The sequence below is a fragment of the Amycolatopsis sp. NPDC051716 genome (genome assembly GCF_040681595.1).
GTDB lineage: Bacteria > Actinomycetota > Actinomycetes > Mycobacteriales > Pseudonocardiaceae > Amycolatopsis.
Genome location: NZ_JBFAZA010000004.1, coordinates 302205 through 354674, shown reverse-complemented (window position 1 = coordinate 354674; position 52470 = coordinate 302205). Strand labels below are relative to the sequence as shown.

Annotated in this window: 42 protein-coding genes and 1 rRNA gene (1 of these 43 cut by a window edge); 14 read left to right on the top strand and 29 right to left on the bottom strand. The window is 71.8% G+C overall.

Annotation, left to right across the window (positions count from 1 at the left end; all coding sequences use genetic code 11):
* The 4 genes from AB0M30_RS07740 to AB0M30_RS07725 all read right to left on the bottom strand — a co-directional run.
* Positions 1-289: ribosomal RNA gene (locus AB0M30_RS07740) — 16S ribosomal RNA — on the bottom strand; the annotation flags it as partial.
* 669 nt (positions 290-958) lie between these two features.
* Positions 959-2521: an amidase gene (locus AB0M30_RS07735; RefSeq protein WP_364581227.1), complete on the bottom strand. Its 1563-nt coding sequence runs from the start codon at positions 2519-2521 to the stop codon at positions 959-961.
* Positions 2521-3864, bottom strand: coding sequence for a type I glutamate--ammonia ligase (gene glnA, locus AB0M30_RS07730; RefSeq protein WP_360183765.1), 1344 nt, complete (start codon positions 3862-3864; stop codon positions 2521-2523). The genes AB0M30_RS07735 and glnA overlap by 1 nt, the downstream gene beginning before the upstream one ends.
* Before the next feature lie 61 nt (positions 3865-3925).
* On the bottom strand, positions 3926-5206 hold the full coding sequence (locus AB0M30_RS07725) for an MFS transporter (protein ID WP_364581224.1): 1281 nt from the start codon (positions 5204-5206) through the stop codon (positions 3926-3928).
* 87 nt (positions 5207-5293) lie between these two features.
* Between AB0M30_RS07725 and AB0M30_RS07720 the strand changes: the two genes are divergently transcribed.
* The gene (locus AB0M30_RS07720) at positions 5294-5923 is read left to right on the top strand and encodes an LppX_LprAFG lipoprotein (RefSeq protein ID WP_364581220.1); all 630 of its coding nucleotides are present in this window, start codon (positions 5294-5296) and stop codon (positions 5921-5923) included.
* Between the two features lie 62 nt (positions 5924-5985).
* Here the strand turns inward: AB0M30_RS07720 and AB0M30_RS07715 are convergent, their stop codons facing one another.
* Positions 5986-7560, bottom strand: a complete 1575-nt coding sequence (locus AB0M30_RS07715; RefSeq protein WP_364581217.1) for an alpha/beta hydrolase — start codon at positions 7558-7560, stop codon at positions 5986-5988.
* A 143-nt stretch (positions 7561-7703) separates the two neighbouring features.
* Here AB0M30_RS07715 and secA2 point away from each other — a divergent pair, with 143 nt between their 5' ends.
* From secA2 to AB0M30_RS07700, 3 genes are all read left to right on the top strand, one after another.
* Positions 7704-10043 carry an accessory Sec system translocase SecA2 gene (gene secA2, locus AB0M30_RS07710; RefSeq protein ID WP_364581214.1) on the top strand — a complete coding sequence of 780 codons (2340 nt, stop codon included), beginning with the start codon at positions 7704-7706 and terminating at the stop codon, positions 10041-10043.
* 73 nt (positions 10044-10116) lie between these two features.
* Entirely contained in the window at positions 10117-10668 is a 552-nt protein-coding gene (locus tag AB0M30_RS07705; RefSeq protein ID WP_364581211.1) for a DUF5565 family protein, read from the top strand.
* 60 nt (positions 10669-10728) lie between these two features.
* A complete protein-coding gene (locus AB0M30_RS07700) occupies positions 10729-12450 on the top strand; it encodes an NAD+ synthase (RefSeq protein ID WP_364581209.1) in 1722 nt (573 codons plus the stop codon).
* Between the two features lie 10 nt (positions 12451-12460).
* On the opposite strand, the gene AB0M30_RS07695 is transcribed toward AB0M30_RS07700, so the two are convergent.
* Positions 12461-13084 carry a VOC family protein gene (locus AB0M30_RS07695; RefSeq protein WP_364581258.1) on the bottom strand — a complete coding sequence of 208 codons (624 nt, stop codon included), beginning with the start codon at positions 13082-13084 and terminating at the stop codon, positions 12461-12463.
* Complete coding sequence (locus tag AB0M30_RS07690; RefSeq protein ID WP_364581206.1) at positions 13084-14421, bottom strand: S8 family serine peptidase; 1338 nt, start codon at positions 14419-14421, stop codon at positions 13084-13086. Before AB0M30_RS07690 ends, AB0M30_RS07695 begins: the two co-directional genes overlap by 1 nt.
* Before the next feature lie 84 nt (positions 14422-14505).
* Between AB0M30_RS07690 and AB0M30_RS07685 the strand changes: the two genes are divergently transcribed.
* A complete protein-coding gene (locus tag AB0M30_RS07685) occupies positions 14506-15039 on the top strand; it encodes a methylated-DNA--[protein]-cysteine S-methyltransferase (RefSeq protein WP_364581204.1) in 534 nt (177 codons plus the stop codon).
* Positions 15040-15281: 242 nt separating this feature from the next.
* Here the strand turns inward: AB0M30_RS07685 and AB0M30_RS07680 are convergent, their stop codons facing one another.
* The 3 genes from AB0M30_RS07680 to lysX all read right to left on the bottom strand — a co-directional run bounded on the left by AB0M30_RS07680 (position 15282) and on the right by lysX (position 19901).
* A complete protein-coding gene (locus AB0M30_RS07680; RefSeq protein WP_364581202.1) occupies positions 15282-15872 on the bottom strand; it encodes a DinB family protein in 591 nt (196 codons plus the stop codon).
* A 72-nt stretch (positions 15873-15944) separates the two neighbouring features.
* Positions 15945-16514 carry a hypothetical protein gene (locus tag AB0M30_RS07675; protein ID WP_364581200.1) on the bottom strand — a complete coding sequence of 190 codons (570 nt, stop codon included), beginning with the start codon at positions 16512-16514 and terminating at the stop codon, positions 15945-15947.
* Between the two features lie 63 nt (positions 16515-16577).
* Positions 16578-19901 carry a bifunctional lysylphosphatidylglycerol synthetase/lysine--tRNA ligase LysX gene (gene lysX, locus AB0M30_RS07670; protein ID WP_364581198.1) on the bottom strand — a complete coding sequence of 1108 codons (3324 nt, stop codon included), beginning with the start codon at positions 19899-19901 and terminating at the stop codon, positions 16578-16580.
* A 238-nt stretch (positions 19902-20139) separates the two neighbouring features.
* Here lysX and panB point away from each other — a divergent pair, with 238 nt between their 5' ends.
* A complete protein-coding gene (gene panB, locus AB0M30_RS07665) occupies positions 20140-21009 on the top strand; it encodes a 3-methyl-2-oxobutanoate hydroxymethyltransferase (RefSeq protein ID WP_013223113.1) in 870 nt (289 codons plus the stop codon).
* 17 nt (positions 21010-21026) lie between these two features.
* On the opposite strand, the gene AB0M30_RS07660 is transcribed toward panB, so the two are convergent.
* Positions 21027-21878, bottom strand: coding sequence for a cytochrome c oxidase assembly protein (locus tag AB0M30_RS07660; RefSeq protein ID WP_364581195.1), 852 nt, complete (start codon positions 21876-21878; stop codon positions 21027-21029).
* A 1-nt stretch (position 21879) separates the two neighbouring features.
* The gene (locus AB0M30_RS07655; RefSeq protein ID WP_364581193.1) at positions 21880-22809 is read right to left on the bottom strand and encodes an undecaprenyl-diphosphate phosphatase; all 930 of its coding nucleotides are present in this window, start codon (positions 22807-22809) and stop codon (positions 21880-21882) included.
* Positions 22810-23236: 427 nt separating this feature from the next.
* On the opposite strand from AB0M30_RS07655, the gene pip reads away from it, so the two are divergent.
* Complete coding sequence (pip, locus tag AB0M30_RS07650) at positions 23237-24181, top strand: prolyl aminopeptidase (RefSeq protein WP_364581190.1); 945 nt, start codon at positions 23237-23239, stop codon at positions 24179-24181.
* Here pip and AB0M30_RS07645 read toward each other — a convergent pair.
* On the bottom strand, positions 24167-24718 hold the full coding sequence (locus AB0M30_RS07645; protein ID WP_103340539.1) for a TetR/AcrR family transcriptional regulator: 552 nt from the start codon (positions 24716-24718) through the stop codon (positions 24167-24169). The two genes, pip and AB0M30_RS07645, sit on opposite strands and share 15 nt — an antisense overlap.
* 59 nt (positions 24719-24777) lie before the next feature.
* Between AB0M30_RS07645 and AB0M30_RS07640 the strand changes: the two genes are divergently transcribed.
* On the top strand, positions 24778-25557 hold the full coding sequence (locus AB0M30_RS07640) for an SDR family NAD(P)-dependent oxidoreductase (protein ID WP_364581187.1): 780 nt from the start codon (positions 24778-24780) through the stop codon (positions 25555-25557).
* Here AB0M30_RS07640 and AB0M30_RS07635 read toward each other — a convergent pair.
* From AB0M30_RS07635 to AB0M30_RS07615, 5 genes are all read right to left on the bottom strand, one after another.
* Positions 25554-26351, bottom strand: coding sequence for an ABC transporter permease (locus AB0M30_RS07635; RefSeq protein WP_364581184.1), 798 nt, complete (start codon positions 26349-26351; stop codon positions 25554-25556). The two genes, AB0M30_RS07640 and AB0M30_RS07635, sit on opposite strands and share 4 nt — an antisense overlap.
* Before the next feature lie 8 nt (positions 26352-26359).
* A complete protein-coding gene (locus AB0M30_RS07630) occupies positions 26360-27190 on the bottom strand; it encodes an ABC transporter permease (protein ID WP_364581181.1) in 831 nt (276 codons plus the stop codon).
* 74 nt (positions 27191-27264) lie between these two features.
* Positions 27265-28467, bottom strand: a complete 1203-nt coding sequence (locus tag AB0M30_RS07625) for an ABC transporter substrate-binding protein (RefSeq protein WP_364581179.1) — start codon at positions 28465-28467, stop codon at positions 27265-27267.
* Between the two features lie 18 nt (positions 28468-28485).
* On the bottom strand, positions 28486-29553 hold the full coding sequence (locus tag AB0M30_RS07620; protein WP_364581176.1) for an ABC transporter ATP-binding protein: 1068 nt from the start codon (positions 29551-29553) through the stop codon (positions 28486-28488).
* 8 nt (positions 29554-29561) lie between these two features.
* Complete coding sequence (locus AB0M30_RS07615) at positions 29562-30983, bottom strand: gamma-aminobutyraldehyde dehydrogenase (protein WP_364581174.1); 1422 nt, start codon at positions 30981-30983, stop codon at positions 29562-29564.
* A 110-nt stretch (positions 30984-31093) separates the two neighbouring features.
* Here AB0M30_RS07615 and AB0M30_RS07610 point away from each other — a divergent pair, with 110 nt between their 5' ends.
* On the top strand, positions 31094-31828 hold the full coding sequence (locus AB0M30_RS07610) for an FCD domain-containing protein (RefSeq protein ID WP_364581171.1): 735 nt from the start codon (positions 31094-31096) through the stop codon (positions 31826-31828).
* A gap of 33 nt (positions 31829-31861) precedes the next feature.
* On the top strand, positions 31862-32569 hold the full coding sequence (locus tag AB0M30_RS07605) for a cache domain-containing protein (protein WP_364581168.1): 708 nt from the start codon (positions 31862-31864) through the stop codon (positions 32567-32569).
* Here the strand turns inward: AB0M30_RS07605 and AB0M30_RS07600 are convergent.
* Positions 32566-32964 carry a hypothetical protein gene (locus tag AB0M30_RS07600; protein WP_364581165.1) on the bottom strand — a complete coding sequence of 133 codons (399 nt, stop codon included), beginning with the start codon at positions 32962-32964 and terminating at the stop codon, positions 32566-32568. The two genes, AB0M30_RS07605 and AB0M30_RS07600, sit on opposite strands and share 4 nt — an antisense overlap.
* Positions 32965-32989: 25 nt before the next feature.
* Entirely contained in the window at positions 32990-34441 is a 1452-nt protein-coding gene (locus AB0M30_RS07595; RefSeq protein ID WP_364581162.1) for a PucR family transcriptional regulator, read from the bottom strand.
* 100 nt (positions 34442-34541) lie between these two features.
* Between AB0M30_RS07595 and gabT the strand changes: the two genes are divergently transcribed.
* From gabT to AB0M30_RS07580, 3 genes are read left to right on the top strand one after another with little or no spacing between them, the layout of a single operon-like run.
* Positions 34542-35897: a 4-aminobutyrate--2-oxoglutarate transaminase gene (gabT, locus tag AB0M30_RS07590; RefSeq protein WP_364581159.1), complete on the top strand. Its 1356-nt coding sequence runs from the start codon at positions 34542-34544 to the stop codon at positions 35895-35897.
* Positions 35894-37321: an aldehyde dehydrogenase family protein gene (locus tag AB0M30_RS07585; protein ID WP_364581156.1), complete on the top strand. Its 1428-nt coding sequence runs from the start codon at positions 35894-35896 to the stop codon at positions 37319-37321. Before gabT ends, AB0M30_RS07585 begins: the two co-directional genes overlap by 4 nt.
* 5 nt (positions 37322-37326) lie before the next feature.
* Positions 37327-37836, top strand: coding sequence for a hypothetical protein (locus AB0M30_RS07580; protein ID WP_364581155.1), 510 nt, complete (start codon positions 37327-37329; stop codon positions 37834-37836).
* A 222-nt stretch (positions 37837-38058) separates the two neighbouring features.
* Here the strand turns inward: AB0M30_RS07580 and AB0M30_RS07575 are convergent, their stop codons facing one another.
* Together AB0M30_RS07575 and AB0M30_RS07570 are read right to left on the bottom strand one after the other, a co-directional pair.
* Entirely contained in the window at positions 38059-38832 is a 774-nt protein-coding gene (locus tag AB0M30_RS07575; protein ID WP_364581153.1) for a helical backbone metal receptor, read from the bottom strand.
* The gene (locus AB0M30_RS07570; RefSeq protein WP_364581151.1) at positions 38829-40235 is read right to left on the bottom strand and encodes an RNB domain-containing ribonuclease; all 1407 of its coding nucleotides are present in this window, start codon (positions 40233-40235) and stop codon (positions 38829-38831) included. The genes AB0M30_RS07575 and AB0M30_RS07570 overlap by 4 nt, the downstream gene beginning before the upstream one ends.
* Positions 40236-40361: 126 nt before the next feature.
* On the opposite strand from AB0M30_RS07570, the gene AB0M30_RS07565 reads away from it, so the two are divergent.
* Positions 40362-41306 carry an ATP-binding protein gene (locus AB0M30_RS07565; protein ID WP_364581148.1) on the top strand — a complete coding sequence of 315 codons (945 nt, stop codon included), beginning with the start codon at positions 40362-40364 and terminating at the stop codon, positions 41304-41306.
* Here AB0M30_RS07565 and AB0M30_RS07560 read toward each other — a convergent pair.
* From AB0M30_RS07560 to AB0M30_RS07530, 7 genes are all read right to left on the bottom strand, one after another.
* Entirely contained in the window at positions 41303-41488 is a 186-nt protein-coding gene (locus AB0M30_RS07560) for a hypothetical protein (RefSeq protein ID WP_360183831.1), read from the bottom strand. The genes AB0M30_RS07565 and AB0M30_RS07560 overlap by 4 nt on opposite strands.
* A gap of 3413 nt (positions 41489-44901) precedes the next feature.
* The gene (locus tag AB0M30_RS07555; protein WP_364581145.1) at positions 44902-45903 is read right to left on the bottom strand and encodes a C40 family peptidase; all 1002 of its coding nucleotides are present in this window, start codon (positions 45901-45903) and stop codon (positions 44902-44904) included.
* 2 nt (positions 45904-45905) lie between these two features.
* Positions 45906-46511, bottom strand: coding sequence for a hypothetical protein (locus tag AB0M30_RS07550; protein WP_364581144.1), 606 nt, complete (start codon positions 46509-46511; stop codon positions 45906-45908).
* Between the two features lie 3 nt (positions 46512-46514).
* On the bottom strand, positions 46515-48596 hold the full coding sequence (locus AB0M30_RS07545) for a magnesium transporter (protein WP_364581143.1): 2082 nt from the start codon (positions 48594-48596) through the stop codon (positions 46515-46517).
* A 109-nt stretch (positions 48597-48705) separates the two neighbouring features.
* The gene (locus AB0M30_RS07540) at positions 48706-51657 is read right to left on the bottom strand and encodes an ATP-binding protein (RefSeq protein ID WP_364581140.1); all 2952 of its coding nucleotides are present in this window, start codon (positions 51655-51657) and stop codon (positions 48706-48708) included.
* Positions 51658-51660: 3 nt separating this feature from the next.
* Positions 51661-52197: a hypothetical protein gene (locus AB0M30_RS07535; RefSeq protein ID WP_364581137.1), complete on the bottom strand. Its 537-nt coding sequence runs from the start codon at positions 52195-52197 to the stop codon at positions 51661-51663.
* 12 nt (positions 52198-52209) lie between these two features.
* Positions 52210-52470: the 3' portion of a hypothetical protein gene (locus tag AB0M30_RS07530; protein WP_004562703.1), read on the bottom strand. 6 nt of this gene lie beyond the right edge of the window; only the last 261 of its 267 coding nucleotides appear in the window; its start codon lies off the right edge, out of view — the gene reads right to left on this strand; the stop codon is at positions 52210-52212.

The window sequence follows — 52470 nt, the reverse complement described above, 5'->3', positions numbered from 1 at the left end:
CTCAGGCCGGCTACCCGTCGTCGCCTTGGTAGGCCACTACCCCACCAACAAGCTGATAGGCCGCGGGTTCATCCTGCACCGCCAGAACTTTCAACCCCTCTAGATGCCTAGAAAGGTGATATCCGGTATTAGACCTCGTTTCCAAGGCTTATCCCAGAGTGCAGGGCAGATTACCCACGTGTTACTCACCCGTTCGCCACTAATCCACCCGAAGGCTTCATCGTTCGACTTGCATGTGTTAAGCACGCCGCCAGCGTTCGTCCTGAGCCAGGATCAAACTCTCCAACAATGAACAGTTTAATCGAGGCAAATTAATGCTCTCAAAGGAACCTCAAACGAGGTTCAATACATAAGCTCTACTGGCTTAGTTCACTAGCACACTGTTGAGTTCTCAAGCAACACACTCTGAATCCATCCGCGTTATCGGCGGCTAAATCCTCGGCAGTTGTTCCAAGCGATATTCACAAGCTTTTGGTCGAGCATGCCTCAGCCTACGGGTTTAGTCGTAGAGGGTCGGCGGCCGCTCGTGGGCCGACGCTGAACATTACCCGGTCCGATCCGCGGTGTCAACCCGCTCGTCCCGGCCTGGCCTCCGGGGCTTGCGGCCCCGGTGTGACCCGGTGTTCCTGGCGACGAAGAGAAGATTACATGCCCCGGAACTGCCCCAAAACAGGGGGGTCACTTAACGCCATCGCCGCAGGTCAGAGCGCTTACGGAGGGCTACGGCGGCCCCGGCGGGCCGGACAGCGGGAAGCGGGCGGCGAGGGCGGGCCGGCCGGACCACCACGACGACGGCGGGAAGTGGACCGGCGAACGTGGATCGGCCGGCCACCACGACGGCGAGGCCGGCAGGTATCCCGGCGGGAAGTGGGCCGGCAACGCGGATCGGCCCACCACTACGACGGCGAGGCCGGCAGGTACCGCGGCGGAAAGCCGGCCGACGAATGCGGACCGGTCACTACGACGGCAACGTCGGCAGGTAGCGCGGCGGGACCCGGGCCGGAGCCACCCGCTCGAAGTCCGCCGCGAGCGCGAGCATCCGGGCGTCGGACCACCGGGACCCCATGAACGAGATCCCCACCGGGAGCGGTCCGGCGAACCCGGCCGGCACCGTCACGTCCGGGTAGCCCGCCACCGCGGCCGGGGTCGAAGACGGGATCACGTCGTTGTCGCCCACCGCGCAGTCGGTCTTCCACGCCGGCGGGTTGGTCGGGGACGCGATCGCGTCCAGGTCGTACGCGGCCAGGGTCTCGTCGAGCGATCGGCGGGCAAGGCCGGAAAGCTCCGCGCGGCCGGCGAGGTAGCCCGGGTCGGTCGGCGGCGGTGCGGTCAGTGCCTGCTCGAACAGCTCCTGCCCGGCGAAGCACGTGCGCTCCAGCGGGTCCGCGCGGTTGTAGGCGATCAGCTCGGCCAGGTTCCGCGGCCCGCGGGGGCGGGTCGCCAGGTAGGCGTCGATGTCGCGGTGGAACTCCGTGAGCAGCGCCGGGAACTCCAGCTCCCCGAGCCGCGCCTGGTAGGGCAGCGACACCTCGACGACGGTCGCACCCGCCTTGACCAGGGAGTTTCGCGCCGATGTCATGACGGCATCGGTGGCCGGGCCGAGCACCGGCAGCCGCCACAGGCCGATCCGCGCGCCACGGAGGACACCCGGGCGGAGCAGCTTCGCGTAGTCCGTCGGCTGGGTGCGCGGATAGGTGAGCGTGGCCGGGTCGGCGGGATCGCGACCTTGCAGGACCGACAGCGTCAGGGCCACGTCGACGACGTTGCGGGCGATCGGGCCCGCGGTGTCCTGCTCGGCGGAGATCGGCACCACGCCGGTGCGGCTGACCAGGCCGAGGCTGGGTTTGTGGCCGACCGTCGCGGTCATCCCGGCAGGGCACACGATCGAGCCGTCCGTCTCCGAGCCGATCGCCACCTGGGCCAGCGACGCCGCCACGCCGGCCGCCGATCCCGCGGACGACCCGCACGGATTGCGGTCCAGCACGTATGGGTTGTTCGTCTGCCCGCCGACACCCGACCAGCCGGACGTCGGCTTCGCGGCGCGGAAGTTCGCCCATTCGGAGAGGTTCGCCTTGCCCAGGATCACCGCGCCGGCCGTGCGCAACCGCGTGAGCAGGGTCGCGTCCGCAGCGGGGTAGCTGCGCAACGCCCGTGACCCGGCCGTCGTCCACTGGTCGCGGGTGTCGACGTTGTCCTTGACCAGCACCGGGATGCCGTCGAGCGGCCCGCGCAGGCGGTGCGCGCGACGGCGGGCATCACTCGACGCGGCCTGGCCCAGTGCCGACGGGTTGAGCGCCAGGACGGCGTTCACCTTTCCGTCGATCCGGTGAATCCGATCGAGGTAAAGCCTGGTCAGGCCGACCGCGGTGAGCCGGCCCGACGCCATCCGCGCCTGCAGCGCCGGGATGTCGGCCGAGTCGAGGTCGAACCTCGAAGGGGCCGGCGAGGCCGCGACAGGCGCGGCGGGGACGAGCACGAGTGCGGCGGCCAGGATCGCGAGGAACACCGGCCGCCGCCCCATCAGAGCACCGGCAACAGGGTTCGGAGTTCGTACGGGGTGACCGCGCTGCGGTAGTTGTCCCACTCCACGCGCTTGTTCCGGAGGAAGAAGTCGTAGACGTGCTCGCCGAGTGCTTCCGGCAGGAGTTCCGACTTCTCCATCTCGGCCAGCGCCTCCCCCAGGTTCTGCGGCAGTTGCGAGTACCCGGCGGCGCGCCGCTCGGAGTCGCTCAGCTGCCAGATGTTGTCCTCGGCGGGTGGCGGCAGCTCGTAGCCCTTTTCGATCCCCTTGAGCCCGGCGGCCAGGATGACCGAGTACGCCAGGTACGGGTTGCACGCCGAGTCCAGCGTACGGATCTCCACCCGTCGGGATGACGCCTTTCCGGGTGAATACATCGGGACGCGGACGAGCGCGGAGCGGTTCGCCCGGCCCCACGAGACGGTCGTCGGCGCCTCACTGCCGCTGATCAGGCGTTTGTAGGAGTTAACCCACTGGTTGGTGACCGCCGAGATCTCTTTCGCGTGGTGCAGCACCCCGGCGACGAACGCCTTGCCGGTTCCCGACAGCTCGTGCGGGTCTTCGGCGTCGTAGAAGGCGTTGCGGTCGCCTTCGAACAGGCTGACGTGCGTGTGCATCCCCGAGCCGGGCTGGTCGGTGAACGGCTTGGGCATGAACGTCGCGCGCACGCCCTGGGTCAGCGCGACCTCCTTGACGACGTAGCGGAACGTCATCACGTTGTCGGCCATCGTCAGCGCATCGGCGTAGCGGAGGTCGATCTCCTGCTGGCCCGGTGCCCCTTCGTGGTGGCTGAACTCGACCGAGATGCCCATCGCCTCAAGCGTCTCGATGGCGTGCCGGCGGAAGTGCGTCGCCGTGGCGTGGCTGGCCTGGTCGAAGTAGCCACCGTTGTCCGCGGGCTCCGGCTCGCTGCCGTCGTCCGGCATGGTCGAGAGCAGGAAGAACTCGATTTCGGGGTGGACATAGCAGGTGAAGCCCGCTTCGGCGGCCTTCGACAGCTGGCGGCGCAGCACGTGCCGCGGGTCCGCCCACGACGGCGAGCCGTCGGGCATCGCGATGTCGCAGAACATGCGGGCCGAGTAGGGGCCGCCGTCGGGGGTCTCCCAGGGCAGGACCTGGAACGTGGCCGGGTCGGGCTTGGCGACCATGTCCGACTCGTAGACGCGGGCGAAGCCCTCGATGGCCGAGCCGTCGAAGCCGATCCCGTCGTTGAAGGCGCCTTCGAGCTCGGCCGGCGCGACCGCGACGGACTTGAGGAACCCCAGCACATCGGTGAACCAGAGACGGACGAAACGGATGTCGCGCTCCTCGAGCGTGCGGAGCACGAATTCCTGCTGGCGATCCATGGCCGCACCCTAACCACAGCGTGTTAACGACATGTTTCGCGACGCGCCGTGGCCGCCGAAGTCACGTCGCGAGTACCGCAACGGGCTTCTTCGCCTGGGTGATGGCCAGCGAAGCGACCGACGCGATGATCGCCAGCACAGCGGCCGAATACCAGGCCAGGGTGTAGTTCCCGAGCTGGTCGCGGACCAGGCCGGCGGCCGACGCGGCGAACGCGGCCCCGAGCTGGTGGCAGGCGAACACCCAGCCGAACACGATCGGGCCGGCGTCGCCGAAGGCTCGGACGCAGAGCGCGACCGTCGGCGGGACCGTGGCCACCCAGTCGAGGCCGTAGAACAGGATGAACGCCCACATGCTCGGCTGCACCGAGTCGGTGAACAGCTGCGGCAGCAGCGCCAGCGAGAGCCCGCGCAGGGCGTAGTACACGCCGAGCAGGATCCGCGGGTCGATGCGGTCGGTGAGCCAGCCGGAGAAGATCGTCCCGACGACGTCGAAGACGCCGACCAAGGCCAGCAGGCCCGCGGCGGTCGTCTGCGGCATGCCGTGGTCGTGCGCGGCCGGGACGAAGTGGGTGCCGACCAGGCCGTTGGTCGTCGCGCCGCAGATCGCGAAGCCGACCGCGAGCAGCCAGAACGTCCGGGTGCGGGCGGCCTGGCGCAGCACGGAGAGGGCGCGGCGGACCGAGCCGGTCTTCGGGACCGGACGCACGACCTCGGCGCCGGCGGGCGCGCCGTAGGCCGTCGTGCCGACGTCGGCGGGGTGGTCGCGGATCAGCAGCAGGACCACCGGGACGACGGCGAGCGCGGCGATCGCGATCACCAGCGACGCCGTGCGCCAGCCCGAGCCGACCGCCAGGTTCGCGATGAGCGGCAGGAAGATCAGCTGGCCGGTGGCCCCCGCGGCGGTGAGGACGCCGGTGACGACGCCGCGGCTGCGGACGAACCACCGCGCGGCGACCATCGCGGCGAACCCCATGGCCATCGAGCCGGTGCCCAGCCCGACCAGCACGCCCCAGCACAGCACGAGCTGCCAGCTCGCGGTCATGAAGACCGTGCCGCCCGCGCCGAGGGCGATGACGGTCAACGCCGTCGCCGAGACGCGCCGGATGCCGAAGCGCTCCATCAACGCCGCCGCGAAGGGCGCGAAGAGGCCGAAGAGCACGAGGTTCACCGACACGGCCGAGCTGATGGTGGTGCGGGACCAGCCGAACTCTTCGTGCAGCGGGTCGATCAGGACGCCGGGAGCGGCGCGGAAGCCGGCGGAGGCGAGCAGCGCGACGAAGGCGGCGCCGGCGATCAGCCACGCGCGGTGCAGCTTCGGGACGGGACGGGTCTCAACGGTCACCCAGGCAGTCTCATCGCCCGCGCGCGAGCTCGAAAGTGGCCGGAAGGACATCATCCGCAAGGATTGGGCCAACAGTAGGCTTTCGCCATGCCCCGCCTCGCGTTGCTGCTCGCGCTCCTCCTGACGGCCGGTTGCACGGGCTCGCCCGATACGCGCGGTCCCTTCCCGGCGGGCGCCGACCTGGTCCGCGAGGCCGCGACGTCGTTCGCCTCGGTGCGGAGCGTGCACTTCGCGGCCGGCGTCAACGGCGTGCTGCCGGGTTTCCCGCTCCGCCAGATCGAAGGCGACGCGACCCTCGGCGACGGCGGCACCGCGACCGGCACGGCCGACGTCCAGGACGACAGCACCAGCGGCGGGCACACCAAGTTCCCGTTCACCGTGCACGACGGCCAGGACTCGCTGCCCGAGGCGTACCGGGTCAAGGCGTTCCTCGGCCCGGCCGGCGGGCTGAAGCGGCTGCTCGACGGGGTGACCGACGCCGAGACCGAAGGCCGCGAGAACGTCGACGGCGCGCCCGCGCTGCGGGTCGCCGGCCGGGTGCCGGCCGCGGTGGCGCACAGCGTGCTGGCGGCCGTCGACGCCGAGCTCAACGTCAAGGTGTGGGTCTCCGACGACGGCGGGCCCCGGCGCTTCGTGCGCCTGTGGGTGCAGGTCCCGCCGGCCGGCGACCACCTCAGCCCGGTGATGATCGAGCTGTCAGTGACTGAGCAGGCATAGCGCTTTGCGGGGGGTCCGGGTGGCGAAGCCCCCGGCCCGGGGCGAAGCCCCGGTTGTCACAGCTACTGCCCCGAGCACCGCTTGCCGTCCGGCGGCACCGTGCCGTCGAGCAGGTAGTCCGTGCCCGCCTGGTCCACGCACTTCACGCCCTGCAGGAACACCGTGTGCTGGGTGCCTTCGAAGGTCAGCAGCGCGCCCTTCAGGCCCTTCGCGAGGTTGACGCCGGCCTGGTACGGCGTCGCCGGGTCGTTGGTCGTCGAGATGACCAGCGTCTTCGCCAGGCCTTCGACGTTCGGCACGTGCGGCTCCGAGGTGTTCGGCACCGGCCAGAACGCGCAGGCGTCCCGAGCCGCCGACGCCGGGCGGCCGTCGTCGAGGAACGGCGCCACCTTCACGTACTCCTCCTGCGCCTTGAGGATGACGGCCGGGTCGGTGACGCGCGGGTCGTCGACGCAGCGGATCGCCGTGAAGGCGTCCTGCGTGGTGCCGTACTTGCCGTCGGAGTCGCGTTCGTTGTAGATGTCGGCGAGCTTCTCGAGCGTCGCCCCGCGCTGCTGCTTCAGCTCGTTGAGGCCCGTGTTCAGGGTGTCCCAGAGGCTTTCCTGGTAGAGCGCCTGGATGACGCCGGTGGTGGCGTCCTCGTAGGAGAGCTTGCGGCCGTCGCCGACCGGCACCGGGAAGTCGATCAGCGGCCGGACGAGGTCCTGGAACGCCTTGACCGCGCCGCCGGCGTCCGCGCCGAGCGCGCAGTCCTGCTGGGCCGTGCACGACTTCGCGAACTGGTTGAACGCCGTCCCGAAGCCCTGGCCCTGCGCGACGAGCGACTCGACCGCGTCCTGCTCGGGGTCCACCGCGCCGTCGAGGATCATCGCGCGGACGTTCTTCGGGAACGCTTCGGCGTACGCCGAGCCGATCCGGGTGCCGTAGGAGTAGCCCAAATAGGTGAGCTTTTCGTCGCCGAGGACCGAGCGGAGAACGTCGAGGTCCTTCACGACGTCGCGGGTGCCGACGTTGGCCAGCATCCCGGTGCCGTCGTCGGTGCGCTGGGCGCACTTGGCGGCGAAGTCCTTTTCCTGCGATTCCTGCTTCAGCACGCCGGCCGGCGTGCCGTCGGTTTCGCTGTCGTCCGCGCGGTCGGCGTCCCGCTCCCGATCGGTCAGGCAGTGGATGGCCGGCTGGCTCGCCCCGATCCCCCGCGGGTCGAATCCGACCAGGTCGAAGCGCTTGCCGAGCCCGGTGCTCGTCATCGGCCTGGCCAGCCCGGCGGCCGCGACCATGCCCGACGCGCCCGGCCCGCCCGGGTTGACCACGAGCGAGCCGATCCGCGCCCCGCCGTCTGTCGCCTTGCGCCGGAGCAGGCCCAGCGTGATCGTGTCGCCCGCCGGGTTCGCGTAGTCCAGCGGCACGGTCAGGCGCGCGCACTGGACGTCCTTCGCCTGGAACGCCGATCGCGAGTCTTCCGATGTCGCGTAAGGTGCGCAGTCGGCCCAGCTCAGGCTCTGGCCGTAGAACCGCTCCAGACCGGCGGGCACCGGCCCGGACGGCGGGTGCGACTCGGTCGTCGGCGCGGGCGGCTCGGTCTTGCCGGAGGACGTGCACGCGGTCAGCGAGGCCGCGAACAGCACGGATGTCGCCATTGCGGTGATCCTGCGACTACGGGACCTGGCGCTGGGATGTGAGAACACGGTTGGATCGTCCCATCCGGCCGCGGAACTCGAACGCACCACCGCCGCGTTGGGTGGTGGAGGCCGGTCGAGCGAGAGAGAACGGGAGACCAGGGGTGGCAGCACTGATCAGCCGGGTGGGCAAGAAGCTCCGCCGGATCATCCAGCGGCCGGGCAGCGTCGAGCTGACCCGCTACGAAGCACTGCTGCCCGCGGTCGAGAAGCTCGAACCCGAGCTCGAAAAGCTCTCCGACGAGGAGCTGACCGAGCGGGCGGGCAAGCTTCGCGAGACGCTGAAGGACACCGCGTTCGGCGACGACCAGCTGGTCGAGGTGTGCGCGCTGGGCCGCGAGGCCGCGCGGCGGGCCCTCGGCGAGCGCGCGTTCGACGTGCAGGTGCTGGGCACGATGGGCCTGCTCAGCAAGCACGTCGTGCAGATGGAGACCGGTGAGGGCAAGACGCTCGCCGGCGCCCTGGCCGCCGCCGGCTACGCGATCCGCGGAAAGCGCGTTCACGTCGTCACGGTCAACGACTACCTGGCCCGCCGCGACGCCGAGTGGATGGGCCCGGTGTACGCCCTGCTCGGCGTGTCGGTCGGCTGGGTCGAGCCCGCGCACTCCCGCGAAGAGCGCCGCGAGGCCTACCACAAGGACGTCACGTACGGCGCCGTCGCCGAGATCGGCTTCGACGTGCTGCGCGACCGGCTGGTGACGTCGGTCGACGACCTGGTCCAGCCCGACCCCGAGGTCGCGATCGTCGACGAGGCGGACTCGGTGCTGGTCGACGAGGCCCGCGTCCCGCTGGTGATGGCCGGCTCGATCGACCACACCGACGCCGACGACGAGGTCGCGAAGGTCGTCCGGCGGCTGCGCCTCGGCCTGCACTACGAGACCGACAGCGAAGGCCGCAACGCGTGGCTGACCGACGCCGGCGCGTCCGTCGTCGCGAAGTCGCTCGGCCTCGAGGTCGACGACCTCTACGGCGAAACGGCGTCGGACCGGCTCCCCGCGGTGAACGTCGCCCTGCACGCGCACGCGCTGCTCACCCGCGACGTCGACTACCTGGTCCGTGACGGCAAGGTGCAGCTCATCAACGCCGCCCGCGGCCGTGTCGCCGAGCTCCAGCGCTGGCCGGACGGCCTCCAGGCCGCCGTCGAGGCGAAGGAGCAGGTCACCGCGACCGACCGCGGCGAGATCCTGGACTCGATCACCGTCCAGGCGCTGCTCGCGCGCTACCCGGAGGTCGCCGGCATGACCGGTACCGCGGTCGCCGTCGCCGAGCAGCTGCGGGAGTTCTACGAGCTCGAGGTCGCGGTCATCCCGCCGAACACCCCGAACATCCGGGAAGACCTCGAGGACCGGGTCTTCGCCTCGCCGTCGCAGAAGCTGCGGGCGATCGAGGAGGAGATCCGCACGGTGCACGAGACCGGGCGGCCGATCCTCGTCGGCACCCAGGACGTCGCCGAGTCCGAAGAGCTGGCCGAGAAGCTCGCGAAGGTCGACCTCGAGTGCGTCGTGCTCAACGCGCGCAACGACGCCGAAGAGGCCGCGATCATCGCCGAGGCCGGCAAGAAGGGCGCGGTCACCGTGTCCACCCAGATGGCCGGCCGCGGTACCGACATCCGGCTGGGCGGCACCGACGGCGCGACCCGCGAAGAGGTCGTCGAGCTGGGCGGGCTGCACGTCATCGGCACCGCGCGGTACCCGTCGAGCCGGCTCGACGGGCAGCTGCGCGGCCGCTCCGGCCGCCAGGGCGACCCGGGCAGCGCGATCTTCTTCGCGAGCCTGAACGACGAACTCGTGCTGTCGAACGCGCCGGACGTGCCCGAGGGCATCACCGACGACGAGGAGACCGGCGAGATCAAGGACCCGGCGGCGCTGCGGCAGCTCAACCACGCCCAGCGCGTCGCCGAGGGCGTCGACCTCGAGATCCACCGCAACACCTGGCGCTACACGCGGCTCATCGAGCGGCAGCGGCGGGACCTGCTGGTGCACCGCGACAAGGTGCTTCGCACCGCGTACGCGGCGGAGCAGCTCGAGAAGGCGCACCCGGAGAAGTTCGGCGAGCTGAAGGAGAAGCTCGACGACCAGGACAAGCTGGAGCAGATGTGCCGCGAGGTGCTGCTGTTCCACGTCGACCAGCTCTGGTCCGACCACCTGGCGTACCTGACCGACGTCCGCGAGAGCATCCACCTGCGCGCGCTGGCCCGGGAGACCCCGCTGGACGAGTTCCACCGCGCGGCGATCCCGGAGTTCCACAAGATCATCGCCGAGGCCGATTCGCGGGCGGCGAAGACGCTCGAAGAGGCGGAGCTGACCGACGAGGGCATCGACCTCGGCGACGCGGGCGTGCGGCGCGCGAACACGACGTGGACGTACCTCGTGCACGACAACCCGTTCGATTCGGACTTCGAGCAGACCATCAAGAAGGTCCGGAGCATGATCAAGCGGAAGTAGTTTCGCCTGCGGAGGCCCCCGTCCGGTTCGCCGGGCGGGGGTTTTCGTTTGCCCCGACCGGGAGAATCGGGACATGCGCAAGATTCCGACGCTGTTCCGGCGCGATCCCGAAGACCTTCGGCGCGTCACGCGCGAGGTGCACCCCGCGTGCCAGTGGGTGCTCGACGGCGAGGGCGTGCCCACCCGCAAGTACGACGGCACCTGCGTCCGGCTCGACGAGTCCGGCACCTGGTGGGCGCGGCGCGAGGTGAAGGCGGGCAAGACCGCGCCGGAGGGGTTCGAGGCCGTGCAGACCGACCCCGAAACCGGGAAGACCGTCGGCTGGGAGCCGGTCGGGCAGTCGGCGTTCGCGAAGTTCTTCGAGGAGGCGCGGGAGCGGCTTCCCGGTGCGGCGCCCGGCACCTACGAGCTGTGCGGTCCGAAGGTCAACGGCGATCCGGAGCAGCTCGGCGTGCACCGGCTGGTGCCGCACGCGACCGCGGAGGAGTTCGACGACGTCCCGCGTGACTTCGACGGCCTGATGACGTGGCTGCGGGCGCACCCGGAGTTCGAAGGCGTCGTCTGGCACCACCCGGACGGGCGGATGGCGAAGCTCAAGCACCGGGACGCCGTGGCCTCGGCCTGAGCGTGGCATTTCGCCCACATTCGCTCGGCCTTCCGGGTGACCGTGAGCCAGAATGGCGGCATGCCGCAACTGCGCATCGCGCTCGCCCAGGTCAACCCCACCGTCGGCGACCTCGACGGCAACGCCGATCTGCACGTCGAGTGGACCCGGCGGGCCGCCGAAGCCGGCGCCCACGTCGTCGTCTTCCCCGAGATGTCCCTGACCGGCTACCCCATCGAGGACCTCTCGCTGCGCAAGACCTTCGCGGCCGCCTCGCGGCAGGGCGTCGAGTCGCTGGCGCGCCGCCTCGACGAGGCCGGCTGCGGCGAAGTGCTCACCTACATCGGCTACCTCGACCTCGACGACGTCGGCCCGCGCGACGCCGCCGCGGCGCTCTACCGCGGCGAGGTCGTCGCCCGGCAGTTCAAGCACCACCTGCCCAACTACGGCGTCTTCGACGAGCACCGCTGGTACAAGCCGGGCACCACGCTCGACGTCGTCCGGTTCCACGGGCTCGACATCGGCATGGTCATCTGCGAGGACCTCTGGCAGGACGGCGGGCCGATCTCGGCGCTGGGCCGGGCCGGCGTCGACCTCGTCGTGGCGCCGAACGCGTCCCCGTACGAGCGGTCGAAGGACGAGCAGCGGCTGCCGCTCATCGCCCGGCGCGCCGCCGAAGCCGGGGCGCCGCTGGTCTACACCAACCAGATCGGCGGGCAGGACGACCTCGTCTTCGACGGCGACTCGCTCGTCGTCGGCGCGGACGGCACCCTGCTCGCCCGCGCGCCGCAGTTCGTCGAGCACCTGCTCGTGCTGGACATGGACCTGCCGAAGACCGGGTACGCGGGCGACGGTTCGTACGAAGGACTTCACGTCCGTCGGCACATCCTGAGCGAGGAGCCGCTGCCGGCGTACGAGCCGACGGTCACGCCGGTGATCAGCGAACCGCTGTCGGACGAGGCCGAGGTGTGGCACGCGCTGGTCATCGGCCTGCGGGACTACGTGCACAAGAACGGCTTCTCGTCGGTGATCTTCGGGTTCTCCGGCGGCATCGACTCGGCCGTCTGCGCGGCGCTGGCGGCGGACGCGCTGGGCGGCGGCAACGTCTACGGCGTCTCGATGCCCTCGAAGTACTCGTCGGGACACTCGAAGGACGACGCCGCCGACCTGGCGCAGCGGATCGGCGCGCACTACCGGGTCGAGCCGGTCGAGGACATGGTGCGCGTGTACGTCGACCAGCTCTCCCTGACCGGCCTCGCCGAGGAGAACATCCAGGCGCGGACGCGCGGCATGCTCCTGATGGCACTGTCCAACTTGGACGGTCATCTGGTGCTGGCCACCGGCAACAAGACCGAGCTCGCCGTCGGGTATTCGACGATCTACGGCGACGCGGTCGGCGCGTTCGCCCCGATCAAGGACGTGTTCAAGACGCACGTCTGGCAGCTGGCCCGCTGGCGCAACGCCGAAGCGGTGAAACGCGGCGAGACCCCGCCGATCCCGGAGAACTCCATCACCAAGCCGCCGTCGGCCGAGCTGCGGCCGGGCCAGGTGGACACCGACTCGCTGCCGGACTACACGCTGCTGGACGACATCCTCGACGACTACGTCGAGGGCGACCGCGGGTACGCCGACCTGGTGTCCGCGGGCTTCGACCCGGAGACCATCGACCGCGTGGTGCGGATGGTCGACAAGGCCGAGTACAAGCGGCGCCAGTACCCGCCGGGCACGAAGATCACGTTCAAGGCCTTCGGCCGCGACCGGCGGCTGCCGATGACCAACCTGTGGCGCGAGGGCAAGGCCTAGCCCAAGGGTTTCAGCACAGGGCGACCTGGCGGCCCTCCGGAGTCCGGAGGGCCGCCGTCAGGCCGGCTTTCGCGGCCCGGCGGACCAGCAGCTCCAGGCCGAGCGCGTCCAGCACCGTCAGCACCGAATCCGGGTCCGGGTGGGTGCCGGTGACCATCAGCAGCGGCAGGGACGGCAGGTCCCGCGTCGTCGGGTGCGGGGTGCTGCCCCAGTCGATGAGGAACGGGTGCAGGGTGCCCGGGACGCTCGGCGGGGTCAGGCGCCAGCGCAGCGTTTCGCCGTCGCCGGTTTCGCGGGACATCTCCCTCGGGTCGCCCGGGTCGAAGCCGTGGGCGCGGGCTTTCGCGACCGTCGCGTCGATGTCGGTCGTGCGGACAGCCCAGGCGACCAGCCCGGGCTCGGTCAGCTCGTCGATGCCGAACGGCCGGGGCGCTTCGGGGTCCGGCTGGGCCGGGTCCGGGCCGATGACCTCCAGGTACATCCCCGCGCCGAGGTCGGCGAGGTGGTTGGCCGTCCCGAGGCCGACGTGGCGGCCGCCCGGCGCGGGCGTGACCCCGGTGAGGGCGGTGACCCGGGCGACGGCGTCGGCGAGGTCCGGACCGGCGTAGACGAGGTGATCGAGCACGAGCGCCATCATCCCGCGCCGACGGCGCTCGCCGCATCGACCATGCCGTGGCCGTAGTAGGTCGTCCCGTTTCCGGTCGGCCGGCAGACGACGTCGGGACACTCGAGTGGCGTCGCCGTGGCGTAGAGCGCGCGCTTGATCCGCTCGGCGCTCCAGTGCGGGTGCTCGCTCGCGATCAGGGCGGCGACGCCGCTCGCGTGCGGCGCGGCCATCGACGTCCCGCTCGCGGACCGGTATTCGCCGTTCGGCCAGGTCGACCAGACGCGTGCGCCGGGCGCGGCGACGCTGATCCGGGACGCCGAGTAGTTGGAGAAGCTCGCTTTGACGAGCTTTTCGTCGAGCGCGCCGGTGCCGACGACCCCCGGGAGTTCGTGCGGCAGCCGGGTGCAGGTCGGGTCGATCCGGCGCTCCACCGGCGTGCTGTCGGCCGGGCTCTCCTTGTCCACCGAGCGGGTGTCGAGATCGATCCCGGCGTTGCCGGCGGAGGCGACGACGAGGACGTTCCGGCGTTGCGCGTACGCGACCGCCCGGCCGACGGCGAGCTTCGCCGCGGCCTGGTCCGGCTGGTCGTCGCAGTTGTAGCGCCACGGGATCGAGCGGTAGCTGTTGTTGGTGACGGCGAACCCGTGCTCGGCGGCCCAGACGAACCCGCAGACCATGCTCTCGGCCGTCTCGGTGTCGTCGAGTTCGGCGAGCTTCACCGCCGCGATGCGCACTCCCGGCGCCACGCCGACGACGCCGGATCCGTTGCGGGCCGCGGCGATCGTGCCCGCGACGTGCGTGCCGTGGCCGTCGAGCGTGGGCCGCCAGGCGCCGGGGCCGCGGTCGGGCCAACCGGACAGGCAGGAGACGGAGTTCCGGCTGTCGAACGCGGTTTTCAGCTCCGGGTGGGTGTCGTCGACGCCGACGTCGAGGACGCCGACGAGGGTGCGCCGGCTGCCGTCGGTGACCTGGTGCGCTTCGGGGAGGTGCAGCGCCGGGACGTCCCAGGCGGTGCCTTCGGGTGGGACCTGGCCGGAGTTCGGCGAGCCGGGACCGGTGTAGCGGAGGTCCTTGCGGGGCGCGAAGAACTCCTTCGGGACCTTCGCGGTGCGCGTCGCGCCGACGGCGTCGATGCCCGGCGTCTTCCGGACCTTCGCGGCGAAGTCGTCCTTCGCGGTGTACGCGACGACGACGCCGATCTGCGGGTAGCTCGCGACGACGGTTCCGCCGGCCTGCCTGACGACGAATTCGGCCCACCCCGTGTGGTGCGCGACGACGACGTGCGGCATGACCAGGGGGTCGGCGGCCGCCGGAGTCGCGATCAGGCCCAGCATGAGCGCGGTGGCCAGGATGATTCGCCGCACGCGTCCTCCTCGAATTCGCCCAAACCGAACTTAGCGATCATTCGCGGCAGGGCGGTACCCCTCTTCGGTCGTAGGCTGGACGGCATGACGACGGGGTTCATGGTGTTCGACACGGCGATCGGCGCGTGCGGGCTCGCCTGGCGCGACGACGTCGTGATCGGGACGTCGCTGCCCGAGGGCAGTGCGGAACGGACCCGCGCCTGGCTCGTCCGGCGGTTCCCGGACGCCGTCGAAGGGCCGCCGCCGGCACCGGTGCGGGCCGCGGTCGACGGGATCGTGGCGTTGCTGAGCGGTGCGCGTCAGGAGCGGGCTTCGATCGAGCTGGACTTTTCCGGGGTGCCGGCGTTCAACCGGCGCGCGTACGAGGTCGCGCGGACGATCCCGCCGGGCAAGACGCTGACGTACGGGGACATCGCGCACCGGCTCGGGCAGCCGGGGTCGGCGCAGGCCGTCGGGCAGGCGATGGGGCACAACCCGTTCCCGATCATCGTCCCGTGCCACCGGGTGCTGGCGGCGGGTGGGAAGGATGGCGGGTTCTCGGCGCGGGGCGGGGTCGGCACGAAACGCCGGATGCTCGTGATCGAAGGCGCGCTGGCGGACGAGCCGACCCTGTTCTGAGGTCCCCGGGCGTGCTTGGACGGGCATCACGCGTGACTGGGGAGGCATCACGCGTGATTGGAGGGGCATCTCGCGTGATTGAGGGGTCGACTCGCGCACCGGGAAGGTCGGTCCGCGTGCCTGGAGGGTCGACTCGCGTACCTGGAAGGTCGGATCGCGTGATTGCGGGGTCGACACGCGTGTCTGGGGGGACGACACGGCCTGGGGGTCGGCTCGCGGGTGGGGCGCGAGCCGAGGCCGGGTCAGGCTGGTTGGGAGGCTGGGGTCCAGGGCTTGATGAAGGGGGACTCGGGCCAGCCTTCGGCGGCGGCCATGAGCGGGATTGCCGTGCCGCCGTCGATGTGCTCGCGGACGATGTCCGCGTGGCCCGCGTGGCGGGCCGTCTCCTGGATCAGGTGCAGCAGGACCCAGCGGACCGACCAAGCCTCGACGTCCTGCGGGAACCAGGGCACGCCCTTCGGCACCGGGACCGCCTGGCCGAGGTCGGCGATGCCCGCGATGACCTCCGCCGTGCGGGCGGCCACCTCGTCGTAGCGGGCGAGCGCGCCTTCGAGGGTCTCGTCCTCGCCCAGGCGGTGCGCTGCCTCCCACTCCCCCACCGCCTCGCCGAACGGCTTCTGCGGCACCTGCAGCACCGTGTCCATCCAGCTGTACTCGGTGGCCGCGACGTGCTTGATCAGGCCGCCCACCGACAGCGTGCTCTTCGTCGAGGCGAGCCTCGCCTGTTCGTCGGTCAGGCCGTGTGCCGCGAGTCTGAGCACGTACCGCTGCTGCTCCAGGAAGCTCAGCAGCCCGTCACGCTCGTCGGCCACCGGGCGCACGTTTCCCGCCATGTCGATCCTTCCGCCTTGGGACACCTGCGGCGATCGTGCCACCCACCACCGACATTCCGGGCGGGAATCCGGCTATCGGTGCGCGTGCCGCGGCGCGGGCTTGACGAAGGCGTACGTCCCGCCGGCGGCGTACAGGACCGCGCGGACCACCAGCTGGGCCCGTGTGAAGACGCCTTCGTAGGCGTCCAGCTGCCGGGCGAGCACGACGGCCACCCAGGTGGCCAGCACCAGCACCAGGCCCACGACCGCGAGCGCGCGCCAGCCCGGCGGCCACCACAGGATCAGGCTGATCACCCCGGCCACCAGGACGACGTTGAGCAGCGACGACAGCAGGTCGCTGCGCTCGGGGTAGGCGGCCTGCAGCAGCACGAGCACGCCGAACGCGCTCACCGAGATCGAACTGAGCCGCGCCGTCCACTGGACCGGCCCGAGCCGGTGCAGCGGGGGCCCGGCGAGCACGAACGCGACCCCGGACACCGCGAGCAGGATCCGGAACACCGGCGGCCCGGTCAGCAGCAGTGCCTCGGCCGGGTCCTCCACCGGGGAGACGCCGGTGGGCAGGAAGAACTCCAGCAGCCAGCCCGAATACGCCAGGACGGCCACCCCCATCAGGAGGGCCGAGGCGATCCGAGCCGTGCGCACGAGGCAGAGCGTAAGCGACCGGCCGCGCCACGGCCCGTCGCCGTGACCAGGTCCACCGAGTCGTTATGCCTGCGGCCGGACGAAGGGGAACAGGACCGTCTGGCGGATGGAGGCCCCCGTGAGCATCATGAGCAGCCGGTCCACGCCCAGGCCGAGGCCGCCGGTCGGCGGCATGCCGTGCTCCAGGGCGAGCAGGAAATCTTCGTCCAGCTCCATCGCCTCGACATCACCGCTGGCCGCGCGCAGCGACTGCCCCTCGAGCCGCCGCCGCTGCTCGATCGGGTCGGTCAGCTCGGTGTAGGCCGTGCCGACCTCGGACCCGAACGCGATGAGGTCCCAGCGCTCGGCCAGCCGCGGGTCCTCCCGGTGCTGGCGGGTCAGCGGCGAGACGTCGGTCGGGTAGTCGGTGTAGAAGGTCGGCAGCACGGTCGTGCCCTCGACGAGGTGCTCGAACGCCTTGAGCACGAGGTCGCCGTGGCTGGGGTCCTCCCCCACCGGCACCCCGGCGGCCACGCAGAGGCGGCGCAGCTCGGCCACCGGCGTCCCCGAGTCGATCTCCTCGCCGAACACCGCCGAGACGGCTTGGTGGACCGGCACGACGGGCCAGTCGCCGGAGATGTCGTACTCGACGACCTTCCCGTCGGCGTCCGGCCGCCGGACGACCTGGGCGCCGTACGCCGCTTCGGCCGCGTGCTGGACGAGCTCGCGCGTCAGCGTCCGCATCGTGTCGTAGTCCGCGTACGCCTGGTACGCCTCGAGCATCGTGAACTCGGGGTTGTGGGTCGCGTCGACGCCTTCGTTGCGGAAGTTGCGGTTGAGCTCGAAGACGCGCTCGACGCCGGCGACGCACAGCCGCTTGAGGTACAGCTCCGGCGCGATCCGCAGGTACATCCGCATGTCGTAGGCGTTGATGTGGGTGACGAACGGCCGGGCGTTGGCGCCGCCGTGCACCGTCTGCAGCATCGGCGTCTCGACCTCGAGGTAGTCGGCGTGGTGCAGCCGGTCGCGCACCGCGCGGACCACGGTGGACCGCAGCCGCAGCATGTTCGTCGAGTCCGGGTTGACCGCCAGGTCGAGGTAGCGCTGCCGGACCCGCGTCTCCGGGTCGGTGAGGCCCTTCCGCTTGTCGGGCAGCGGGTGCAGGCACTTCGCGGTGACCGTCCACTCGTCGACGAGCACCGAGAGCTCGCCGCGCTTCGACGTCACGACCTGGCCGCCGACGCCGACGTGGTCGCCGAGGTCGACGCCGGTCCGCCAGCGGGTCAGGTCCAGCTCGCCGGCCTCCAGCATCAGCTGGATTTCGCCGCTGAAGTCCTTGACGCGGGCGAAGCACAGGCCGCCGAGGATGCGCAGGTTCAGCACCCGCCCGGCGATCCGGACCCGGTGCCCGGTGGTGGTGCCCGGGGCCAGGTCGCCGTACTTCGCGACGACGTCCCCGATGTGGTCGTCGCGGCGGAAGCCGACCGGGTACGGGTCGATGCCGGCCTCGCGCAGCTTGTCGAGCTTGGCGATGCGGACGCGGACCTGTTCGGGCCGCCGCCACGCCTTCGGTGCCGGTGCCGCCGCCGACTCCTCGATCTCCCTGACGCGCGCGACGAAGTCGTCGCTGACCGTCTCCAGCCGCAGCGACCGCGCCCGCCCGGTCGGGACGAACCCTTCGAGCGCGCCCGCGACGATGCCGACGCGCGGCAGCCGCCGGGCCGACGAGTAGCAGAGGAAGCGCGGCTCCCAGTCCGGCCCGTACTTGGCGTTGGACCGGTACAGCGACTCCAGCTGGAAGAACCGCGAGAAGACGCTCAGGATCCCGCGCCAGGCCCGCAGCACCGGGCCCGCGCCGATCCGCTCGCCCTCGGAGAACACCGCACGGAACATCGCGAAGTTGAGCGAGATCCGCTGCGCGCCCAGGTGCTGCGCGGCCGCGACCGTCTCGGCGATCATGTACTCGTTGAGGCCGTTCTCGGCGTCGCGGTCGCGGCGCATGAGGTCCAGCGAAAGCCCGCGCCGCCCCCACGGGACGAACGACAGCAGCCCGCGGAGCTCGCCGTGGCCGTCGTAGGCCTCGACCATCACGCTGCGGCCGTCGCTGGGGTCGCCGAGCCGGCCGAGCGCCATCGAGAACCCGCGTTCGGTCTCGGCGCCGCGCCAGGCCTGCGCCCGGGCGAGCAGCTCGGTCATCTCGCCGTCGGGGATCTCGCCGTGGCGGCGGACCCGCGAGGTGTACCCGGCGCGCTGGATGCGCTTGACGGCCTGGCGCACCGAGCGCCGCTCCGGGCCGGCCAGGCTGAACTCGCGGACGTCGAGCACCGCTTCGTCGCCGATCTCCAGCGCCCGCAGGCCCGCTCCGGTGTACGCCTTCGCGCCGCGTTCGCTCGCCCCGAGCACGCCGGGGGTCCAGCCGTACCTGCGCGTCTCGTCGAGCCACGCGCGGACCGCGTCGGGCCACGCCTCCGGGTCGCCGACCGGGTCGGCGCTGGCGACGCTGGTGCCGCCGAGGACGCGGTAGGTCACCGCCGCACGGCCGTTCGGTGCGAAGACGACGCTCTTGTCGCGCCGGGTGGCGAAGTAGCCGAGGGAGTCGTCCTCGCCGTGTTCGGCGAGCAGCTTCCGCAGGCGCAGCTCGTCTTCGTCCGTCCGCAGGGCGCGGCTGCGCACCCCGCGGAAGAGCAGGTAAAGCGCCGCGGTGGCGACCGCCGTCGCGCTCAGGTCGAGGAGCAGGTCCAGCCAGCCGGGCCCGTCGCCCACGCCGATCCGGCGCAGCTGCAGGTTCTCGCCCGTGGCGTGGTTGACGACCCAGGCGAAGCGCTCCCACGTGTCGCCGAGGTGGCCGGGGAACGCCTCGGTCAGGCCCCAGCCGACCAGGATGACCACGGCGACGCCGCCGCACAGCATGCTCAGGCCGTCGCGCCAGGCGGTCGGCGCGAGCCGGGCCGGGAAGGCGGGGCGCAGCGCGAGCAGGAACACGATCAGCGCGATCGAGACGACGTCGGCGACGGTCAGCACCCACAGCTGAGAGGGGATGTGCCGGACCTGCTTCGGGCCGAGCGTCAGCAGTTCGGGTGACCACAGCAGCGTCGCCTGGAGGACCAGGGTGAGCAGCAGCCCGCCGACCTGGAACAGCACCAGCGTGTACAACGCCGCCTTCTTGCGGCGGCGCAGGGCGCTGCCGAGCACCACCAGCAGCAGCACCATGGTCAGGCTCTCGCTGGTCGGCACGCTCAAGCCGGAGAAGGCCATGTCGATGCCGTTGAGCAGGCGCCCGCGCGCTCCGCCGGTGAAGAGCAGGATCACCGAGAACACCGCGGCCAGCTGGACCACGGTCGCGACGATGCCGCCCGCCTTCGCCTTCCAGGCGGGGAGGCGAAGGCGCGAGCTCGCGAGGTTTCCCATGGGTGGTTTCGTCGCCTTTCGCGGCCGGTCGGTGGGCATGCCCTCTTCTTGACGTAAGTGAACCCGGGTTGGTTGTCCCCGGGCATCAACCTGAAGGCTGACGGCCCGTGGTCCTCGGGGGTGTGAAGCTTGTCGCACGCGGTTGGGGGCGGTCCGGGCGCGTGTCACTCTTTGAAACACCTCTGCTCCACGACCCGGGGACCTCGACGAGGCCTCGAGGGAAGGACGGTCGACGACGATGTCTGCCAGCGCCGAAGAACCCGCTCCCTACGGCACCGGACCCGCCGCTCCCGCGGCACCCGCCCCGGGCCGGAAGGTCCGCGTCCACCACCTGCGCGAGCTCAAGGAACGCGGGGAACCGTGGCCCATGCTCACCGCGTACGACATGTACACCGCCGCGCTGTTCGACGAGGCCGGGATCCCCGTGCTGCTCGTCGGCGACTCCGCGGCCAACAACGTCTTCGGCTACGACACCTCGCTGCCGGTGACGGTCGACGAGCTGCTGCCGCTGGTCCGGGCGGTCACCCGGTCGGTCAAGCGGGCCCTGGTGGTCGCCGACCTGCCGTTCGGCTCCTACCAGCTCTCGCCGCAGCAGGCGCTGGAGACGTCGGTGCGGTTCATGAAGGAGGGCCGGGCGCACGCCGTGAAGCTCGAAGGCGGCCGGCGGTTCGCCGCGCACGTCGAGGCGCTGACCTCGGCCGGGGTGCCGGTCATGGGCCACATCGGCTTCACCCCGCAGAGTGAACACAACCTCGGCGGCTACCGGGTGCAGGGGCGCGGCGAAGCGGCGGACGTGCTGCTCGCCGACGCGCTGGCGCTGCAGGAGGCCGGGGCGTTCGCGGTGGTGATGGAGATGGTGCCCGCCGAGGCCGCGAAGCGCGTCACGGCGGAGCTGAAGATCCCGACGGTCGGCATCGGCGCGGGCCCGGACTGCGACGCCCAGGTGCTCGTCTGGCAGGACATGGCCGGGCTGCGGCGCGGCAAGGCACCGCGGTTCGTCAAGCGCTACGCCGACGTCGCGACGGTGCTGCAGGACGCGGCGACCGCGTTCGCCGAGGACGTCCGCCGAGGCGAATTCCCGGCGCCGGAGCACGCGTTCCACGACTGAGACACCGACCACGGCGGTCACCGGCGCTTGAACCGTTCGGCGAGCGCCGGGTCGTTCTCCCACCACAGGCCGGTCGGCGGCGCTTCGTCCAGCTGGACGTCGAGCTGCTTCGCCCGCCGTTCGTCGTCGCGGGCCCACCGCACGAACAACGCGACGACGAACGGCAGGCCGGCGACGTCGCCGCCGATCCACAGCACCCCCGCGCCGATGACCTGGTCGGTGCGCGGGCCGGGACCCCAGCCGGGGTGCGCGGCCGCGTAGTGCGCCGGGGCGAGCAGCGGGCCGAGCCACAGCACCAGGCCGAGCGCGCCGTCGAAGATGACCTCGGCGAAGGCGATCCACACCGACACCAGGTGCGGGTCCTCCCGCGGCGTCGGATCGAGGGCCAGGCGCGTCCAGAAGTACGTGAAGCCGGCGCCGACGAGCACCAGCCGGACCAGGCCGTCGGCGAGCGGCGAGCGCAGCGTGAGGTCGTAGAGCGGCGTCAGGTACAGCACCAGCACCGGGGCGATGAGGACGACCGTGACGACGGGCGGGAACGTCAGCGCGCGGGCGAGCGGGCCGCGGCCGTGCCGCCGCAGCCACGGTGCCTCGACCGTGTCGAGGAGCAGCCGGATGGGTGCGCCGAGGGCGAGCAGCAGCGGCGTGATCATCAGCAGCGTGACCGTCTGGACCGCGCGGACCCAGAAGAACGTCGTGTCGTAGACGGCCAGCGGTGAGCAGGTGACGACCAGGATCGTCGCGAGCCCGGTGAGGAACGCCGTCGTGCGGCCCGGCGGCCAGCCGCGGCGGCGGCGCGCCGCACGGACGTAGAGCGTGCCCGCAGCGAGCACGCCGAGGACCGCCGGGGCGTCGAACGTCAGCGGCACGTCAGACCGCGAAGAAGATCAGGCTGCCGATTCCGGCGACCACGCAGTAAATGGCGAACGGGGTCAGAGTACGCGTTTCGAAGTATCCGGTGAGGAATCGGACAGAAATGTACGAAGCGACCCCGGCGATGACGCTGCCGACGAGTGCGGGGCCGAGCGAAGCGTGGTTTTCGGGGGCGAACAGCGTCGGCATCTTGAGCACGCCCGCGGCGAGGATCACCGGCGTGGCGAGCAGGAAGGCGAACCGCGCCGCGTCCTCGTGCCCCAGCCCGCGGCGCAGGCCGGCGACCATCGTGATGCCCGAGCGGCTGATGCCCGGCAGCAGCGCGAGGATCTGGGCGGCGCCGATCAGCACCGCCTCGCCGATCCGCAGCTTCGCCAGCCGGACGTCGGTCTGCTCCTCGACGCTGATCGCCCGCATCACCATCGTGTCCTCGGCCGAAAAGTCCACTGTGTCCTCTTCCGCAGCCGCCTTGCCGGGCTTGGAGAACTTCTCGGCGGCGTACAGGACTCCGCCGTTGAGGGCGAGGAAGATCGCCGCCGGCACCGGCTTGCCGAGGTAGTCGCGCAACAGGCTTTCGAAGAGCAGGCCGGCCAGCCCGACCGGAATGGTGGCGAGCACCAGCAGCCACGCGAGCCGCTGGTCCGGCGTGCGCACCTCGCGGTGGCGGATCGACGTCCACAACCCGCGGATGATCCGCACCCAGTCCTTGCGGAAGAACAGGACCAGCGCGAGCGCGGTGGCGACGTGCATCGCGACCAGCACCGCGAGGTACGGCGAATCCTTCCCGATGCTCAGGTCCCGCTGCCACGAGCCACCGAGCCAGGCGGGCAGCAGGATGCTGTGGCCGAGACTGGACACCGGAAACAATTCCGACACCCCTTGCAAGGCGCCGACGACAATCGCCTCGACATAGGTCACCGCGGACATTCCGTACCCCTTTTTCGCCGAATCCCGACACGGAAGCTACCGGCCCTTTCGTTAGCACGGGGCAAGGGGGACGCCCCAGCTCAGCGTCCGCACAGCTGATGTTCACATATATGAACTTCAATCATGTTCTTGACTGGTGTTCGGCTCGTGGCTTAGCGTTTAGCCCGTCGCCGCCACGACGAACTTCGCACCCTCGACGAGGAGGATCGAAATGCGTGAGCGGACTGCCCGACCCCGCTGACACCCCTGAACCGGGGACCCGCTCAGCCCGGCGGCGGGGGCGGGTCCCCACCTTTCTCGGCCGTCGTCCCGGCGCCCGGCGGCGGGGCGTCGGGGCGACTGCCGAGACCCTACGGCAAAGTGTCACCTCCATGAGGCAGATCGTCGTAGGGGGCGGACAGTCATCTCATACGGCACAGTGACTCGCATGGACGAGCTCTACCCGCCGATCTCCCCCCGCGCCGAGGGATTCCTCGAAACCGGTGACGGGCACCGGATCCGGGGCCAGGAGGCGGGCAACCCGGCCGGGAAACCGGTCGTGGTGCTGCACGGCGGTCCGGGCAGCGGGATCGCCCCGATGGCCCGGCGGCACTTCGACCCCGACGTCTACCGGATCGTCCTGTTCGACCAGCGCGGCTCGGGCCGATCGACGCCGGACGCGGGCGATCTCACCGCGAACACGTTGTGGCACCTGGTCGCCGACATGGAACTGCTGCGTGCGCGGCTCGGCATCGAGCGCTGGCAGCTCTTCGGCGGCTCCTGGGGCGCGACCCTCGCCCTCGCTTACGCCGAGACGCACCCCGCGCGCGTCAGCGAGATCATCCTGCGAGGCGTGTTCACCGTGCGGCGGAGCGAGCTGGACTGGATCTACCGCGGCGGCGCGGCCCACCTGTTCCCGCGCGAGTGGGAAGCGTTCCTCGCCCCGCTCCCGTCGGCGCTCCGGGAGGACCCGCTGGCGGGGTACGCGGTGTTGCTCGACGACCCGGCCGAGGAGGTCCGCCACCACGCGGCGGTGGCGTGGAGCACCTGGGAGGGCGCGACGGTTTCGGTGCTGCCGCAGGAGTCGTTCATCCGCCAGTACGCCGACCCGGCGTTCGCATGGACCTTCGCCCGGCTCGCGGTCCACTACTTCACCCAGGGCGCCTGGCTCGACGACGGGCAGCTGATCCGCGACGCGGGCAAGCTCGCGGGCATCCCCGGCGTGATCGTCCAGGGCCGCTACGACACGGTCTGCCCGCCGATCACGGCGTACGAACTGCACCGGGCGTGGCCCGGTTCGGAGCTGAAGCTGCTCGAGGGAGCCGGGCACGCGGTGACGGACCCGGGTGTCCTGGCGGCCCTGCGGACGGCAACGGACTCATTCCGCGAGTAGCACCTCGAACACCTTCTCCAGCTTCGCCACGACGACGGCTTCGTCGGCGTGCGCCAGCGCGGTGCTGCCGAGGAGCGTGCGCATCACCCAGAACCCGGCGATGACGGACAGGGCCAGCGCCGGTCCCGCCGGGTCCCGCCCCGGGAGCAGGTCGGTCAGGTGCTTCTCGACGTGCCGCTCGATGCCCGCGCGGAGGATGTCCGCGGCCCGCGGGTTGGGGGCCGAACGCAGCATCAGCAGGAACGGGTCGAGCCGCGCGGCCTCCGGAGCGGTCCGGCGCACGAGCGAGGCCGCGAGGTCCGCGGCGAGCGTCGCCGGGTCGCCGGTGAGCACGGTCCGCTCGGCCATCGCCGCCTCGACGACCTCGGCGAAGAGGCCTTCCTTCGAGCCGAAGTAGCGGTTGACGAGCATCGCGGTGACGCCGGCGGCCTCGGCGATCTCGCGCACGCCGACGCCGTCGTAGCCCGCCCGGGTGAACGCTTCGAGCGCGGACGCCAGGATCGCTTCCCGGGTCGCGGCGGCATTGCGAGGTCTCATGTATACGAGCGTAGACTTACCGTAAGTCTACAGTTGTATACCTCTGGAGAAGGTGCTTCATGGATCTCGAAATCGCGGGTAAACGCGCTCTTGTCACCGGTTCGAGCGCGGGTCTCGGCGAGGCGATCGCGCGGCTGCTGGCCGCGGAAGGCGCTTCGGTCGTGGTCCACGGCCGGGACGCGGCCCGCACGGAGAAGGTGGCGGCGGCGATCGGCGCGGCCGGGGTCGCCCTGGGCGATTTGTCGACCGACGCCGGAGCCGACGCGGTCGCCGAGGCGGCCGGGGACGTCGACGTCCTGGTCAACAACGCCGGCGCGTACGACCACCTCGGGTGGACCGACGCGACGGCGGCGGACTGGACCGCGATGTACGAGGCGAACGTCGTCTCGGCGGTCCGGATGATCCAGCGCTGCGTACCGGCCATGCGCGAGCGCGGGTGGGGCCGGGTGGTCCAGATCGGCGGCGGCCTGGCGATCCAGCCCCTGGCGATGCAGCCGCACTACACGGCGACGCTGGCCGCGCGGCACAACCTGGCGGTGTCCCTCGCCCGCGACCTCGCCGGCACCGGCGTGACGTCGAACGTGGTGTCCCCCGGCGCGATCCTGGTCGGCTCCGTGCGCGACCTGCTCACGGAAATCGCCCCGGCACACGGGTGGGGGACGTCGTGGGAGGACATCGAGCGCGGCGCCGCCCACGACCTGGTCCCGAACGACGTCGGCCGGCTGGGCCGCCCGGAGGAGATCGCGGCCGCGGTCGGCTACCTGGTCAGCCCGGCGGCGGCGTACGTGAGCGGCGCGACGATCCGCGTCGACGGCGGCACGATCCGGTCGGTCGCTTAAAGGCGGCCACCCGAAGCCGTATCGCCGGACAGGCGCTGGGCGAGATACACCGGGACCGTCGACGCCACGATCAGGACCGCCGCCACCACGTTGACGATCGGGGCCTGGTTCGGCCGGAACAGGTTGTCGTAGATCCAGATCGGCAGCGTCTCCATGCCGGTGCCCAGGGTGAACGTCGTCACGATGATCTCGTCGAACGACAGCGCGAAGGCCAGGAGGCCGCCCGCCAGCAACGCCGACCGCAGCATCGGGAACGTCACCAGCCGGAACGTCGTGAGGCCGGTCGCGCCGAGGTCCATCGAGGCCTCCTCCAGGTTGCCGCCCATCCGGCGCAGCCGCGCGACCACGTTGTTGAACACCACCACGATGCAGAACGTCGCGTGCGCGATGATCGCCGTCAGCAGGCCGAGGTCGATGCCCAGGATGGTCCGGAACGCGTTGTTCAGCGCGATGCCCGTGACGATCCCCGGCAGCGCGATCGGCAGGATGATCAGCAGCGACACCGGGTTGCGCCCGAAGAACCGGTAGCGCTGCAAGGCGAACGCGGCCATCGTGCCGAGCACCAGCGCGATCGCCGTCGCCGCCAGGCCCGCCTCGACGCTCGTCCACAGCGCGTGCAGCGCCCCTTCGTTCGACGCGGCCCGGCTCCACCACTCCAGCGTGAACCGCGACGGCGGCCAGCCGAACGTCGTGTCCGCGTTGAACGAGTTGAGCAGCACCACCACCAGCGGGAAGTAGATCACCGCCAAGCCCAGGCCCAGCGCCGTCCACAACAACACCCGGGAGGTACGCATGGAAGCTCCTAGAGGTTGTCGAGCGCGCCGGTGCGGCGCACCGCGGCCAGGTAGCCGAGCATGATCACGACCGGCACCGTCGCCACCGTCGCCGCGAACGGCAGGTTGTTCGCCGCGCCGATGTTGTCGTAGACGACGTTGCCGAGCATCTGGGACGTGCCGCCGACGATCTTCACCGCGATGTAGTCGCCCAGGGACAGCGAAAACGTGAAGATCGAGCCCGCCACGATCGCCGGGAACGTCAGCGGCAGGATCACCGAGCGGAACGTCCGGAACGAGCGCGCGCCGAGGTCGCCGGAAGCGTCCACCAGGGAGTCGGGCAGCCGGTCGAGACCGGCGTAGATCGGCAGGATCATGTACGGCAGCCAGAGGTAGGACAGCGTGATGATCGTGGCCGTGACGCCGTACCCGGGCGAAATCGAGCTCAGGGCGCCGTTGCCGGACAGCATCGACCGCCACGCGTACGCCTTCACCAGGTAGCTCGCCCACAGCGGCGTCATCACCGCGATCACCAGGATCCGCTGCGCGCGCGGCGAAGCGAGCTTGGCCATCGCGAAGGCCATCGGGAACGCGATGACGGCGTCGATCACCGTCACCAGCGCCGCGATCCCGACCGTGCGGAAGGTGATCGTGCGGTACACCGCGTCGGTGAACAGCGTCTCGAAGTTGCCCAGCGACCAGTCGATGACGACCTGGCCGGTGAAACTGTCGGTGTGCCAGAACGCCGTGACGAACAGCGCGGCGAGCGCGCCCAGGTAGGCCAGGCCCAGCCAAAGCAGCGGCGCCGACAACAGGAAACCCAGGCGCAGCTTGGGTCTCCGGTAGAAGAAGGCGGTCATCTTGCCTCGCAGGATGAGGCCGGACGCGGCGGGCGGAGTGGGGGGACACAGCCCGCCGCGTCCGGGGTCTGGGGTCAGCCCTTGATTTCGGTCCAGGCGCGGGTCCACTCGCCGTAGTCCTTGCACTTGACGTCCGTACGGCCGTCGAGGCACTGCTGGATAGGCGTGGTCCAGTACGCGATCTTCGCCGCGTACCCGGCGTCGTTGGCGTGGTAGGTGTCGCAGAGCGTCTTGTCCGTCATCTCCGCGCACGCCTTGGGGTTGGCCGGCGCCTCGCCGAAGTACTCGGCGACCTGGGCGTTGACCTTCGGGCTGACGATGTAGTCGAGCCACTTGTACGCGCACGTCTTGTGCGGCGACTTCGCCGCGACCATCCAGGTGTCCGACCACCCGGTCGCACCCTCGCTCGGCACGGCGGCTTCGAGCGGCGCACCCTCGCCCTTGGTCAGGTTGACCGTGACCTGCCAGGCGGTCCCGACGACGGCGTCGGCGTTCTTCAGCGCCTGGGACTCCTTGAGGTAGTCCGACCAGTACTCGGACACCAGCGGCCGCTGCTGCTTGAGCAGGTTGACCGCGGCGGTGAACTGCTTGTCGTCGAGGGCGTACGGGTTCTTGATGCCGAGGTCCGGCTGGTGGGCCTGCAGGTACAGCGCGGCATCGGCGATGTAGATCGGCGAGTCGTAGGCGATCACCTTGCCCTTGTAGGGCGAGTTCGCGTCGAACACCACCGACCACGACGCCGGCGCCGGCGTCACCTTGTCGGTGCGCCAGGTCAGCAGGTTCGCGCCCCAGCCGTGCGGGATGCCGTAGGAGACGCCGCCGACGCTGTTCCACGGCTTGTTCTTCAGGAACGGCTGGACGTCGGCGTAGTTCGGCACCAGCGCGGTGTTCACCGGCTCGGCGTCCCCGGAAGCGACCAGCCGCAGCGACGCGTCCCCGGAGGCGGACACGACGTCGTACTGCCCGGTCTTCATCAGCGTGACGGCCTCGTCGGACGTGCCGAACGGCTTGACGTTCACCTTGCAGCCGGTCTGCTGCTCGAACGGCGTCACCCAGTTCACCTTCGGGTCGTTCGAGCCGTTCTCCGCGTACCCCGGCCAGGCCAGGACGTTCAGCTGCCCTTCCGGCTGGCCGAGCGCCTTCAGCGCTTCCAGCTTCGGCGGCGTGAACCCCTGCGCGCCGGGTGGGGCGGCGGAGTTCGAGCCGGACGTGCCACATGCAGCCAACAGCAGGCTGGCGCCGAGGACCCCGGCGAGCCGCGTCTTCCTGTTCTTCATGGCGTCCCTTTCGAGGTACTACCGGACTTGGAAGCTGTGTTCGTCGCGCCAGCTGAGCCGGACGCGCCCGTCGCCGAACCCGGCGGCACCATCGGTGTTCTGTCGGACGACCGAGAGCTGCCCGCCGGCGTCGAGCGCCACGGCGTACCGCACGGTCGCCCCGGCGTAGACGACGTCGGTGACCGTGCCGGTGGCGCTGGTGTGCCCGGCCGCGGCGGGTTCGGACAGGTCGCCGTCGATGCGGATCTTCTCCGGCCGGATGCTGAACAGCCCCGGCCGGCCGATGACCGACTCGGCGCCGCGGCCGCCCAGCAGGTTGGACGTCCCGACGAACCCGGCGACGAACGCGCTCGCGGGCCGTTCGTAGACCTCTTCGGGCGGCCCGACCTGCTCGATCTTCCCGTCGTTGAACACCGCGATGCGGTCGCTCATGGTGAGGGCCTCGTCCTGGTCGTGGGTGACGAAGACGAACGTGATGCCGACGTCCCGCTGGATCTGCTTGAGCTCGAGCTGCATGGTCTGGCGCAGCTTGAGGTCGAGCGCGCCGAGGGGTTCGTCGAGCAGCAGCACCTTGGGCCGGTTGACCAGCGCGCGGGCCAGGGCGACACGCTGGCGCTGGCCGCCCGAGAGCTGCGCGGGCTTGCGCGAGCCGTAGTCCTCCAGCCGCACGGTCTTCAGCGCTTCGAGCGCGCGCTCCCGGCGTTGCCGCTTCGGGACGCGCTTGACGCGCAGGCCGTACTCGACGTTCTGCTGCACGTCCATGTGGGGGAACAGCGCGTAGTCCTGGAACACCGTGTTGACGTCGCGCTCGAACGGCGCGAGCCGGCTGACGTCGTGGCCGTCGAGCTCGATCGTGCCCTCGGTCGGCAGCTCGAACCCGGCGATCATGCGCAGCACCGTCGTTTTGCCGGAGCCGGACGGGCCGAGCATCGAGAAGAACTCGCCCGGCGGGATGTCGAGGTCGACACCGTCGACCGCGTGGACGTCGCCGAAGTGCTTGCGCAGCCCGGAAAGCCGGATGGCCGGGCGCGTGCTTTCGGGTGCCGCGGGCTCTTCGCGGGTCTCGGACGGTGCTTGGTTGGGCATCGCGACCCTCACAGTGCGCTCATCACGTGCTTGACGCGCGTGTAGTCCTCGAGGCCGTAGAGCGAGAGGTCCTTGCCGTAGCCGGACTTCTTGAACCCGCCGTGCGGCATCTCGGCGACCAGCGGGATGTGCGTGTTGATCCAGACGCAGCCGAAGTCGAGCTTCGCGGCGGCGCGCATCGCCCGCTGGTGGTCGCGGGTCCAGACCGAGGACGCGAGGCCGTACTGCACGGCGTTGGCGGCCTTCAGCGCCTCCGCCTCGTCGGAGAAGCGCTGGACGGTGATGACCGGGCCGAAGATCTCGTGCTGGCTGATCTCGTCGTCCTGGCGGACGCCGGAGACCACGGTGGCTTCGTAGAAGTAGCCTTCGTCGCCGACCCGATGTCCTCCACAGTGGACGGTCGCGTGGGCGGGCAGCCGGTCGACGAAACCGGCCACCTTTTCGAGCTGAGCGGCGTTGTTGAGCGGGCCGTAGGCGACGTCTTCGTCGTCCGGCTTGCCCGTCTTGGCCTGCGCGGCCTGCCGGGTGAGCGCGGCGACGAAGGTGTCGTGCACGTCGTCGGCGACCAGCACCCGGGTGGCGGCGGTGCAGTCCTGGCCCGCGTTGAAGTACCCGGCGACGGCGATGGCCTCGGCGGCCGCTTCGAGGTCGGCGTCGCCGAAGACGATGACCGGCGCCTTGCCGCCGAGTTCCAGGTGCACGCGCTTGACGTCGTTCGCGGCGGACCTCGCGACTTCGATGCCCGCCCGGACCGAGCCGGTGATCGACACCATGGCCGGGATGTCGTGCTCGACCAGCGCGCGGCCGGTGTCGCGGTCGCCGCAGAGCACGTTGAACACGCCCGGCGGGAAGAACTCGCCGGCGATCTCGGCGAGCAGCAGCGAGGACGCCGGGGTGGTGTCGGACGGCTTGAGCACGACGGTGTTGCCGGCCGCGAGCGCGGGCGCGATCTTCCAGATGGCCATCAGCAGCGGGTAGTTCCACGGCGTGACCTGGGCGCAGACGCCGACGGGCTCCCGCCGGACGAACGACGTGTGGCCCTCCATGTACTCCCCCGCCGCGCGGCCCTCGAGCACCCGCGCGGCCCCGGCGAAGAACCGGACCTGGTCCAGGACCATCGGGATCTCTTCGGACATCGTGAGCGCGATCGGCTTGCCGGTGTTCGCGGACTCGGCGCGGACGATCTCTTCGGCGCGGGCTTCGAGGGCGTCGGCGAGCTTGAGCAGCGCGAGCTGGCGCTGGGCGGGAGTGGTCGTGCGCCAGGTCTCGAACGCGGTCGCGGCGACCTGCAGCGCATTGTCGACGTCTTCGGGTCCGGCGATCGGGGCGGTGCAGTAGGGGCGCCCGGTGACGGGGTCGGTGATCTCGGCCGTCCGGCCCGATTTGGACTCGACGTACGCGCCGCCGACGTAGTGCTTCAGCTCCTGCACGCTCACTCCTCGGTGCTGACGGGAGCTAAAACATATGACTTCATATGTAATAGGACAAGGGGATGGGGCAAGATTGGTGCGAACGGGTACTCCGACCGGCGAGGATCACGATGCGCAAGGGCATGTCGCACAGCGCGCGATCCGCCATGTTCGCCCCGCTCGGCCAGGTCGGGCGGGCGGAGGCGGTGGCGGCGCGGCTGGTCGACGCCATCACGCTCGGCCTGCTCGCCGACTCCGAACAGCTGCCCAGCGAAGCCGACCTGGCCGCCCAGTTCGGCGTCTCGACCGTGACCGTCCGGGAAGCGCTCGTGGCCCTGCGCCAGCAGGGGCTGGTCGAGACGCGGCGGGGGCGCAGCGGCGGCAGCTTCGTCCGCGCGCCGGCCAACCCGCCGCCGGACGCGTGGCGCTCGCGGTTGCGCGAGGTGTCGCTGTCGGACCTCCGGGACGTCGGCGACCATTACCTCGCGATCGCCGGGGCCGCCGCCAAGCTCGCCGCCGAGCGCAGCTCTCCAGAAGACGTCGCCCGGCTGCGGCTGGCGACCGACGACCTCCGCACGGCCCACGGCCTCGACTTCACCCGGGCGGAGCGGCAGTTCCACCTGGAGGTCGCCGCGGCCGCGCAGTCGCCGCGGCTGACGCACGAGGAGGTCCACCTGCAGAGCGAGCTCGGCGGGCTGCTGTGGTTGCCGCTCGGGCCCGCGGGCCCGTCCTGCGAGGAACACGCGGCCATCACCGCGGCGATTTCCTCCGCGGACGGTGACCTGGCCCGCAAGTTGACGGAGGAGCACCTGCTGGCCGCGCTCGACCGGCTCGCGGACGTGCACCTCGCCCTGCTCACCCCGTAAACTTCCGCTACTCCGCGCATCGAGGTGAGCACCGTGAACGACACCCGCACGCTGGCCGGCGACGAGGTCGTCGAGCAGGTTTCCGCGTTGGTGGAAGGGGTTTTCGAGCGGCTCAAGCCCGTGCAGGCGGCCGCCGAGTCGGTGCTGGCGGACACGCCGGCCGCCGCCGCGCTGCACCGGATCCGCCCGCAGATCACGGAGGCGCTGGGCGGCCTGATCATCGGCGCGGGCTTCGTCAGCGCACCGCGCGTGCTCGCCGACTCGGAGTTCGGCTTCGAGTGGTGGACGGCCGGATCTCCCCCGGCCCAGCTGTTCATCAGCCTCGACCCGGCGAGCGAGAACTTCCTGGACTACACGCGTCAGTCGTGGTTCACGGTCCCCCGCGACACCGGGCGGCGGCACATCAACGGCCCGTACGTGGACTACCTGTGCACCGACGAGTACACGCTGACGTTCACGATCCCGGTCGTCCGCGGCGGCTCGTTCGCGGGCGTGGCCGGGGCGGACGTCTACGTGCGCGAGTTCGAACGCGCGGTGCGTCCCCGGCTGCGGTCCCTGGGCCGGGGGGCGGCGTTGCTGAACGCGCAGGGCCGGGTGATCGTGTCGAACAGCGTCCGGCAGCCGACGGGATCGCTGGTGCGCGAAGCCGACGTCCCGGCGTGGTGGTCGGCGGGAGCGGCGCCCGGGCCGGGGCTGCGGCGGTGCGGGGATTCGCCGATCGTCCTGGTGACCGGGGCTTAAGGCCCGCCCATCAACCCATATCCCACGAAGCAGCCGGGACCGGCCCGCACGAGAACGGTCAACGGAGTTCCCGCGGGCACCGGCCGGGTGAGGAACACGGCGTGCGGCGGCCCGAACAACGTGCTCACCTCGTCGACCTGGGTCAGGGACGATTCGTCGCCGCCGAACCGGGCCGGTGGCACGCAGGGCGACTGGTCGCCGGCACACCAGCCGGCGCCCGCGCAGGTCATGGTGCTGTGGTAGTCCCGGCCGGCGTGGTGAATGCGGTACGGGAGCCCGCCGGCGCCCGGCAGGGCGTACCCGAAGTGGTTGGCCGTCCACGGCAGGAACGCGAACCCGCCCGCCGCGAGCAGCACGACGACGACCGCCACCACCGCCGCGCGTTTCCCGGTCACCTCCCGAAGACGCCCATCGGGGTGCTCAGGTTTGCAGCACCACCCAAAGTTCCGCGCGGACGCCCGGTGAATCCAGATCGCGGCCCAGCAGCTCCTGCGCCTTGGTGATCCGGTTCCGCAGCGTGTGCCGGTGCACCCCCAGCCGCGCGGCCGCCACGTCCCAGTGGCCGTGGTGCTCCAGCCAGCAGCGCAGCGACTCGACGAGGTCGCCGCGGCCCGTTTCGTCGTGGCGGCGCAGCGGGCCCAGCAGGTGCTCGCCGTAGACGCGGGCCACCACGGGGTCGATGAGGGAGAGCAGGCCGCGGGCCGAGTGCTCGGCGGCCGAGACCAGGATCTTGTCCTCGGCCTCCGCCGCCTGAGCCGCCAGCTCGGCCTGTTCGAGCCCGGCGGCGAACTCACGCGGGGCGACCGGCCCCGCCACCCCGCCGTGCAGGCCGCCCACCCGCAGCGCCGCCTCGGCTACCGGCTCGACAACGCTCGCCGGCCCGAAGGCGACCACCGACGCACCGGATCGCGCCGCGAACAGCTCTCCCTCGAGCGCGCCGAGCAGCTTGCGCCGAGCCGCGGGCGGTCCGAGGAACACCAGCACCGACCACGGCGGCTCCGGCGGCTTCTCGCCCGTCGCGGTCAGCACGCGCAGCGCGAGTTCGGCCTGGCCGCCGGCGAGCAACTCCACCAGCCCGGTCCGCAGCGCCTCCCGCGCCGCCGCCTGCGCGCGATCCTGTTCCAGCGCCAGCGAAAGCACCGAGACCGCGGTGTTCACGATGTGCCGCCCCGCGGTGTCGAGCGGTTCCGCGGTCCCGACGGCGAGCACTCGCCGCGCGCCGGTGTCGAGGGTCTGGAGAACGACTTCCCGGCCGTCGACGGAAACGGCCCGGGTGCCGGTGCGAAGCCGCTCCAGCTCTTCGCGCAGCAGAACGCCGTACGCACGCGCGCTCGCCGGGGTGGCTTCGGTGACGGTCGTGCGGTCGAAGAGGAGCACCCAGCCGTCGACCAGCTTCGCCAGCTTGCGCAGCACCCCCGCCGGGCCGCCCTGGCCGACCGCCGTGCGGGTCAGGTCCTGCTGGGCGCGGCCGATGCGGACCGTCGTCGCGTACTCGTCGGCCGCCACCGCGCGCGAAACCGCGCGGGTGATCGCGATGAACGGCGTCTTCCGCGGTACCTCCAGCACCGGGAGCCCCACCTCGGCCGCCGTCGCCACGAGGGCCCGCGGGACCTCGTCGTGGCTCAGCCCGACACCGAAGCCGAGGCCGGCGACCCCGGCGTCCACGAGACGGCGCACGTAGGCCGGTGCCGTCTCTTCGTCCAGGGCCAGACCGGTGGTGAGCAGCAGCTCGCCGCCCTCGAGGAAGGCCTGCGGGTCGGTCAGCTCCGTCGGGTGGACCCAGCCGATCGGGCGGTCCAAGACGGCTTCGCCGGTCAGCACCCGCAGCCCGAGCGGGCGCTCGGCGGCCAGCCCGGCCAGGGTGAGTGCCATAACGGCCAATCCTACGCGCTGAATTAGCCAGAACGTCCAGCTGACGGCGCCCGGACCGGCCCGCATCCTGAGGACGTCCCCGACTTCCCAGGAGCACGCCGTGACCGCAAGCACCACCGCCGCGCCGCAGGCCCCGGCGCCCCGCCAGCGCAGGCTGCAGACCGAAATCCCCGGCCCGCTCTCGCGCGAGCTGCAGCAGCGCCGCGCCGCCGCCGTCGCCGCCGGGGTCAGCTCGGTGCTGCCCGTCTACGTCACCTCCGCCAGCGGCGGCCTGCTCACCGACGCCGACGGCAACGTGCTGATCGACTTCGGCTCCGGCATCGCGGTGACCAACGTCGGGCACTCCGCGCCGGCGGTGGTCGACCGCGTCCGCAAGCAGGCCTGCTGGTTCACCCACACCTGTTTCATGGTCACGCCGTACGAGGGGTACGTCGAAGTCTGCGAAGCGCTGGCCGAGCTGACGCCGGGCGACCACGCGAAGAAGTCGGTGCTGTTCAACTCGGGCGCCGAAGCCGTCGAGAACGCCGTGAAGATCGCGCGGGTGGCGACCGGGCGCCAAGCCGTCGTCGTGTTCGACCACGCCTACCACGGCCGCACCAACCTGACGATGGGCATGACCGCGAAATCCGTGCCCTACAAGCACGGCTTCGGCCCCTTCGCGCCCGAGGTCTACCGCGTGCCGGGCTCGTACCCGTTCCGAGACGGCCTGTCCGGCCCCGAAGCGGCGGCGCTGGCCATCGACCGGATCGAAAAGCAGATCGGCGGCGACCAGGTGGCCGCGGTGGTCCTGGAGCCGATCCAGGGCGAGGGCGGCTTCATCGAGCCCGCGCGCGGCTTCCTGCCCGCGATCGCGGCCTGGTGCCGCGAAAACGGCGTCGTGTACGTCGCCGACGAGGTCCAGACCGGCTTCTGCCGCACCGGTTCCTGGTTCGCGTCCACCGACGAAGACGTGGTGCCGGACCTGATCGCGACGGCCAAGGGCATCGCGGGCGGCCTGCCGCTGTCGGCCGTCACCGGCCGCGCCGAGCTGCTCGACGCCGTCCCGCCGGGCGGCCTGGGCGGCACGTACGGCGGCAACCCGATCGCCTGCGCCGCGGCGCTCGGCTCGATCGAGACGATGAAGGCCGAGGACCTCGCCGCGTCGGCCAAGCGCATCGAAGGCGTCGTGCTGCCGCGATTGCGGGCGCTGGCCGCCGAAACGGGGGTCATCGGCGACGTCCGCGGGCGCGGCGCGATGCTGGCCGCGGAGTTCGTCAAGCCCGGTTCGGCGGAGCCGGACGCCGACCTCACCAAGCGCGTCGCGGCGGCCTGTCACCGCGCCGGGGTCGTGGTGCTGACCTGCGGGACCTACGGCAACGTCGTCCGGCTGCTGCCGCCGCTGTCGCTGGCCGACGACCTGCTCGACGAGGGCCTCTCGGTGCTCGAACACGCGGTCCGGACGGAGGTCCGCGCGTGACGTTCCCGTTCTGGGTCGCCGGGAAGCCGGTGACCGGCGGCGCGCTCGCTTCGGTCGAGCACCCTTACGACGGTTCTTCGGCGGGGTCCCACTTCGTTCCCTCTCCGTCGGACGTCGAGGCCGCGGTGCAGGCGGCCCACGACGTCGCCGACGAGTTCGCGACGCTGCCCGCGCACGTCCGCGCCGGGGCGTTGGACCACGTGTCCCGTTCGCTGGGTGAGCGGTCCGAGGAGATCGCTGCGCTCATCACGGCGGAGTCGGGCAAGCCGCTGAAGTGGGCGCGCGGCGAGGTGGGGCGCGCGGCGTCGACGTTCCGCTGGGCGGCGGAGGAGGCCCGCCGCTTCTCGGGCGAGCTGCAGCGGCTCGACACGGACCCGGGCGGCACCGGCCGGCTGGCGCTGGTGCGGCGGGTGCCGCGCGGCCCGGTGCTGGGCATCACGCCGTTCAACTTCCCGCTGAACCTGGTGGCGCACAAGGTGGCCCCGGCGATCGCGGTGGGCGCGCCGATCGTGCTCAAGCCCGCGCCGGCGACCCCGCTGACGGCGTTGCTGCTCGGCGAGATCCTGGCCGGCGCGGACCTGCCGGCGGGGTCGTGGTCGATCCTGCCGGTGGACAACGAGACGTCGGCCCGCCTCGTCGAGGACCCGCGGCTGCCGGTGGTGTCGTTCACCGGCTCGGTCCCGGTCGGCTGGGCGATCCGCGACCGCGTCCCGCGCAAGCACGTGGCACTGGAGCTGGGCGGCAACGGCGCGGTCCTGGTCTGCCCGGACTGGCCGGACCTGGACTTCGCGGCCCAGCGCATCGCGACGTTCGCGATGTACCAGGCCGGGCAGTCGTGCATCTCGGTGCAGCGGGTGTACGCGCACACTTCGGTGTTCGACGCGCTGGCCTCGAAGGTGCTGGCCGAGGTCCGGGCGTTGCGCACCGGCGACCCGCGCGCGGAGGGCGTGGACGTCGGCCCGCTGATCAACGTCGATGCCGCTTCCCGGGTTTCGTCGTGGATCACGGCCGCGGTGTCCGCGGGTGGCCGCCTTCTGACGGGCGGTGCCCGGTCGGGGGCGACGGTCGAGCCGACGGTGCTGGCGGACGTCCCGGAGGACGCGGCGGTGCTGGCCGAGGAGGTGTTCGGGCCGGTGGTTTCGCTGGTCCGGGTCGCTTCGGTGCCCGAGGGGATCGAACGCATCAACGCGTCGCGCTTCGGGCTGCAGGCGGGCGTGTTCACCCGCGATCTGCCGACGGCGTTCGAGGTGTCGGCCGCGCTGCGCGTCGGTGGCGTGATCGTCGGCGACGTGCCGAGCTTCCGCGCGGACCAGATGCCCTACGGCGGGGTGAAGGACTCGGGCGTGGGCCGCGAAGGCCCGGCGGCGGCGATGGCGGACTTCACGGAGGAGCGGGTAACGGTCTTGACCGGTCTGACGCTGTAAGCCGTGTGAGACCGCTGATCCTGCTCGACGTGGACGGCCCGCTGAGCCCGTGGGCGGCCCCGCGCCACGCGAAGCCCGCCGGCTACGTCGAGCAGTCGCTGCGGCTCTCCCGCTGGAGCCGCAAGCGCTTGCGGATCTGGCTGAACCCGGCCCACGGCCCCGCGCTGCTCGCCCTGGCGGGTTCCGCGAACGCGGAGCTGGCCTGGGCGACCAGCTGGGAGCACCGGGCGAACCGCCAGGTGGGTCCGGCGATCGGGCTGCCGTCGTTGCCGGTGATCGAGTTCCCCGAGCCCCAGGCGGCGTGGAAGTTCGGCCCGGTGGCCCGCTTCGCCGCGGGCCGCCCCCTGGCCTGGTTCGACGACGACTTCGACCTGTTCCCCGACGCCCGGCGGGCGTTCCTCGGCCGCCGCACGGAGGTGCCGACCGAGCTGATCCCGGTCGACGCGCACACCGGCTTGACGAGCGAGCACTTCGAGCGCCTCGAAGCCTGGCTCCGGAAACGCGATCGCCCCTGACCCGGCCCCGGCGTATTTTCGAGGCCGGGAGGAAACACATGACGTTGCCCCGCAAGGGTTCCCGGCTTATCACCGTCGACGGCACGGACTACCGCTGGGCGGTCCGCCCCAAGCCGACCTACTCGCAGGGGCTCGGCGCCACGATGACCTTCGCGGTCGAGCCCGTCCGCCCGGCCGAAGTCGCCGAAGCCGTGCGCGCCGCCCTGGAGGCCGGCTTCGGCTTCACAGCCCGGCCAGTGCCTCCGTCAACGCGGCGTGCGCGTCGACCAGCGACGGCCCGTACCAAGTGAGATACCGGCCCGACACCAGGACATACGGCGCGTCCGGGAAGTGGTCCGGACCGTCCTCCTCGGTGAACGCGTACGGCTCGTCCGGCAGCACCAGCAGGTCCGCGTCCGCCGCGAAATGCGCCCGCAGCTCCTCCACGTCCGGCCGCGGATAACGCTCCTCCGCAGTCGCGTACACGTTCGCCACACCGACCCGGCGCAGGACGTCGCCCGCGAACGTGTCGCGGCCCAGGACGATCCACGGCTTGCGCCACACCGGGACCACCGCGTGGAACCGCACCGGCCGGACTTCGCGCCAGACCCCTTCCGCGGCGACCAGCCAGTCGGGCTCGTCCAGGTCGTACGCCTGGGTCAGGATCCGGCGCAGCGAACCCAGCGCGGCGGGCACCGAAGCCGCCGCGGCCATCACCCACACCGGGATCCCGTTGGCGCGCAGGCGTTCCACGTCCTCCGGGCGGTTCTCCTCCGCGTTGGCCAGCACCAGGTCCGGCGCCAGGTCGAGCACCCGGTCCAGCTTCGGGTACTTCGACCCGCCGACGCGCGGCACGTCCAATGTGGCGGGATGCGTGCAGTAGTCCGTCGCGCCGGCGAGGCGGCCGGGCGCGCTGACCTCGACCGCTTCGGTCAGCGACGGCACGAGCGACACCACCCGCGAAGCCGGTCCGGACAGCGGCACCGGCTCACCGAGATCGTCGACGAGGTAGGTCATGCGCGTTCGAACGACACCTTCCGCTTGTCGACGTCGACCGCGGTCAGCCGGACGGCGATCCGCTCGCCCGCGGTCAGCCGTTCTCCCGCGCACTTCGCCATCACCGTCGGGTCCTCGACCAGGATCTCCGCCTTGTTCTCGTCCGCGCGCAGCACCACCGCGCTGAACTCGCCGCCGACGTGCTCGGCCAGCACCCACGCCTCGACCTGGTCGATGCACGCGCGCTCGACCTTCGCGGCGAGGGTGTCCGACGCGCTCATCCGCGCCGGGACGTCGTCGAGCGCCGCGCGCACCCACTCCGGGACCTCGCGGCCGGCCGAGACGGCGAGGCAGATCTCCGTGGCGAACCGGTCGACCAGCCGCCGGATGGGGGCGGTGACGTGCGCGTACGCGCCGCCGATGCCCGCGTGCGTCGTCAGGGCCGGCAGCTCGCCGTCGAACGCCGTGTAGCCCGCGCCGCGCAGCAGCCGGGTCGTGTCGGCGTAGAGCGCCATCGACGCCGGCTGTCCCGGGTCCAGCCGGGACAAGAACTCCGAAACGGTCGCCTCCGGCGCCCACGCGATGCCCAGCGCTTCGGCCGAGCGGCGCAGCCAGTCGACGGCCTCGGGCTCCGGGTCGGGCAGCGTGCGCAGGACGCCGATCCGCGCGTCGAGCATGATCCGCGCCGCGGCCATCCCGGTGAGCAGCGAGATCTCGGCGTTCCAGGCGTCGACGGCGGTGCGCGGGCGGCGGGCGAGCACCCAGCCGCCGTCCGGGTCACCGGTGATCTCCTGCTCCGGCAGCTGCAGCTCCACCGCGCCGCGCCGGACGGCCAGCTCGCGGCGCCGCCGGCCCAGCTCGGGCAGCGCGGCCACCGACGGGTGCGGGTTCCCGGCTTCGAGCGCGGCCTGCACCGTCTCGTAGTCGAACTGCTCGGTGGACCGGACCAGCGCGCGGCGGACCCGGGTGGCGGTCGGCTCGCCGGCTTCGTCGGTCTCGATGGTCCAGAGCACCGCGGGCCGGACCTCGCCGGGCAGCAGGCTCGCCGCGCCTTCGGACAACACCGGCGGGTGCAGCGGGACGTTGCCGTCGGGCAGGTAGAGCGTCTGCCCGCGCAGGCGCGCCTCGCGGTCGAGCGCGCCGCCGGGCGGGACGAACGCGGCGAGGTCGGCGATGGCGTAGTGCACGCGGAAGCCGTGGGCGGTCTTCTCGACGACCATCGCCTGGTCGAGGTCCTTGGCGCCGGGCGGGTCGATGGTGACCAGCGGCAGGTCCGTCGCGTCCTCCCGGGGACCCGCGCTGGCCAGCGGATCCAGCACCGCGGCCTCCGCCTCGGCCAGCACGTCGGGCCCGAACGACTCCGGCAGCGAAAACTCGGCACGCAGGGGGCCGAAGTCCCCGCCCGCCGAGTGTGTCCTGATCACGAGGGGAGGCACCCCCCAACCCTAACCCGCTCCGGGCCCGGAGATCGCCCGATCGGGCGCGGGCCGGTCGGGTGTACGTTGCCCGGTAGTAATGAAAACCGTCATCATTACCGGAAAGGCTTTCCCGTGAAGATCGCGTTCGTCGGCAAGGGCGGCAGCGGCAAGACCACGTTGTCGTCGCTGTTCGTCGCGTACCTCGCCGACGCCGGCTTGCCGGTGCTCGCCATCGACGCCGACATCAACCAGCACCTCGCGGTGGCGCTCGGCGCGACCGAGGAGGAAGCGCTCGCCTGGCCCACGCTGGGCGACAACATGGCGCTGATCAAGGAGTACCTGCGCGGCGACAACCCGCGCATCCCGGACGCGGCGTCGATGATCAAGACGACCCCGCCGGGCCGCGGATCGAGGCTGGTCCGGCCGTTCGAGGACAACCCGGTGTTTTCGGCGTGCTTCCGGCAGCTGGGCGGCGTGCGGCTCGGCGTCACCGGCCAGTTCGACGAGGACGACCTCGGCGTCAAGTGCTACCACTCGAAGGTGGGAGCGGCGGAGCTGCTGCTGAACCACCTGGTCGACGTCGACGGCGAATACGTCGTGATGGACATGACGGCGGGCGCGGACGCGTTCGCGTCGGGGCTGTTCACCCGGTTCGACGTGACGTTCCTGGTGTGCGAGCCGACGATCCGCAGTGTGGGCGTGTACCGCCAGTACGCGGACTACGCCCGCGACTTCGGCGTGCGGCTCGTGGTGGTGGGCAACAAGGTGACGGACGCCGACGACGTCGAGTTCCTGCAGGACCAGGTCGGCGGCGCGCTGCTGGGCTGGATGTCGGCGTCGGGGCACGTGCGGGCGGCGGAGCGCGGCACGGCCCGGCCGATCACCGAGCTCGAGCCGCGCAACCTCTCGACGCTGCGTTCGATGCAGGCGACGGTGGACGCGGAGCAGCGCGACTGGGCGCGCTACCAGCGTCAAGCGGTCGAGTTCCACCTGCGAAACGCCCAGGCCTGGGCGGGCGCCGACCTCGTCTCGCAGGTGGACCCGGAGTTCGTCCTCAGCCCGCGGCTGACGGTTTAGTCGTCTTCTTCGGCATCGGCCCGCCGGGTGCGCTCCCGGGCGATTTCGAGGGCGCGCCGGGCGGTGGCCTCGTCCGGGTACGGGCCGAGCAGGTCGATGCTGCGGCTGCGTTCGAGGTGCTCGACCTGGTGGGTGCGGGTGTTGTAGTACCACCCCTGGTCCGGGTTCGGGTCTTTGGACATGGTCCTAGGTTCGCACCCGCGGGCCGGTTTTTCAGCGCTTGTACCGGTAGGGGATCTCGGTCGGCTGCCCGGTGGGGCCGAAGTCCTGGGGTTCTTCGGGCTCTTTGGGTTCTTTGGCCTCGGGGAATTCATCGAACCAGCCACGCGCGGTACCCCGGGGCGGGGTTTCGGGCTCTTGGCGCGAGGGCTGCGGAAGCGGCGTGTCTTTCCCGGGGAAAACGGGCCGGGCGTTCGGCGCGGCCGGGGGAACGGGCGGCATGGTCCCGGGGCCGGGGAAGACGGGCCGAGCTGGGGCCGCGTGCCGGGCGGGGAACGGCTGGGGGGTTGATTCCGGGCCCGGGAAGACCGGCTTGGGGCGTGCGGGCGGGGTGGAGCTCGGGGGTGGGGTGGGGCTTGGTGCTGGGGTGATGCCGGGTGCTGGGGTGATGCCTTGCGCGGGGTGGGGAATCGGCGTGGTGCCGGGCGCCGGGGTGGTGCCTGACGCGGGGTGGGGAACTGGCGTGGCGCCGGGCGCTGAGGTGGCGCCTGGCGCGGAATTGGGAACCGGCGCGCTGCCGGCCGGGGTGCCCTGCGCGGCGTGGGGAACTGGCGTGGCGCCGGGCGCCGGGACGGCACCTTGCGACGGATTGGGAACCGCCGCGCTGCCGGCCGGGATGCCTTGCGCGGCGTGGGGAACCGGCGTGGCGCCGGGCGCCGGGACGGCACCTTGCGACGGATTGGGAACCGGCGCGCTGCCGGCCGGGATGCCTTGCGCGGCGTGGGGAACCGGCGTGGTGCCGGGTGCTGCGGTGGCACCTTGCGCGGGAACCGGCGTGGTGCCGGGTGCCGTGGGAGTAGCGGCCGGGCTGGTGCCAGGCGACATCGGGGAACCTGCTGGGCCGGCGCCTTGCGCCGAGCCGGGCGTCTGAGGTGTGCCGGGTGCCGCCGGGGAACCGGCCTGGCTTGGGGCAGGCGCGGAGCTGGGTACTGGCGCGGGACCGGTCAGGCCCGTGCTCTGCGCAGGCGCGACATCCGCCTGGTGGCGAGCGCTGGGTGCGGGGCTCGGGACCGGTGGGGAGAAGTCGCGAGTCGGGCTGGGCGCTCCTTGAGCGGCTGCAGGGCCGGTGCCGTTGTCGGGCGCAGCGCCCGGCACCGGGCCGGTGCCGTGTGCGGGATCGGCGCCTTGCGCAGGGGCAGCACCCGGCACGGGGCTGGCGCTGTGCGCCGGGGCCGGCGCCGGGCTGGGACCTGGTGCCGAACCGAAACCGGTCGCCGGAAGGTCGGCAGTTCCCCAGGGCGGCTTGGGCAGATGCGTGCCGATCATCGGAGGTTGCGTCTCCGATGAAGCGGGCCGAGGCGCATCGCCCGGGGCCATCTTCGGCTGGGAAGCCACATCAGGCGCCACCCGCGCCTCGGCGGACGGCTGCGCTCCCGAGGCGGCCGTCGGCTGGGAAGCCACATCGGGCGTCACCTGCGATTCAGAGGCAGACGGTGCGCTGGCCGAAGGCGCCGTCGGCTGCGGAACCGCATCGGAGGGCGCCTGTGGTTCGGCGGCCGGTTGCGTGCCACCGGGCGCAGCCGGCGATGTCGCGGGTGGCACTTCCAGCGGCGCGGTGAACGACCTCGGCTGGGACTCGGGCCTCCCATGGACCCGCTCCGGTTCCACCGGAGTGGGCGCGGCCGCCTCGGGACGGCCTGCCTCGGCCGACGGGGGCTCGGGCGTGGATGCAGCCGCCTCAGTTGGGGGCTCGTTCGACGGCACCGCGGGGTCCGCCGGCTCCGGGTGCGCTGCGTCCTGCGGCACCGGTCCGGCGGATGCCGATACCGCACCCTCGGCCTGCTCCTCCTCCCGCGGCACGGCCACTTCTGGCTGGTCGGAGCCCGGCCCCGACTCTGGCTCAGTCTCGGACCGGCTCACATCCCACGGCGCCGAGGCGGAACGGGCGGTCTCCGGCCGATCCGCCTCTCGCGGCGATTCGCCTGCGGCCGAGGCGGGGACCTCCTGCCGATCCGCAGGTTCACCCGATGCCGAGACCGCAGCCTCCGGCTCGGCACCGCGCGGCTCCGACTCACTCGATGCCGAAGTAGCGCCCTCCGGCTGGTCGAAGTCCCGAGGCACCGACTCGTCCGAGGACGGCGCAACCTCGTGCTTCACCGCATCCGCCGACGCCGGTTCGCCCGGGGCCGACTCCGCGGCCTCCCGTTCGACCGGTGCCGGTGCTGCAACGTCTGACCGGTCCTCATCCCCCGACACCGGTTCGCCCGGGGCCGAGGCCGAGGCGGCGGCCTCCGGATGATCCGCATCCTGCGGAGCCGGAGCCGGCTCTGCAGCCGGCCGTGGCTCGGGGCGAGGGATCTCTCCCGCCGCAGGCTCGCTCACCGAAGCCGCAGGCTGCTCAGGCGCCACCGTCTCGGGCGACGACACCCCACGCTCGGACGCCAAGTTCTCAGGCCGGGTCACCGGTTCGGCGGGCACCGGCGCAGCAGGCGCTTCCGGACGAGCGGACGGCTCCACAGCCGACGACCGCTGCTCCCCCGCCACGCCGCGCTCCTCCGGCACAGGCGCCGCGTGTCGCGGGGATGACTGGGGCGCCTTCACCGGGCCCGGCAGCTCCGACTCGGCCGCCACCGACCGCTGAGGCTCCGCCGAAGCCGAAGCCGCCGAAGCCGGCGGCGCCGGGTCATGACGGCGGCCCGGCTGGGGTGCCTCCTCCGGAGCGGAACGTGCCCACCCGTGCTGCTCAGGCGCCGCCGGCGGCGGGTAGGGCACCGTCCGCCAAACCGGCGCCGGGCCGATGTTCATCGGTGCCGGGGCCGCCGCCGGAACGTGCCCGGATGGTGACGCCGCCGGGGGTGCCTGCCGGGGCGCCGGCTTCGGGATCGGGTCCAGGCTCGATACCAGCACCGAGGTGTTCTCGGGATCCTCGACCTTGCGGCCACTGCGCTCGCGGTAGACCATCTCGCCGTCCGCGTCCATCTCCACCAGGTAGCCCGCCTCCGCGAGCTGCTCCTCGTCGAGGTCCGCGAGCTTCTCGTAGCGCGAGGGCACCACCCGGTAAATGGGCCACGCCAGCCCCGCGTGCTCCGCGTGGAACTGGGCCAGCAGCGCCGCCATCTGGTGCTGCCAAGGCAGCGACATGCCTTCGGCCAGCGAACGAGGCAGCACCACGTACCCCGCGTCCACCCCCGGGTAGCCCTGGCCGAGCTGGTCGGCGAGCGGGGTGCTGGACGCGGGCCGGGCGCTCTGCCGGGGCGGCTGAGGCGCGCCGAACAGCGCCGCCGGGTCCCGGGGCTCGCCCGATCCGGGCTTGCCCCGCCTGCCGAATTTGCGTCCCACGTGCTCATCCTCTGCCAGTACGCGGCCACCTGCTCGTGGAAGGCGCCGCGACGTCGGGTGAATCGGTGCGATCCTGTCCAGGCCCTCGCGACCCATGCTAAACGCCGGGGCGGACCGCCTGCGGCACGAGTTCGCGCTCACCGAACGAGAAGGCCCGGGTGTGCACCGGGACGCCGGTCTGCTGCGCCTCGACGACCTTCTCGTCCCCCAGGTACATCATCACGTGGTGGATGGAGGACGGGTCGGACGGGTCGGTGGCGAGGAACAGCAGGTCACCGGGTTGCGCGTCGCGCACCGGCAGGTACGCGCCGGCGTGGTACTGGTCGCGTGAGACGCGCGGCAGGATGATCCCCGCCGACTCGTAAGCCCGCAGCATCAGCCCCGAACAGTCGTAGGAATTCGGTCCCGTGGCGCCCCACACATACGGCTTCCCCTGCTCGCCCAGCGCGAAACTGATCGCCTTCGCGGCGGCCTGGCTGGGCGGCAGCAGCGCCCCCATGCCGGTGCCGCAGGCGACGACGTCGACGACCTGGCCGACGTTCTGCACCAGCGTCGCCGCCATCGGCTCCCACTTGTGGTACGCCTCCGGGAAGCCCGAGCGCTCCACTGCCTGCGCCGCTTCGCCGGGCCGCCGGTTTTCCCAGTCCGGCACCGCGAGCAGCACGTCGTAGAACTTGTTGACCGCGTACGTCGGGTTGGTGATCTCGGCGACCGAGCCCCAGCCCATCGACGGCCGCATCTGGAAGATGCCCTGGGAGTCGCGGTCGCCGTAGGTCAGGCTGCGCAGCCCGGACTCGGCCATCCCGGCCTGGATCGCGATCTGCCACGCGCGGGGCGCCAGCGACCGCTGCTTGCCGATCGAGATGATCACCGCGACGGTGCCGCGCTGCTCGTCGTCCAGCTTCGACGCGTCGACCGTGCCGCGGTCGCCCTGGCCGGGCTGCGTCGGCCCGACCGAAGCGTCGCAGCTCGTCAGGGACACGCCCCGGGCCTGCGCCTGCTGGTTGTCGATGACGACCTTGGCGGCGACCGCGGTCACGACCAGGGCGCCGATCGCGAGGAACACGACCAGCCCCAGCCACAACCCCAGGCGCCGCACGGTCAGTGCGCCTGGTCGTAGTCGGCGACCCGCCAGCCGGCGTTCGTGCTCACCACCGTGATGGCCAGCTTCGGCCCGTCGGTCGGGATGGTGACCTGGACCGACTTGGCGTACGACGTACCGGCGACCGGTTCACCGGTGACCTTCTTCGCCGGGATGTTCTCCGGGGCGACCGTCGCCAGCACCGGCAGGTACTCCTCGGTGGTGAACGGCTTCAGCTGCGCCACCCACTGCTCCGAGGTCATCCCGTCCGGGTGGTTGACCCAGGCCGTGGCCCACTGCTTGGCGACGCGGAGGGCGTCGGCGTTCGGCGTCGTCGGCGTCGGGGTGGCCAGCGGCGTGGACAGCCGGGTCGGCAGGTTGGACGTCGGGACCGGCGCCGCGACGCCGGGGGCGGTCGTCGTCATCGAAGTGGTGGTCGTCCCCGGACCCGGCGGCGACGCCTTGGCCTGCGGTTTTCCGACGACCTTCGGCAGCACGATGCCGAGCGCGGTGACCAGGATCGCCAGGAAGATCAGCGTCCCCATCAGGTGCCGGGGCGAGCGCAGCGGCCAGCCCCACAGGCGCCGGTAGACCGCGGCGCGGCCGCGGTTGGTGCGGATCGGCATCGGTCACCGCCCCATGACGTGGTCGGTGTCCCGCGGTTCCTCGCGGACCTCGATGCCCCGCGACGGCCGGTACAGCACGAAGACCGGCTTGCCCGCGACGACTTCGGGGTCGACGCGACGCGGCTGGGCGCGCACGCCCGGCACCCGCGGCGCGTCCTGCGCCGGGAGGTCGCTGAAGCCGGATTCGGGCGCGCGCAGGTCGGACGGCACGACGACGGGCTCGGGCTCGTCGCTCCAGCGCCGGTCGGCGACCGGCGAGGTGTCGACGCGCCGGCTCTCCTCCCGCGTCGTCGGGCGGCCACCCGCGCCGACGACGACGTACTCGCCGCCGTCGCCGTTGGCCGGGTTGTACTGGCCGAACACCGGGGCGCCGGGGCGGCCGCCCGCGGGCAGCGCGCCCGCGGAGCCGCCGGCTCGGACGGCCCCCGGCCACGCACCGGACCAGGCGGCGGCCGGCCGCGACGCGCTCGAGGAGTTGTCGAGGCGCTGGGCGTTGGCGAAGATCGTGGCTTCCGGCCGGAAGCGGCCACCGCCGGCGGTGGCGCCGAGCGGACCGCGCTGCTCGCCGTCGACGACGTCGTCGGTGTCGCGCACGTTCTGCCAGAACTCGTCCTGCGGCGTCGGCCCGCTGCGGTTGCGCCGGAACCGCGAGAAGATCCCGCCGCCCGGCGACGGCACGGCGGCGCCGACCATGCTGACCGACATCTCGACCATCTGCCACAGCCGCCGCACCGGGCGTCCGACCATGAACAGCAGCACGGTGATGAGCCCGGCGAGCACCATCTGCGTGAGCATGTTCAGCGAGTTGCCGGCGTCGAAGATGGCCTGCAGCAGAAGGGCGTGCACGCCGGCGAGCACGGAGAGCACGACGAGGTTGAAGGCGACCCCGCCGGCGACCTTGAGCACGCGGCGCAGGATCTCCGGGTGCAGGAGGGCGACGAGGCCGATCAGCGGGGCGGTGAGGGCGAAGAGGCGGATGAGGACCTGGGCCAGGAGGACGCTCGCCTTGGCCAGGAGCTGGAAGAGCGAGTAGACGAGGGCTTGGCCGAGCGAGAGGAACCCGGCGCCGGTGCGGCCGCCGGCTTCGCCGGTGAAGTAGCCGGTGGCGGGGCCGAGCTTGGTGGAGATGTCCTTGTAGGCGTTCTTCTTGCCGTCGATGACGGCCTGGTTGCCGTCGTCACCGTTGACCAGCTGGTTGCGGGTGAACGCCTGAGCGTCGAGCAGCGGCTTGCCGAACTGCTCGGCCTGCGGCGCCGCCGGGGTGCCGAACTCCCCGCGCAGCCAGTTGTTGTAGACGATCTGCGTGTGGAGCTGGGTCGGCAGGATGTCGCGGACGATCCGGTCGCCGCTCTCGTCGACGAACCCCGCCTGGATGTTCGTCGTGGTCTGGACGATCGCTTTGTCGATCGGGTCGAAGTACCGCAGCATCGCCAGTGACGACGCCGCCAGCCACACCCCGGCCAGCGCGTAGAGCGCCCGCTTGCTGACCGCCGCCAGGTCACCCCGCCAGATGTTGCGGAACATCATGATCGACAGGATCAGCGCGACCAGGCCGAACAGCTGGGCGTAGATGTTGTTGTAGACCTTCTCGGCGCCCGACTTCACCGCGTTGTAGATCGGGTTCAGCAGGCCACCCTCGAGCACCGTGTAGTGCAGCGAGTTGGTGGCGCCGACGATGTTCTTGCCCAGGTTGAACAGCTGGTTGCCACCCCAGGTGTCCAAAGTGGACCCGGCCGGGGTCAGGTTGATCCCCGAGCAGTCGGTCTCGAACGTGTTCCACACCATGCCGGCGTAGCTGTAGTCGATGTAGGCGCTGTTCGGCTCGCCGTGACCCTCCGGCGGGTCGATCGCGCCGACCATCCCGGCGCCCGGGCGTTCCGGGTTCGGCGCTTCGCCGCACGCCGCCGCGCTGGCCGCCGGGGCCGTGGCGATGGCCTGCAGGCCGAGGACCAGCATCACGGCGAACATGGTCGCCTTGCGGCTCGGCACGCGCCGGGCCGGCGAGCCTCCCTTGATGCGGCGCTTCGCGGCGTGCCACCCGGCGGCCAGCGTCAGCAGGACCGCCAACGTCAACAGGGTGTTCATGCCGCACCACCCGCGGCCGTGCCGGGAGCCGGCTCGGTGCGGCGGCCCGCGACCCGGCGGCCGGGGCCCGCGCCCTGATCCGCGCGCACGCCTCGTTCCCGGGCCGCGTTCATGCGGCGTCCCGGCCGGTGCCGCCCTTTCCGCCGGTCCGGGCGTGCTGTTGCCCGTTCGACGGCTGGACGCCGCCCTCCACTTCGCCTGTCTCGGATGCCAATGGGTCCGGTGCGCCCAGGAGGTTCTCGTCGGCCAGGCCGACCTCCAGTTCCGCCGCCAGCTCGAAGTCCTGCTCCAGCTCGATGTCGTCCTCCGGCGGGACCGCGACGTACGGCTTCTTCTCCTCCGGGGGCAGTGCCAGCTCGTTGCCCGGACGCCGCGAGGGTGCCGCGTCCTTCGACCCCGGGGTCGTGTCCATGACCGCCCGCAGGTGGTCCAGGTGCGGGCCGGAGAAGTCGACGCGGATGCGCTCCACGCCCCCTGCTCCGTCGCCGAAGATGAACTGGCGGGGCTCGACGTCTCGCTCCAAGCCGCGCTGCTGGGCGCCCGGACGTCGGCCCAGGGCCGCCACGACCTGCTCGTAGCCGACTCCGACGGGCACCTTCAGCAGCCGGAGAGCGTCGGCCTGGGCGTCGTCGTCGTCGAGACGACCGACGAACACGGAGTCCAGCAGGGTCACGAAACCCTGGATCTTCAGGAAGTCCGCCGGGATCTGGGACGACAGCAGCACGCGGACGTTCCACTTGCGCGAGTCACGCGCGAAGCGGTTCATCAGCACGCGCCCGGTCGGGACCTCGGACAGGAAGAACGCCTCGTCGATCCAGACGCCCTTGCGCATCTCCTTCGGCTTCTCGTACACCGACCGCTGGGTCAGCCACGCCGCCAGGTTCAGCATCTCGACGCCGAGGGATTCCGCGTCCGTCCAGTACTCGCGGGGGACGCCGTCCTTCGGCAGGGTCAGGCCGGCCATCGTCAGGACCGTCAGGCGGTCGTCACGCGTTTCCGAGTACGGGTCCGCGTCCGTCTCCGGGATGAGCAGCGCCATCCGCTCGCGCATCTCGTCGAGGAAGTCCGCGACGACGCCGGCGTGCTCGTGGTGTTCCGAAGAATCCCGGCGCAGGGCATCGATCACCTGGCCCGGATCGGCGTCGAAGCGGCCGCCGACGGCGCGGACCGCGCGCAGCAGCACGATCCGCGTCTGCGCCATCCGCGACACCTCGTACGGCAGCACACCGCTCAGCACGTCGAGCACCAGACGGCGTCGCGTCGCGCCGGCAAGGGCTTTCTCGCGGCGCCAGGAGCGCTCGGGGTCGTCCTCGTCCATGAAGTGCTCGATCAGCGGCTCGGCGACCACCCGGTACGGGTTCAGGATCCCGGGCTGGGCGTTGAGCAGGTTGATCGGGCGCGCGTACGGCCGCAGCTCCGGCAGGTCACACAGCCGCGACAACGGGCCTGACGGGTCGAGGATCGTCCAGTTGGCCCCCGCGCGCAGCGTCTTGTAGACAATGCCGCCGCCGAGGAACGACTTACCACCACCCAGGCCCGCCACCATGGCCGTCAGGCCCGAGCCGTCGCGGATCTCCTGGGCCATCCACGGGTCCCAGGCCACCGGGCGCCGGGTCGCCGTGCACGTCTCGCCGAGCAGGATGCCGCGGCGGTCGCCGACCTCCGCGGTCGCCGTCGGGACCGCCGAGGACGCCCAGACGACCGAACCGCGGCGCATGTACGCCGCCGAGGCCAGCGGCTCGCCCGGGATGAACTCCCGGGCCATCGCGTACTGGGCCTCGGGGTGCTCGATGGCGATCTTCGGCTTGTACAGGTCGAGCAGCTGCTGGGCCAGGCGCAGCGCGTCGCGCTCGGTCGGGCCGGACACCGCCAGCCGCCACCAGGAGCGGACGCGGGTGGCGAGCGCGGTGAAGCCCGACGTCATCTCGTCGTCGATCTCCAGCACCCGGCCGGCCTGGCGCGACAGCGACTGCGGCGGTTCGAGCTCGTGCTCGTCGGTGTAGTGCTTGACCTGCGAGCGCACCTTGTTCATCTGGCGCTGCAGCTCGCTGGCGACCTCTTCGGGACGCCGGACGTAGATCCGGGCGGACACCTCGACCGCCGCCGGCAGCCGGTCCGCGTGCTGGATCCACGGGTCGTCGACCTCGGGGATCTGCAGGCCGTGCATCTGCCCGACGGTGAGCACGGCCAGGTGCCGCGAGACGCCGGCGTTGGAGCCGGTGCGGCCGCGGACGGTCACCGTCGGCGCGTACGGGTCGGCGTAGTAGTCGGCGGCGTCGGTGAAGCTGGCCAGGTCTTCCGGCTCCCAGGCCGCGCCCGGCACGGCGGGCATGTTCCGCGGCGCGGGCAGGCCGAGGGAGCACGAGCGGTGCATCAGCCAGGACATCTCCTCGGCGTGCACCGGACGGCCTTCCAGCCCGGCGCTGCCGATGACCTGGTCGAGGTGCTCGACTTCGGAGTCCAGCGCGGTCAGCTCGGCGTCGACGGCCTCGGGCAGGATCTTGCGCAGCACCGGCGCGGCCCGCTCGACCGCGCGGTCGACCATCCGCCGGGTCTGCACCTGGACGCCGATGTAGACCTCTTTTTCGGCCATCGAGCGGCCCATCAGCTGCTGCTGCTCGCCGATCAGGTAGTCGTCGAAGGACAGCGCGCCCGGGACGTCGTGGGGGCGGCCGTGCGCGTTGTAGACGTGCGCCTCGGCCCACATCCGGATCGGGTACGGGCGGTTCGTCACGCGCAGGTGCAGCCAGCGGCCCTGCAGCTCGGCGTACTGGCCGGCGATGGCGGCGATCAGGTCGCGCCGCTGGGAGTCCGAGCGGAACGACCAGCGCTGCGGCGCCAGCCGGTACCAGGCGTAGACCTCGACGCCGGTGCGGACCAGGTGCCCGTCGATGCTGCGCACCGCGATCGACGGGGTGTACGCGGGAATCGCCTGCTCACCGGGCAGGCGCGCCTTGTTCCCCGAGCCGTTCCGCGACGCGCGGACCTGCTCGGGCGGTTGCCATCCGCCCGAGTGGGTGTCCCGACCCCGTTTTCCTCGGCTACCGCCGCGACCGAACAACGACTACCTCCCGGCCCGAGCCGAGTTGCCCCGGCTCCGGCGCGCTCGTGGTGCTCCCTGGTAAACCGGCGCAGTGGCGCGAAGCGCCCCCGTTGAGGGTGGTGGCGGGGGCATGGGTGGAGTGGCACCCGGCGGGCCGCCGTGGTGCTGGTACTGCCGCCTGCGGCGGTGCTTCGGCAGCGGGCGCTCGGCCCGCACCCGGACGCGGCTGGCGCTGACCGCGCCTCCGGTGCCCGTGGTCCGTACCCGGGGGGTGTTCAGCTCGCGGCCCGCCATCGCGACCACGGTGCCGAGCGGGCGCTCGTGGCTGATCTTGGCCGTGAGCAGCCGGGTGATCGCGATGGTGGCGATGAAGCCCCACGCCGTCGAAAAGAACCCGAAGCTCCACCCGGCCCAGCGTTCGACGCCGAGGACCACGAAGAACGTCGGGATGCCGATGAGCCACGCGACGTACCGGGCTCTCCAGGGAAAAGTCGCTTTCGGCGGGCCGAGCCACACGGCGTCGACCCGGTACACCTCGTCGTCGGTCCTGATGCGCACGCGGACCCCGTCTCAGCCGGTGAACAGGCCGGCGATCCACTGGCCCACGTTCACGCCCGCGCCGCTGACCGCGAGACCGATGATGGCGAGCGCGATGACCACGCCGGCGAGCCGGCGCATGACACCGGCGTTGTCGCCCTTACCGCCGCCCAGCCACAGGAGCAGGAGTGCGACGGCCAGCAGCACCAGGGGGATGACGTTGTCGAGCAGCCACTGGCGCACGTTGCCCGTGCCCAGTTCGCCGGCGGCCAGCGTGTCGAGGGTGGTCAAGGT

Excerpts from the sequence above, each read along its gene's own strand:
- AB0M30_RS07630 (WP_364581181.1), bottom strand. The coding sequence starts at position 27,190 with ATGACCGCCTTCTTCTACCGGAGACCCAAGCTGCGCCTGGGTTTCCTG.
- AB0M30_RS07635 (WP_364581184.1), bottom strand. The coding sequence starts at position 26,351 with ATGCGTACCTCCCGGGTGTTGTTGTGGACGGCGCTGGGCCTGGGCTTG.
- AB0M30_RS07575 (WP_364581153.1), bottom strand. The coding sequence starts at position 38,832 with ATGACCTACCTCGTCGACGATCTCGGTGAGCCGGTGCCGCTGTCCGGA.
- AB0M30_RS07655 (WP_364581193.1), bottom strand. The coding sequence starts at position 22,809 with ATGTCCGCGGTGACCTATGTCGAGGCGATTGTCGTCGGCGCCTTGCAA.
- AB0M30_RS07620 (WP_364581176.1), bottom strand. The coding sequence starts at position 29,553 with ATGCCCAACCAAGCACCGTCCGAGACCCGCGAAGAGCCCGCGGCACCC.
- panB (WP_013223113.1), top strand. The coding sequence starts at position 20,140 with ATGTCTGCCAGCGCCGAAGAACCCGCTCCCTACGGCACCGGACCCGCC.
- AB0M30_RS07645 (WP_103340539.1), bottom strand. The coding sequence starts at position 24,718 with ATGAGACCTCGCAATGCCGCCGCGACCCGGGAAGCGATCCTGGCGTCC.
- AB0M30_RS07685 (WP_364581204.1), top strand. The coding sequence starts at position 14,506 with ATGACGACGGGGTTCATGGTGTTCGACACGGCGATCGGCGCGTGCGGG.
- AB0M30_RS07705 (WP_364581211.1), top strand. The coding sequence starts at position 10,117 with ATGCGCAAGATTCCGACGCTGTTCCGGCGCGATCCCGAAGACCTTCGG.
- AB0M30_RS07640 (WP_364581187.1), top strand. The coding sequence starts at position 24,778 with ATGGATCTCGAAATCGCGGGTAAACGCGCTCTTGTCACCGGTTCGAGC.
- AB0M30_RS07610 (WP_364581171.1), top strand. The coding sequence starts at position 31,094 with ATGCGCAAGGGCATGTCGCACAGCGCGCGATCCGCCATGTTCGCCCCG.
- glnA (WP_360183765.1), bottom strand. The coding sequence starts at position 3,864 with ATGGATCGCCAGCAGGAATTCGTGCTCCGCACGCTCGAGGAGCGCGAC.
- AB0M30_RS07625 (WP_364581179.1), bottom strand. The coding sequence starts at position 28,467 with ATGAAGAACAGGAAGACGCGGCTCGCCGGGGTCCTCGGCGCCAGCCTG.
- AB0M30_RS07715 (WP_364581217.1), bottom strand. The coding sequence starts at position 7,560 with ATGGCGACATCCGTGCTGTTCGCGGCCTCGCTGACCGCGTGCACGTCC.
- AB0M30_RS07550 (WP_364581144.1), bottom strand. The coding sequence starts at position 46,511 with ATGCCGATCCGCACCAACCGCGGCCGCGCCGCGGTCTACCGGCGCCTG.
- AB0M30_RS07720 (WP_364581220.1), top strand. The coding sequence starts at position 5,294 with ATGCCCCGCCTCGCGTTGCTGCTCGCGCTCCTCCTGACGGCCGGTTGC.
- AB0M30_RS07735 (WP_364581227.1), bottom strand. The coding sequence starts at position 2,521 with ATGGGGCGGCGGCCGGTGTTCCTCGCGATCCTGGCCGCCGCACTCGTG.
- lysX (WP_364581198.1), bottom strand. The coding sequence starts at position 19,901 with ATGGGAAACCTCGCGAGCTCGCGCCTTCGCCTCCCCGCCTGGAAGGCG.
- AB0M30_RS07700 (WP_364581209.1), top strand. The coding sequence starts at position 10,729 with ATGCCGCAACTGCGCATCGCGCTCGCCCAGGTCAACCCCACCGTCGGC.
- pip (WP_364581190.1), top strand. The coding sequence starts at position 23,237 with ATGGACGAGCTCTACCCGCCGATCTCCCCCCGCGCCGAGGGATTCCTC.
- AB0M30_RS07695 (WP_364581258.1), bottom strand. The coding sequence starts at position 13,084 with ATGGCGCTCGTGCTCGATCACCTCGTCTACGCCGGTCCGGACCTCGCC.
- AB0M30_RS07560 (WP_360183831.1), bottom strand. The coding sequence starts at position 41,488 with ATGTCCAAAGACCCGAACCCGGACCAGGGGTGGTACTACAACACCCGC.
- AB0M30_RS07545 (WP_364581143.1), bottom strand. The coding sequence starts at position 48,596 with ATGAACACCCTGTTGACGTTGGCGGTCCTGCTGACGCTGGCCGCCGGG.
- AB0M30_RS07595 (WP_364581162.1), bottom strand. The coding sequence starts at position 34,441 with ATGGCACTCACCCTGGCCGGGCTGGCCGCCGAGCGCCCGCTCGGGCTG.
- AB0M30_RS07680 (WP_364581202.1), bottom strand. The coding sequence starts at position 15,872 with ATGGCGGGAAACGTGCGCCCGGTGGCCGACGAGCGTGACGGGCTGCTG.